At 56.7% G+C, this 57,103-nt stretch carries 54 protein-coding genes, 2 tRNA genes, 1 pseudogene and 1 other annotated feature (1 of these 58 cut by a window edge); of the genes and pseudogenes, 32 read left to right on the top strand and 25 right to left on the bottom strand.

Going from position 1 to position 57,103, the window contains the following annotated elements; translation table 11 throughout:
- Positions 1-733, bottom strand: the 5' portion of a protein-coding gene (locus tag GT756_RS16915) for an NAD-dependent epimerase (protein ID WP_094309014.1). It extends 272 nt beyond the left edge of the window; only the first 733 of its 1,005 coding nucleotides appear in the window; the start codon lies at positions 731-733; its stop codon lies beyond the left edge, outside the window.
- Positions 734-1,580: 847 nt separating this feature from the next.
- Here GT756_RS16915 and rfbB point away from each other — a divergent pair.
- The 8 genes from rfbB to GT756_RS16875 all read left to right on the top strand — a co-directional run bounded on the left by rfbB (position 1,581) and on the right by GT756_RS16875 (position 11,374).
- Positions 1,581-2,645 carry a dTDP-glucose 4,6-dehydratase gene (gene rfbB, locus GT756_RS16910; protein WP_160124940.1) on the top strand — a complete coding sequence of 355 codons (1,065 nt, stop codon included), beginning with the start codon at positions 1,581-1,583 and terminating at the stop codon, positions 2,643-2,645.
- Between the two features lie 14 nt (positions 2,646-2,659).
- A complete protein-coding gene (gene rfbA / locus GT756_RS16905) occupies positions 2,660-3,529 on the top strand; it encodes a glucose-1-phosphate thymidylyltransferase RfbA (protein WP_049004238.1) in 870 nt (289 codons plus the stop codon).
- 31 nt (positions 3,530-3,560) lie between these two features.
- Positions 3,561-4,451 (top strand): dTDP-4-dehydrorhamnose reductase, encoded by an 891-nt coding sequence (rfbD, locus tag GT756_RS16900; RefSeq protein ID WP_109882946.1) that lies wholly within the window; start codon positions 3,561-3,563, stop codon positions 4,449-4,451.
- Positions 4,452-4,465: 14 nt separating this feature from the next.
- Complete coding sequence (gene rfbC / locus GT756_RS16895) at positions 4,466-5,020, top strand: dTDP-4-dehydrorhamnose 3,5-epimerase (protein WP_048295138.1); 555 nt, start codon at positions 4,466-4,468, stop codon at positions 5,018-5,020.
- Between the two features lie 87 nt (positions 5,021-5,107).
- Positions 5,108-5,938, top strand: coding sequence for a glycosyltransferase (locus tag GT756_RS16890; RefSeq protein ID WP_023318681.1), 831 nt, complete (start codon positions 5,108-5,110; stop codon positions 5,936-5,938).
- Between the two features lie 29 nt (positions 5,939-5,967).
- A complete protein-coding gene (locus tag GT756_RS16885) occupies positions 5,968-6,801 on the top strand; it encodes an ABC transporter permease (RefSeq protein ID WP_023318680.1) in 834 nt (277 codons plus the stop codon).
- A complete protein-coding gene (locus GT756_RS16880; RefSeq protein WP_080841667.1) occupies positions 6,791-8,113 on the top strand; it encodes an ABC transporter ATP-binding protein in 1,323 nt (440 codons plus the stop codon). Before GT756_RS16885 ends, GT756_RS16880 begins: the two co-directional genes overlap by 11 nt.
- A 3-nt stretch (positions 8,114-8,116) precedes the next feature.
- On the top strand, positions 8,117-11,374 hold the full coding sequence (locus GT756_RS16875; RefSeq protein WP_160124939.1) for a hypothetical protein: 3,258 nt from the start codon (positions 8,117-8,119) through the stop codon (positions 11,372-11,374).
- 75 nt (positions 11,375-11,449) lie between these two features.
- Here GT756_RS16875 and hisIE read toward each other — a convergent pair whose 3' ends face one another.
- The 9 genes from hisIE to hisL all read right to left on the bottom strand — a co-directional run bounded on the left by hisIE (position 11,450) and on the right by hisL (position 18,689).
- Complete coding sequence (gene hisIE, locus GT756_RS16870) at positions 11,450-12,049, bottom strand: bifunctional phosphoribosyl-AMP cyclohydrolase/phosphoribosyl-ATP diphosphatase HisIE (RefSeq protein ID WP_160124938.1); 600 nt, start codon at positions 12,047-12,049, stop codon at positions 11,450-11,452.
- Positions 12,043-12,819 (bottom strand): imidazole glycerol phosphate synthase subunit HisF, encoded by a 777-nt coding sequence (hisF, locus tag GT756_RS16865; protein ID WP_160124937.1) that lies wholly within the window; start codon positions 12,817-12,819, stop codon positions 12,043-12,045. The genes hisIE and hisF overlap by 7 nt, the downstream gene beginning before the upstream one ends.
- Positions 12,801-13,538, bottom strand: a complete 738-nt coding sequence (gene hisA, locus GT756_RS16860) for a 1-(5-phosphoribosyl)-5-[(5-phosphoribosylamino)methylideneamino]imidazole-4-carboxamide isomerase (RefSeq protein ID WP_004203590.1) — start codon at positions 13,536-13,538, stop codon at positions 12,801-12,803. Before hisA ends, hisF begins: the two co-directional genes overlap by 19 nt.
- The gene (gene hisH, locus GT756_RS16855; protein ID WP_002912227.1) at positions 13,538-14,128 is read right to left on the bottom strand and encodes an imidazole glycerol phosphate synthase subunit HisH; all 591 of its coding nucleotides are present in this window, start codon (positions 14,126-14,128) and stop codon (positions 13,538-13,540) included. Before hisH ends, hisA begins: the two co-directional genes overlap by 1 nt.
- Positions 14,128-15,195 (bottom strand): bifunctional histidinol-phosphatase/imidazoleglycerol-phosphate dehydratase HisB, encoded by a 1,068-nt coding sequence (gene hisB / locus GT756_RS16850; protein WP_160124936.1) that lies wholly within the window; start codon positions 15,193-15,195, stop codon positions 14,128-14,130. Before hisB ends, hisH begins: the two co-directional genes overlap by 1 nt.
- Positions 15,192-16,253: a histidinol-phosphate transaminase gene (hisC, locus tag GT756_RS16845; RefSeq protein ID WP_004203588.1), complete on the bottom strand. Its 1,062-nt coding sequence runs from the start codon at positions 16,251-16,253 to the stop codon at positions 15,192-15,194. Before hisC ends, hisB begins: the two co-directional genes overlap by 4 nt.
- Entirely contained in the window at positions 16,250-17,554 is a 1,305-nt protein-coding gene (gene hisD, locus GT756_RS16840; RefSeq protein WP_004203587.1) for a histidinol dehydrogenase, read from the bottom strand. Before hisD ends, hisC begins: the two co-directional genes overlap by 4 nt.
- Positions 17,555-17,593: 39 nt before the next feature.
- The gene (hisG, locus tag GT756_RS16835; RefSeq protein ID WP_002912152.1) at positions 17,594-18,493 is read right to left on the bottom strand and encodes an ATP phosphoribosyltransferase; all 900 of its coding nucleotides are present in this window, start codon (positions 18,491-18,493) and stop codon (positions 17,594-17,596) included.
- A 47-nt stretch (positions 18,494-18,540) separates the two neighbouring features.
- Positions 18,541-18,663, bottom strand: a sequence feature (His leader region).
- Complete coding sequence (gene hisL, locus GT756_RS16830) at positions 18,639-18,689, bottom strand: his operon leader peptide (RefSeq protein ID WP_004899375.1); 51 nt, start codon at positions 18,687-18,689, stop codon at positions 18,639-18,641. Its footprint overlaps the feature before it by 25 nt.
- Before the next feature lie 175 nt (positions 18,690-18,864).
- Here hisL and GT756_RS16825 point away from each other — a divergent pair, with 175 nt between their 5' ends.
- From GT756_RS16825 to plaP, 4 genes are all read left to right on the top strand, one after another.
- A complete protein-coding gene (locus GT756_RS16825) occupies positions 18,865-19,689 on the top strand; it encodes an SDR family oxidoreductase (protein WP_004203585.1) in 825 nt (274 codons plus the stop codon).
- A gap of 38 nt (positions 19,690-19,727) precedes the next feature.
- Complete coding sequence (locus tag GT756_RS16820; protein ID WP_160124935.1) at positions 19,728-20,618, top strand: LysR family transcriptional regulator; 891 nt, start codon at positions 19,728-19,730, stop codon at positions 20,616-20,618.
- Positions 20,619-20,855: 237 nt separating this feature from the next.
- Positions 20,856-20,918, top strand: a complete 63-nt coding sequence (gene yoeI, locus GT756_RS26385) for a membrane protein YoeI (protein ID WP_096335043.1) — start codon at positions 20,856-20,858, stop codon at positions 20,916-20,918.
- Positions 20,908-22,266, top strand: coding sequence for a putrescine/proton symporter PlaP (plaP, locus tag GT756_RS16810; RefSeq protein WP_004203583.1), 1,359 nt, complete (start codon positions 20,908-20,910; stop codon positions 22,264-22,266). Before yoeI ends, plaP begins: the two co-directional genes overlap by 11 nt.
- A 174-nt stretch (positions 22,267-22,440) precedes the next feature.
- On the opposite strand, the gene GT756_RS16805 is transcribed toward plaP, so the two are convergent.
- Positions 22,441-22,752: a helix-turn-helix transcriptional regulator gene (locus GT756_RS16805; protein WP_160124934.1), complete on the bottom strand. Its 312-nt coding sequence runs from the start codon at positions 22,750-22,752 to the stop codon at positions 22,441-22,443.
- 240 nt (positions 22,753-22,992) lie between these two features.
- On the opposite strand from GT756_RS16805, the gene fusA reads away from it, so the two are divergent.
- Positions 22,993-25,095, top strand: coding sequence for an elongation factor G (gene fusA, locus GT756_RS16800; protein WP_049092573.1), 2,103 nt, complete (start codon positions 22,993-22,995; stop codon positions 25,093-25,095).
- 222 nt (positions 25,096-25,317) lie between these two features.
- On the opposite strand, the gene sbcB is transcribed toward fusA, so the two are convergent.
- Both sbcB and GT756_RS16790 read right to left on the bottom strand, forming a co-directional pair.
- On the bottom strand, positions 25,318-26,742 hold the full coding sequence (gene sbcB / locus GT756_RS16795) for an exodeoxyribonuclease I (RefSeq protein ID WP_160124933.1): 1,425 nt from the start codon (positions 26,740-26,742) through the stop codon (positions 25,318-25,320).
- A gap of 160 nt (positions 26,743-26,902) precedes the next feature.
- On the bottom strand, positions 26,903-28,051 hold the full coding sequence (locus GT756_RS16790) for an acyltransferase (protein WP_160124932.1): 1,149 nt from the start codon (positions 28,049-28,051) through the stop codon (positions 26,903-26,905).
- Positions 28,052-28,411: 360 nt separating this feature from the next.
- On the opposite strand from GT756_RS16790, the gene dacD reads away from it, so the two are divergent.
- The 6 genes from dacD to cobT all read left to right on the top strand — a co-directional run bounded on the left by dacD (position 28,412) and on the right by cobT (position 34,028).
- A complete protein-coding gene (gene dacD, locus GT756_RS16785) occupies positions 28,412-29,575 on the top strand; it encodes a serine-type D-Ala-D-Ala carboxypeptidase DacD (RefSeq protein WP_004203546.1) in 1,164 nt (387 codons plus the stop codon).
- A 185-nt stretch (positions 29,576-29,760) separates the two neighbouring features.
- The gene (sbmC, locus tag GT756_RS16780; protein ID WP_017899697.1) at positions 29,761-30,234 is read left to right on the top strand and encodes a DNA gyrase inhibitor SbmC; all 474 of its coding nucleotides are present in this window, start codon (positions 29,761-29,763) and stop codon (positions 30,232-30,234) included.
- A 98-nt stretch (positions 30,235-30,332) separates the two neighbouring features.
- Positions 30,333-31,391 (top strand): FUSC family protein, encoded by a 1,059-nt coding sequence (locus GT756_RS16775; RefSeq protein ID WP_004203544.1) that lies wholly within the window; start codon positions 30,333-30,335, stop codon positions 31,389-31,391.
- 167 nt (positions 31,392-31,558) lie between these two features.
- Complete coding sequence (locus GT756_RS16770; RefSeq protein ID WP_002911883.1) at positions 31,559-31,882, top strand: DUF496 family protein; 324 nt, start codon at positions 31,559-31,561, stop codon at positions 31,880-31,882.
- A 310-nt stretch (positions 31,883-32,192) separates the two neighbouring features.
- Entirely contained in the window at positions 32,193-32,933 is a 741-nt protein-coding gene (gene cobS / locus GT756_RS16765) for an adenosylcobinamide-GDP ribazoletransferase (RefSeq protein ID WP_004203543.1), read from the top strand.
- A 27-nt stretch (positions 32,934-32,960) separates the two neighbouring features.
- Positions 32,961-34,028, top strand: coding sequence for a nicotinate-nucleotide--dimethylbenzimidazole phosphoribosyltransferase (gene cobT, locus GT756_RS16760; RefSeq protein WP_160124931.1), 1,068 nt, complete (start codon positions 32,961-32,963; stop codon positions 34,026-34,028).
- 34 nt (positions 34,029-34,062) lie between these two features.
- Here the strand turns inward: cobT and GT756_RS16755 are convergent, their stop codons facing one another.
- The gene (locus GT756_RS16755) at positions 34,063-35,172 is read right to left on the bottom strand and encodes an adenosylhomocysteinase (RefSeq protein WP_004203536.1); all 1,110 of its coding nucleotides are present in this window, start codon (positions 35,170-35,172) and stop codon (positions 34,063-34,065) included.
- A gap of 198 nt (positions 35,173-35,370) precedes the next feature.
- On the opposite strand from GT756_RS16755, the gene GT756_RS16750 reads away from it, so the two are divergent.
- Complete coding sequence (locus tag GT756_RS16750) at positions 35,371-36,102, top strand: HPP family protein (RefSeq protein WP_017899693.1); 732 nt, start codon at positions 35,371-35,373, stop codon at positions 36,100-36,102.
- A 21-nt stretch (positions 36,103-36,123) separates the two neighbouring features.
- Here the strand turns inward: GT756_RS16750 and GT756_RS16745 are convergent, their stop codons facing one another.
- The gene (locus tag GT756_RS16745; RefSeq protein WP_049116301.1) at positions 36,124-36,513 is read right to left on the bottom strand and encodes a tautomerase family protein; all 390 of its coding nucleotides are present in this window, start codon (positions 36,511-36,513) and stop codon (positions 36,124-36,126) included.
- A gap of 116 nt (positions 36,514-36,629) precedes the next feature.
- Between GT756_RS16745 and GT756_RS16740 the strand changes: the two genes are divergently transcribed.
- A complete protein-coding gene (locus GT756_RS16740; protein WP_032456350.1) occupies positions 36,630-37,586 on the top strand; it encodes a LysR family transcriptional regulator in 957 nt (318 codons plus the stop codon).
- On the opposite strand, the gene GT756_RS16735 is transcribed toward GT756_RS16740, so the two are convergent.
- On the bottom strand, positions 37,546-38,286 hold the full coding sequence (locus tag GT756_RS16735; protein WP_017899690.1) for a hypothetical protein: 741 nt from the start codon (positions 38,284-38,286) through the stop codon (positions 37,546-37,548). The two genes, GT756_RS16740 and GT756_RS16735, sit on opposite strands and share 41 nt — an antisense overlap.
- A gap of 45 nt (positions 38,287-38,331) precedes the next feature.
- A complete protein-coding gene (gene shiA / locus GT756_RS16730; protein ID WP_032456347.1) occupies positions 38,332-39,651 on the bottom strand; it encodes a shikimate transporter in 1,320 nt (439 codons plus the stop codon).
- Between the two features lie 304 nt (positions 39,652-39,955).
- Between shiA and GT756_RS16725 the strand changes: the two genes are divergently transcribed.
- The 4 genes from GT756_RS16725 to GT756_RS16710 all read left to right on the top strand — a co-directional run bounded on the left by GT756_RS16725 (position 39,956) and on the right by GT756_RS16710 (position 43,270).
- A complete protein-coding gene (locus tag GT756_RS16725) occupies positions 39,956-40,453 on the top strand; it encodes a molybdopterin-dependent oxidoreductase (protein WP_017899688.1) in 498 nt (165 codons plus the stop codon).
- 10 nt (positions 40,454-40,463) lie between these two features.
- The gene (locus GT756_RS16720; RefSeq protein WP_032425933.1) at positions 40,464-42,374 is read left to right on the top strand and encodes a bifunctional diguanylate cyclase/phosphodiesterase; all 1,911 of its coding nucleotides are present in this window, start codon (positions 40,464-40,466) and stop codon (positions 42,372-42,374) included.
- A 223-nt stretch (positions 42,375-42,597) separates the two neighbouring features.
- The gene (locus GT756_RS16715; RefSeq protein ID WP_004203524.1) at positions 42,598-42,930 is read left to right on the top strand and encodes a DUF1971 domain-containing protein; all 333 of its coding nucleotides are present in this window, start codon (positions 42,598-42,600) and stop codon (positions 42,928-42,930) included.
- Between the two features lie 4 nt (positions 42,931-42,934).
- A complete protein-coding gene (locus GT756_RS16710) occupies positions 42,935-43,270 on the top strand; it encodes a DUF1869 domain-containing protein (RefSeq protein WP_069603149.1) in 336 nt (111 codons plus the stop codon).
- 5 nt (positions 43,271-43,275) lie between these two features.
- Here the strand turns inward: GT756_RS16710 and GT756_RS16705 are convergent, their stop codons facing one another.
- A complete protein-coding gene (locus GT756_RS16705) occupies positions 43,276-44,190 on the bottom strand; it encodes a LysR substrate-binding domain-containing protein (RefSeq protein WP_004203519.1) in 915 nt (304 codons plus the stop codon).
- A gap of 131 nt (positions 44,191-44,321) precedes the next feature.
- Between GT756_RS16705 and GT756_RS16700 the strand changes: the two genes are divergently transcribed.
- From GT756_RS16700 to GT756_RS16690, 3 genes are all read left to right on the top strand, one after another.
- On the top strand, positions 44,322-44,897 hold the full coding sequence (locus GT756_RS16700; RefSeq protein WP_160124930.1) for a hypothetical protein: 576 nt from the start codon (positions 44,322-44,324) through the stop codon (positions 44,895-44,897).
- Between the two features lie 192 nt (positions 44,898-45,089).
- Complete coding sequence (locus tag GT756_RS16695; RefSeq protein WP_160124929.1) at positions 45,090-45,926, top strand: alpha/beta fold hydrolase; 837 nt, start codon at positions 45,090-45,092, stop codon at positions 45,924-45,926.
- 205 nt (positions 45,927-46,131) lie between these two features.
- Positions 46,132-47,103: a sensor domain-containing diguanylate cyclase gene (locus tag GT756_RS16690; protein ID WP_004203513.1), complete on the top strand. Its 972-nt coding sequence runs from the start codon at positions 46,132-46,134 to the stop codon at positions 47,101-47,103.
- On the opposite strand, the gene GT756_RS16685 is transcribed toward GT756_RS16690, so the two are convergent.
- Positions 47,100-48,203, bottom strand: coding sequence for an AarF/UbiB family protein (locus GT756_RS16685; protein ID WP_160124928.1), 1,104 nt, complete (start codon positions 48,201-48,203; stop codon positions 47,100-47,102). The two genes, GT756_RS16690 and GT756_RS16685, sit on opposite strands and share 4 nt — an antisense overlap.
- 281 nt (positions 48,204-48,484) lie before the next feature.
- Positions 48,485-48,560 (bottom strand) — tRNA-Asn (locus GT756_RS16680).
- Between the two features lie 5 nt (positions 48,561-48,565).
- On the opposite strand from GT756_RS16680, the gene GT756_RS26380 reads away from it, so the two are divergent.
- The 3 genes from GT756_RS26380 to GT756_RS16670 all read left to right on the top strand — a co-directional run bounded on the left by GT756_RS26380 (position 48,566) and on the right by GT756_RS16670 (position 50,392).
- On the top strand, positions 48,566-48,745 hold the full coding sequence (locus tag GT756_RS26380; protein WP_219633510.1) for a DUF5951 family protein: 180 nt from the start codon (positions 48,566-48,568) through the stop codon (positions 48,743-48,745).
- Positions 48,746-48,753: 8 nt separating this feature from the next.
- Positions 48,754-50,190, top strand: a complete 1,437-nt coding sequence (locus GT756_RS16675; protein ID WP_004203508.1) for an EmmdR/YeeO family multidrug/toxin efflux MATE transporter — start codon at positions 48,754-48,756, stop codon at positions 50,188-50,190.
- Between the two features lie 126 nt (positions 50,191-50,316).
- A tRNA-Asn gene (locus GT756_RS16670) sits at positions 50,317-50,392 on the top strand.
- Positions 50,393-50,560: 168 nt separating this feature from the next.
- On the opposite strand, the gene GT756_RS16665 is transcribed toward GT756_RS16670, so the two are convergent.
- Positions 50,561-52,015: an AMP nucleosidase gene (locus tag GT756_RS16665; protein ID WP_004203506.1), complete on the bottom strand. Its 1,455-nt coding sequence runs from the start codon at positions 52,013-52,015 to the stop codon at positions 50,561-50,563.
- A gap of 129 nt (positions 52,016-52,144) precedes the next feature.
- A complete protein-coding gene (pmrD, locus tag GT756_RS16660; RefSeq protein WP_004203504.1) occupies positions 52,145-52,390 on the bottom strand; it encodes a signal transduction protein PmrD in 246 nt (81 codons plus the stop codon).
- Between the two features lie 270 nt (positions 52,391-52,660).
- Here pmrD and GT756_RS16655 point away from each other — a divergent pair, with 270 nt between their 5' ends.
- On the top strand, positions 52,661-54,283 hold the full coding sequence (locus tag GT756_RS16655) for a carboxylesterase (RefSeq protein WP_049004400.1): 1,623 nt from the start codon (positions 52,661-52,663) through the stop codon (positions 54,281-54,283).
- On the opposite strand, the gene GT756_RS16650 is transcribed toward GT756_RS16655, so the two are convergent.
- The 3 genes and pseudogenes from GT756_RS16650 to GT756_RS16640 all read right to left on the bottom strand — a co-directional run bounded on the left by GT756_RS16650 (position 54,194) and on the right by GT756_RS16640 (position 56,923).
- Positions 54,194-55,126 (bottom strand): nucleoside recognition domain-containing protein, encoded by a 933-nt coding sequence (locus GT756_RS16650; RefSeq protein WP_004203502.1) that lies wholly within the window; start codon positions 55,124-55,126, stop codon positions 54,194-54,196. The two genes, GT756_RS16655 and GT756_RS16650, sit on opposite strands and share 90 nt — an antisense overlap.
- Before the next feature lie 118 nt (positions 55,127-55,244).
- Entirely contained in the window at positions 55,245-56,159 is a 915-nt protein-coding gene (locus GT756_RS16645; protein WP_224222647.1) for an MDR family oxidoreductase, read from the bottom strand.
- A pseudogene (locus tag GT756_RS16640) lies at positions 56,098-56,923 on the bottom strand (TetR/AcrR family transcriptional regulator). Before GT756_RS16640 ends, GT756_RS16645 begins: the two are co-directional and overlap by 62 nt.
- Positions 56,924-57,103 lie beyond the last annotated feature (180 nt).

Genomic DNA, 57,103 nt, shown 5'->3' with positions numbered 1-57,103 from the left:
TCTCAACGGTCCAGTCGGCATTGGCCTGCGGGATCACATCCTGGACGCGCACTACCGCCTCGACGATGTCGTCGATGTAGGTGAAGTCGCGCTTCATTTTGCCGTAGTTGTAGACGTCAATACTTTTCCCTTCCAGCATCGCTTTCGTGAACTTGAACAGCGCCATATCCGGGCGTCCCCACGGACCATAGACCGTAAAGAAGCGCAGGCCGGTAGTCGGGATGCCGTACAGATGGGAATAGGTATGCGCCATCAGCTCATTGGCTTTCTTGGTGGCGGCGTACAGGGAGACCGGATGATCGACGGAATCCTCCGTGGAGAACGGCATTTTGCGGTTAAGGCCGTAAACCGAACTGGAGGAGGCGTACACCAGGTGTTTCACTTTGGTATGACGGCAGCCTTCCAGAATGTTCAGATACCCCATCAGGTTAGCGTCCGCGTAGGCATAGGGGTTTTCCAGCGAATAGCGCACGCCCGCCTGGGCCGCCAGGTGGATCACGCGGTCAAATTGTTCTGCAGCGAACAGCTTCGCCATTCCCTCACGGTCGGCAAGATCCAGCTGCTGGAAACGAAATGCCGGAGATGCCAGACGATCCAGGCGAGCCTGCTTTAGGCTGACGTCATAATAGTCATTCATGTTGTCGATCCCGACAACATCATGCCCTTCATTCATTAGGCGTTGCGCGATATGAAAGCCGATAAAACCTGCGGCACCAGTGACCAAAAACTTCATATTTTTCCTCCGGGGTGTGGATATCCCGTTCTACATAAGTGCCGATTTTACACTGGCTTGCGGTTGGGATCACTTGCTTTACAGTTGCAGAGTGTGCGTTGACATGAAGCTGGCCGGGAAAATCAAATGCTTTAATGCAAATGATTTGCATTTGAAATCGAGTCAAACCATCACTATGGTTACACGGAAAAAAAACAGTTTGCAGGAATCAGCCCATACAAGTTCGATATCTTGAAAAAACATGACATGTATTTCCGAATGAAGAGGTATTGTTGTTCGTGAAATTCGAATTAATTAGTGTTGTTGTCACCAGAGATAACTTGTAATCAAAGGATGTATAGCAAGCTATTGAATGTTTTAACATTGTATCAAAAGTGTTCCATTCATACCTTGAATTAATTCACACCGCTTTTTGATTTTTATTCTGTATAACCAGCGCTATAATGCGGCGCTACCTTGTTGGGTACTAAGCGATGTTGAGTGTGCTGCACTTCGTAATGGTGATAGTGCGGCTTTGCCATGATATCAACGACCGAAGTGATGCTGAGAGGGATGATAGCCCGGCACTGAGCGCATCTCTCTGCTTCAGAGAGATTCCTTTAGCTGTTTGGGAAAGTCCTGATAGCGAAAGGGCATAGAAGCAAGCAAAGTGACCGCTGTTTGGCCGACTTGCCGTTTCCAGCACAATGAGAGCGTGGTTCATGTTCCGCTAACTTTAGCTGATGACATATACAAATTACTGCAGGCACTACGCATTTTGGTTGCGAAAGCCAATGGCGGTAGCGTGCCTGCGGTTGTTTGCTACTTCAGAAAATTGTATGTAATTCATTGAAAAACGAGAGAGAGTATGAAGATTCTTGTCACCGGGGGCGCAGGCTTTATCGGTTCTGCCGTGGTTCGTCATATCATTGAAAATACCCTGGACGAAGTCCGTGTGATGGACTGCCTGACCTACGCCGGCAACCTCGAATCCCTGGCGCCGGTGGCCGGGAGTGAACGCTACTCGTTTTCCCAGACCGATATCACCGATGCCGCTGCCGTGGCGGCCCAGTTCAGCGAGTTCCGTCCGGATATCGTGATGCACCTCGCTGCAGAAAGTCATGTGGACCGTTCCATTGATGGCCCGGCCGCCTTCATCCAGACCAACGTGATCGGCACCTTCACTCTGCTGGAGGCAGCCCGCCACTACTGGTCCGGGCTTGGAGAGGAACAGAAGCAGGCCTTCCGCTTCCATCATATCTCCACCGATGAAGTGTACGGCGACCTGCACGGCACCGATGACCTGTTCACCGAAGAGACTTCGTACGCCCCGAGCAGCCCGTACTCCGCCTCCAAAGCGGGCAGCGACCATCTGGTTCGCGCCCGGAACCGCACCTACGGCCTGCCAGTGGTGGTGACAAACTGCTCCAACAACTACGGTCCGTATCACTTCCCGGAAAAACTGATCCCGCTGACTATCCTTAATGCCCTGGCGGGTAAACCTCTGCCGGTATATGGCAACGGGGAGCAGATCCGTGACTGGCTGTATGTTGAGGACCATGCCCGTGCGCTGTACAAAGTGGCGACCGAAGGCAAGAGCGGCGAGACCTACAACATCGGCGGTCATAACGAGCGTAAAAATATCGATGTGGTGCGCACCATCTGCACCATTCTCGACAAGGTGGTGGCGCAGAAGCCGGGAAACATCACCCACTTTGCTGACCTGATCACTTTTGTTACCGACCGTCCGGGACATGACCTGCGTTATGCCATTGATGCCACGAAAATCCAGCGCGATCTGGGCTGGGTGCCGCAGGAAACGTTCGAGAGCGGAATTGAGAAAACTGTGCACTGGTACCTGAACAACCAGACCTGGTGGCAGCGTGTGCTGGACGGCTCCTATGCCGGCGAGCGTCTTGGCCTGAATAAATAAAAAAGGAACTGAAGATGAAGGGCATTGTTCTGGCCGGCGGCTCCGGCACGCGTTTATACCCCATCACCCAGGGCGTCTCCAAGCAGCTGCTGCCTATCTACGACAAGCCGATGATTTTCTACCCGGTGTCTGTCCTGATGCTGGCGGGCATTCGCGATATCCTTATCATCTCCACGCCTGAAGACATGCCTTCCTTCCAGCGCCTGCTGGGTGACGGGGCGCAGTTCGGGGTGAACTTCAGCTACGCCATTCAGCCGTCGCCGGACGGTCTGGCGCAGGCTTTTATCATTGGCGAGAAGTTTATCGGCAACGATGCCTGCGCCCTGGTGCTGGGGGATAATATCTACTTTGGCCAGAGCTTCGGTAAAAAGCTGGAAGCAGCGGCGGCGAAGACCTCCGGTGCCACGGTGTTTGGTTACCAGGTGCTGGATCCGGAGCGCTTTGGCGTGGTGGAGTTTGACGAGCACTTTAAAGCGCTGTCAATTGAAGAGAAACCATTAAAGCCGAAATCAAATTGGGCCGTAACTGGTCTCTATTTCTACGACAATAACGTGGTGGAGATGGCGAAGGACGTTAAGCCTTCAGCACGCGGGGAACTCGAGATTACCACTCTCAACCAGATGTATCTGGAGCGCGGTGACCTGCATGTTGAACTCCTGGGGCGCGGCTTTGCCTGGCTGGATACAGGCACTCATGACAGCCTGATGGACGCATCACAGTTCATTCACACCATTGAGAAGCGTCAGGGGATGAAGGTCGCGTGCCTGGAAGAGATCGGTTACCGCAACAAATGGTTGTCGGCGGAAGGGGTGGCGGCTCAGGCCGAACGCCTGAAGAAAACCGAGTACGGTGCTTATCTCAAGCGCCTGCTGAACGAGCGTTAATGCCTTCTTCGTCAACGACAGGATACAGAGAATGAAGATTTTACTGATTGGCAAGAATGGCCAGGTGGGCTGGGAGCTGCAGCGTTCCCTGTCCACCCTCGGCGACGTGGTCGCGGTGGATTATTTTGATAAAGAGCTTTGCGGTGACCTGACGAACCTGGCAGGCATCGCGCAGACCGTGCGTACCGTCCGCCCGGATGTGGTGGTGAATGCCGCCGCGCACACGGCCGTGGACAAGGCAGAAAGCGAGCGGGAGCTCTCCGACCTGCTGAACGACAAAGGGGTGGCGGTGCTGGCGGCAGAGTCGGCGAAGCTGGGGGCCCTGATGGTGCACTATTCCACAGACTATGTGTTCGACGGTGCCGGCAGCCATTATCGCCGGGAAGATGAAGCGACTGGCCCGCTGAACGTCTACGGTGAAACCAAACGCGCCGGTGAGCTGGCGCTGGAGCAGGGCAACCCGCGTCATCTGATTTTCCGTACCAGCTGGGTGTATGCCACCCGCGGCGCCAACTTTGCCAAAACCATGCTCCGCCTGGCGGGTGAGAAAGAGACGCTCTCCATCATTGACGACCAGCACGGGGCGCCCACCGGCGCAGAGCTGCTGGCAGACTGCACGGCGACGGCAATCCGTGAAACGCTGCGTAATCCGGCGCTGGCCGGCACCTATCATCTGGTGGCCAGCGGCGAGACCAGCTGGTGCGACTACGCCCGCTATGTGTTTGAGGTGGCGAGGGCGCACGGTGCCGAGCTGGCGGTTCAGGAAGTGAAGGGCATTCCGACGACGGCCTATCCGACGCCGGCGAAGCGTCCGCTCAACTCACGCCTGTCGAATGAAAAATTTCAGCAGGCATTCGGGGTGACTCTCCCGGACTGGCGTCAGGGTGTGGCTCGCGTGGTAACAGAAGTCCTGGGCAAATAAACGGTTAGCAAAAGATGAACATTATTAAAACAGAGATTCCTGAGGTGCTGATTTTTGAACCGCGCGTGTTTGGTGATGCGCGGGGCTTCTTCTTTGAGAGCTTCAGCAGCAAGGTGTTTAATGAGGCGGTGGGCCGTCAGGTGGAATTCGTCCAGGACAACCATTCCCAGTCCCAGAAAGGCGTACTGCGCGGGCTGCACTATCAGCTGGCTCCGCACGCCCAGGGCAAACTGGTCCGCTGTGTGGAAGGCGAGGTGTTTGACGTGGCAGTGGATATCCGTCGTTCATCGTCCACCTTTGGCAAATGGGTGGGCGCGGTGCTCAGCGCAGAGAATAAACGTCAGCTGTGGATCCCGGAAGGGTTCGCCCACGGGTTTATGGCGCTGAGCGACACGGTGCAGTTTGTCTATAAGGCGACGAACTACTACGCGCCGCAGTCAGAACGGAGCATCATCTGGAACGATCCGGAGATAGGGATTGACTGGCCGGCGCTGAGCGACTGCGTGCTGTCGCTGTCGGAGAAAGACCTGCGGGCACATACTCTGGCCACTGCGGAAGTCTACGCTTAAGTATAAATATTCTTGTTCGATAATGGATATCACAAGTTACTATCAATAATAATAATAAATAATTTTTATCCTAAAGGTAATCGATTAATGAATTATAAAGCAATGAAGCCTAAAGTTATCGCTTCTATTGTATTATTTAATCATTCCTATGATGATATTAAAGATACGTTCCTCTCATTATGCCATGAAGAGAGCGTTGAAAAAATAATCTTCGTTGATAATGGTGGTTGTCAGTGGGCGGCATCATTGAATGAACCTAAGGTGAGCTACATCAAGTCTCCTTACAACTGTGGTTTTGGTGCTGGACATAATCTTGCAATAAAAGCAAGTGCAGACTTTGACGGTTATTTCTTGATATGTAATCCGGATATTAGCTTTGATAAGCAGTCACTTGATAAATTAGTTTCGTTTGCGTGGGAAAATGAGTATAGTTTTGTTTCCCCGCAAATAATATATAGAAATGGTGAGAGACAATATAGTTGCCGTCTACTACCTACTCCCGGTAATCTGTTTTTAAGACGTTTCTTTCCAGTTACAGCGATAAAGTACGATGTTAAATATGAACTGAAAGATGCAGCCTATGATGAGATATTTTCCCCACCAACGGTATCTGGCTGTTTCATGTTATTAAGTAATGTATTATTACAAAAACTTAACGGTTTTGATGAACGATACTTTATGTATCTGGAAGATGTAGATTTATGTCGCCGAGCATTACAGCTAACCAAAATATACTATTATCCTGGAACAACTATTGTCCATGCCTTTAATAAAGGTTCGTATAAAAGCAAATTATTACTTTGGTACCATATTCGCTCCGCAGTCTCCTATTTTAATAAATGGGGATGGTTTCTTGATCGTAAAAGACATGCGTATAATAAGCAAGCCATATATGAAATTCCCAAAAAAATAATTTAATATTATTTGCCATAAAATACGAGTTTAAAATGAAAAACCCTCATCAAAAACTTTCATCATCACCATTAGCAGTGGTGCGCAGTATTGCCACTCACTGGAGTATTATTCTGCAGATGGCTAAACGTGATGTTGTTGGAAGATATAAAGGTTCTGTGATGGGCCTGCTTTGGTCTTTTCTGAACCCTTTATTTATGTTAACAGTATATACTTTTGTCTTCTCCGTGGTATTCAAAGCCAGATGGTCAACTGGTGGGGACGAAAGTAGGACACAGTTTGCTATAATTTTATTTGTCGGAATGATAGTTCATGGTTTTTTAAGTGAAGTGGTAAATAAAGCACCGCTGATTATTTTGGGAAATACAAACTATGTGAAGAAAGTTATATTTCCTTTGGAAACGCTGCCTGTTATCTCTTTATTTGCGGCATTATTTCATACTTGTATCAGCCTTTGTGTGTTACTGATGGCGTTTTTCATTTTTAATGGATATTTACATTGGACCATAGTATTTTTACCTGTGGTCTTTTTCCCTTTAATTATTTTTTGCCTTGGCATTTCGTGGATCTTAGCATCACTTGGCGTATTCCTAAGAGATGTAAGTCAAACTACGGTAATCATTACTACAGTATTAATGTTTTTATCACCGGTATTCTTCCCTATAAGCGCCTTGCCTGAAAAGTATCATATCTGGATCATGCTCAATCCATTAACCTTTATTATTGAACAAGCCCGAACGGTCCTTATTTGGGGTGGTATGCCTAATTTTATCGGTCTGTTTTTATATTCTTTGGGTGCCTTAGTCATAGCCTGGATGGGTTTTGCCTTCTTCCAGAAAACCAGGAAGGGATTTGCTGATGTCCTCTAATGAAATTGCCATTCAAGTTACAAACCTGAGTAAATGTTATCAGATATATGCGCGTCCAACTGATCGTCTAAAACAGTTTTTTGTGCCGAAACTTCAACAGGTGGTCCGCAGAGAGCGAAACTGCTATTTTCGTGAGTTTTGGGCCCTCGATGACGTTTCCTTCAGTATCAAAAAAGGGGAAACGGTAGGTATTATTGGACGAAATGGTGCCGGGAAGTCGACTTTGCTGCAGATTATCTGCGGCACACTAACCCCCTCCGCTGGAGATGTACGTGTTAATGGGCGTATTGCTGCATTACTTGAATTAGGTGCTGGGTTCAACCCGGAGTTTACCGGTCGTGAGAACGTTTATTTAAATGGTTCGGTATTAGGTTTAACCAAAGAGCAGATTGCGGCTAAGTTTGCTGAAATTGAAGAATTTGCAGATATCGGCCAGTTCATTGATCAACCCGTAAAAACATACTCTAGCGGTATGTATGTCCGTTTAGCCTTTGCCGTTCAAGCATGTGTTGAACCGGAAATTTTGATTGTTGATGAGGCGTTAGCTGTTGGCGATATTGGCTTCCAGTATAAATGCTATAAACGGATGGAAGCATTACGTGCGAAAGGTGTAACCATCATTATGGTAACTCATTCAACAGGCAGCATCCTTGAGTATGCTGATCGCTGCCTGGTGATGGAACACGGAAAACTAATCGGTGATACCAATGATGTTCTCGCTGCAGTTCTGGCCTATGAGAAAGGGATGATCCTGGCCAACGATAAACCAGAGCCTACAAAACTTGCAGAGAACCGCTCTTCTGAAACTTGCAGTTTGGAAGACCTCAAAAGCATTCAGTTACATACTGCTAATGAAGAAATTGGGGAAAAACGTTTTGGTACTGCGCGTGCTATTATTAAAAATCTTACCATCTACAAATCAGATGGTACGCCTTTGACAGAGAAACCACTCATCAAATCAGGTGAAGAAGTTACATTTGATTTCACCATATTAGCTACCGAAGAGATTAAGGATGTTGCTCTTGGCCTTTCCATATCCAAAGCTCAGGGAGGGGATATTTGGGGAGATAGTAATATTGGCGCAGGTTCGCCAATTACACTTCGTCCAGGTAGTCAGCGTATCGTTTATAAAGCAACGCTGCCTATAAATTCGGGCGACTACCTAATACACTGCGGCCTCGCTATGGTTGGCAACGGTGCTCGAGAGGAACTTGATCAACGTCGACCGATGATGAAAATAAAGTTTTGGTCGGCCAGAGAGCTAGGCGGGGTCATTCATGCTCCGTTAAAAATCATTACAAATGGAGAGTAAAACATGTTTGCTGTTTTTCTTCCTCCTTATCCGTTCAGAGGGGTGAAGGCCCCTTATTTATGGCTTTTTTTAAAGTATTTGCATTGTTCTAACGAAAAGATACTTTTTATCACAAGTCCTGATTATGTTGAAGTAATAAACGATGAAACACAACATTCCCGTTGGGAGTTTGATGCTGCCTCGATGGCATCTTTAGGATATTCTATTCCTGATGAACAAAGCCTTGCCAGACATGAATATCTGTATCTTGATCATGCTTTGTATGAAACCATGTTGGCTCAACATCATCATGACCCCATAAAATCATTTACCACATTTTTAACCGAATCTATTTCCGAGCTTGAAAATGAGTTATTTTCTTTACTTACAAAGGAAATAATTCAACGTGTTGATGCTTTTGTCTCTATCTGCAACTGTCCATCGCTTGAAAAAGTCGCAAGAGCTTTAAATAAAGAGGTTATACACCTTGAGATCGGGCCATTGCGAGCACCGATGTATCGCAATACAGCATATCTGGATTTCACCGGCGTTAATGGTAATACCGAGGCTCGGGCACGCTATGAATCTTGCCAGACGGAAATTGATATTACGTGCTCAATGAATGATTTGCATCGTTATTTTCTTGAAGCAATCTCATTACCTTCGTCAAGTGAAAACCAAGTTGCTGGGATTGTGTTACAGGTAGAAGACGATTCCAATATCATTGCTTACAGCCATGATTTTACGAATATATCTCTAATTTCTTATGTTCGTCAACAGCATTCTCTCGAGAATATATTAGTTCGGGCGCATCCCGGGAGTTTATTTCGTTTACGAGATGACATATTTAGCATTGATGCATCGGCAAACAGCCTCGAATTTATTCAAAAATGTCATTCTATTTATACTATTAACTCAAGCGTTGGCTTAGAGGCGCTTTTATGCGAGAAAAAGACTAATATTCTCGGTGATTGTTCCTATGCTTTTGTCGCTGAGGAGGCCTCAGGTCCCACCAGAGTAAATGCCATGGCATTTTATCTGTTTGCTTATCTGGTGCCCTTTGAACTTATATTTAATCTGGAATATTTGCGATTCAGGTTGGACCATCCAGCAGAACTGGATATCGTACGTAAACACCTGCAATTTTATTCTAAAATGCCGGATGAGCGTGAAGAAAACAGCCATACGCTGTCAACATTAATAAACGAAGCGATTTCCAAAGATATCACCATGAGAACCATTTTAGAAAACTCATTAGCCCAGAATAACAAACAACTTGAAGATTTGAAAACGCAGCTTGCTGCCGAGGTTACTGAGCGAGAAAAATTAGCTGCAGCGATTACCAAACTCCAGCAAACGGCAGACTTGGCAGCAAAAGACAGGGATATATTAGTTTCCGCCCTGGCAGTCAAACAAGATGAAGTAGATCGTATGCGCAGAAGTCTGTCGTGGAAGTTAACCATGCCAGTTCGTATGTCTGGAAGGATTTCCCGAGGTGAATTTAGCACTATAAAAGCAATGATGAGGGAATACACGAATTCCGGTAATAATGTTTTTTCTCGCTATATTTTATCGGGTGGACTTCTTTCAAAATCGAAATATAAAACGGCTATTCGTCTTCTATTGTCAGGAAACTGGTCAGGGATGGTTGATGGTTTTAAACGTGTTTTAAGCCGAGCTGCTATCGACTCTTCACCAGCTACGCCATTTGTCGATACTGGAACGGTAAGAATTCTTGCTACTCAGCATACCCTATTCGTTGCACATTTGATTGAAAAGAATCTGCTTGATTGCGGAATTAAGGGCCATGTCAGTACTGCTTATTCCATTGAGCAGGATATGGGGCAGATGCACATTGTAGTTTGTCCGCAAATGTTCAAACAACTGCCCCGTAACTACATTGCTTTCCAGATGGAGCAGTCGGTCAACTCAAGATGGTTTACCGATGAGTATTTTTCTCGTCTTAATAATGCAGTTGCTATTTTTGATTATTCTTTGAAAAATATTGAATATTTACTGGATAAAGGCATTCCGTATCAGAAATTGTTTTATATGCCGATTTCCAGCTTTCCAGATTACCCAGCCCATTTAGCAGATAACGGTTATGTACTGGATGATCAGAAAGGTGATATACACGCAGATGTTCTATTCTATGGCGATCCAAACTGTGAGCGCCGCAAGGCCTATCTTCAGGAATTGAAGAAGCATTTTAATGTCACTGTCGCTTCGGAAGTTTTCGGTGATAAACTCACCAGAATGGTTAAGAATGCGAAAGTCGTCGTCAACATTCATTACTATGAAAATGCGTTGCTTGAAACCACACGTCTATATGAAACGATTTCGCTTGGGACGCCTGTAGTGAGTGAAAGCAGTTCAGATATTGTAGAGCATGAATACCTACAGGATGTGATCGATTTTTGCCCCATCGGTGATATTCCGGCAATGGTCGAGAAAATTCAGAATTTGTTATCTGATAAAGAATATTACAACGAAAGAAAAGAAAAAATTAAGCACTTTACTAATGTAGATAATAAAAATAATTATTATCTGCGACGTTATCTGCTGTCGATTGATAAACTCAATTTTTCACAATACAAAAGTATTTTCTCATTTGAGCAATTTCAAACTGGAGATGTCCCACGCCTTTGTTTATCATTGTCTGAAACACCCGTCCGCCGGAAAGCTTTTTTCGCTAGTCCATCCCATGGATTCCAATTTTTCGAGGGGATCCGTTATCGCATTGGTTGGATTGGTTGTGGCATGAGCTATAAATATATGCTTTCAGGCATGCTGGCCAGTAAGGCGGAAATGGGGATTATCTGTGAAGATGATGTTATTTTCCCGGTTGATTATGATAATAAATTAAATAAAATTATTAACCATCTACAGAGTACTGAGGCTAAATGGCATATTTTTGCTGGCATAATTGCACATCTGCATGAGGACACGAAGGTACTGGATGTTAAGGTAATGGATGGTATTGAGTATATCTACATTGACAAAATGACTAGTATGGTTATGAATATTTATTCTCGCCGTGGTATGGATCTTATTAGCCAGTGGGATGAGAAAAATATTGATGCCGAAACCAATACTATTGACCGCTATGTTGAATCAGCTCAAGATCTGGTCGTCGTGACTACATTACCTTTCCTTGTAGGATACGCAGAAGAGCAACAGTCAACATTATGGGGCTTTGAGAACTCTCAATATACATCGTTAATAAAAGCCAGTGAAAAACTGTTAGCTGAAAAGGTTGCAGAATTTAAAAAGAATCGCTAAAAAATTCGACCTAAAAATATAAAGGCCGGTTGCTGAACTTTTCAGCTTCCGGCCTTTTTTCTTTCATCCTGCAGATTATTTATGCCGACTCTTAAGGTTGGCAATAATATCTTGTAATGAAAGCCCCTGGTCCTGCAGCAGCACCAGCAGGTGATACATCAGGTCCGACGCCTCATTCTTCAGCTCGAAGCGGTCGTTCACCGTGGCGGCCAGCGCGGTCTCTACGCCTTCTTCTCCCACTTTCTGCGCGATGCGCTTGGTGCCGCTGGCATACAGCTTCGCCGTGTAGGAGCTCTCCGGGTCGGCGTGCTTACGCTCGGCCAGCAGCTGCTCAAGCTGATACAGGAACAGCCACTGGTGCCCGGCGTCGCCGAAGCAGCTGGTGGTGCCTTTGTGGCAGGTCGGCCCGATCGGGTTCACCAGCACCAGCAGCGTATCGTTGTCGCAGTCCGGTGTGATGCTCACCACGTTGAGGACATTGCCCGAGGTTTCACCCTTGGTCCACAGCCGCTGTTTGGTGCGTGAGTAAAAGGTGACCTTGCCGGTGGCTTCGGTTTTCTCCAGCGCGTTCTTATTCATGTAGCCCAGCATCAGCACTTCGCCGGATACGGCGTGCTGCACGATGGCCGGCATCATGCCGTCCGTTTTTTCCCAGTCCAGCTGTTCAGTCAACATACCCTTATCTCCACGCCCTGTGCCGCCAGGTACGCTTTCAGTTCGCCAATATTAATAATCTGTTTGTGGAATACCGAGGCCGCCAGCGCGCCGTCAACGTCGGCGTCGCGGAAGGCTTCGAGGAAGTGTTCCATGGTGCCTGCGCCGCCGGAGGCGATCAGCGGCACATGGCACACCGCGCGGACCTTCGCCAGCTGCTGCAGGTCGTAGCCGTTGCGCACCCCGTCCTGGTTCATCATATTGAGGACGATCTCGCCCGCGCCACGCTTCTGTACTTCCTCCACCCAGTCTAGGGTTTCCCACTGCGTCACCCGGGTGCGGCTCTCGTTGCCGGTGTACTGATTAACGTGATACTTGCCGGTCTGTGCATCAAACCAGGTATCGATCCCCACCACGATGCACTGCACGCCAAAGCGGTCGGCAAGGCGGGTGATCAGCGTCGGGTCGGCGAGAGCAGGGGAGTTAATCGAGATCTTATCGGCGCCGAAGGAGAGGATCTGCGCCGCGTCTTCCAGCGACTTGATCCCGCCCGCCACGCAGAAAGGAATATCGATTACTTCCGCCACCCGCGACACCCAGCTCTTGTCGACCACCCGGCCGTCGCTGGAGGCGGTGATATCATAGAACACCAGCTCGTCGGCGCCTTCGTCGGCATAGCGCTTGGCCAGCGGGACGATATCGCCGATGATCTCGTGATTACGGAACTGCACGCCTTTCACTACCTGGCCGTCGCGGACGTCGAGGCAGGGGATTATCCGTTTTGCCAGCATTGAATGGCCTCCGTTACGTTGAATTTGCCTTCCAGCAGCGCGCGACCGACAATCACGCCGCGCACCCCGGTGCCGCGCAGGGCGGCAATATCATTGAGATCGCCGATGCCGCCGGACGACTGAAACGCCACCTTCGGGTAGCGGGCGCAGACTTCCTCGTACAGCGAGACGTTGGAGCCCGCCAGCGTGCCGTCGCGGGAGATATCGGTGCACAGTACATGCTGCAGGCCGACCGGCAGATAGCTCTCCACCAGCTCCTCCAGGGTCACGCCGGAGTTTTCCTGCCAGCCGCTGACCGCCACCTGCTTATTGCCGTCGGCGTCGATACGCACGTCGAGGGCCAGCACCAGCCGCTCAGGGCCAAAGCGTTTAAACCAGCCTTTCACTTCCTCCGGGGATTTCACCGCAGTGGAGCCGACCACCACGCGGGCGACGCCGGCTTCAAGCAGAGCCGCGACATCCGCCTCGGTCCGCACGCCGCCGCCGACCTGCACCGGGACGTCAACGCCGGCGACCAGCGATTTCAGCAGCGGGATCTGGCGCTTCGCCGGATCCTTCGCCCCGGTCAGGTCGACCAGGTGCAGGACTTCCGCTCCCTGAGCGGCATAGGACTGCAGGCGCGGCAGCGGATCGCTGCCATAGTCGCGCTGCTGGCCATAATCGCCCTGGTGGAGACGAACGACGGTGCCGTCGATTAAATCTAAAGCAGGAATAATCATCACATCTCCAGAAAGTTTTTCAGCAGCTGCGCCCCGGCGCTCCCGGAGCGCTCCGGGTGGAACTGCACGCCAAAGAAGTTATCTTTCTGCACCGCGGCGGTGAACGCCTCGCCGTAATTGCACTGGGCAATGGTGTACGGGTTGACCGGCATGGCGTAGCTGTGCACGAAGTAGAAGTAAGCCCCTTCTTCGATGCCGCGGAACAGACGATCGCCTGCTTTGGCATACACCCGGTTCCAGCCCATGTGCGGCAGCGGCAGGCCGTGGTCGGTCATCTTCGGCACCTCTTCCTCGATAATGCCCAGCAGATCAACGCCGTTGTTCTCTTCACTGCGCTTGCCGAGCAGCTGCATACCCAGGCAAATCCCCAGCACCGGCTGGGTACAGGCTTTGATCAGGTCGATAAGCTCGCGGTCGCGCAGCTGGTCCATCGCCGCCTGGGCGGTGCCGACGCCGGGAAGAAACAGTTTATCGGCACGCAATACCACCTCCGGGTCGCGGCTGACCACCGGCTCATAGCCGTGGCGGCCAATCGCCGATTTCACCGAATTGAGGTTGGCGCACCCGGTATCAAGGATCACCACATTCATTACAGCACCCCTTTGGAAGACGGCAGGGCATCGCCCTGGACGCGGATCGCCTGGCGCAGCGTACGGCCAAAGGCTTTGAACAGGCTCTCCACGCGGTGGTGATCGTTCTTGCCCTTGGTTTTCAGGTGCAGCGTCACCGCCATGGTGTAAGAGAGCGAGCGGAAGAAGTGTTCCACCATCTCGGTGCTCAGATCGCCGACGCGCTGATAGGTGAAGTCCGCCTTATACTCCAGGTGCGGACGGCCGGAGATATCCAGCGCGCAGCGGGCGAGACACTCGTCCATCGGCAGCACGAAGCCGAAACGGTTGATGCCGCGCTTGTCGCCAAGCGCCAGCTTCAGGGCTTCGCCGAGGGCCAGGCCGGTATCTTCCACCGTGTGGTGATCGTCGATGTACAGATCGCCGCCGACGTTGACCTCCATGCGGAAGCCGCCATGGGTGGCGATTTGGTCGAGCATATGGTCAAAAAAGCCGACGCCGGTGTGGATCTTGCTGCCGCCTTCGCGGTCCAGCCACACTTTCACATCCACCTGGGTCTCTTTGGTGATGCGCTCGACGTGGGCATAGCGGTCGCGGCGGGTCAGCTGTTCGCAGATGGTCGGCCAGTTCAGCGTCTCGCGGTCATAGCGCAGACCGATAATCCCCATGTTATCCGCCAGCTCAAGGTCGGTGGCCCGGTCGCCAATCACATAGCTGTGGGCTTTATCCAGCACGCCCTTTTCCAGCCACGGCAGCACCAGCTGGGTTTTCGGCTTGCGGCAGGCGCAGTTGTCGCCCGGGAAGTGCGGACAAATCAGCACTTCTTCAAAGTTAACGCCCTGCGAGGCGAAGATCTGCATCATCAGATTGTGCGGGCCATCAAACGCCTCCTGCGGCAGGCTGTCGGTGCCCAGACCATCCTGGTTGGTGATCATCACCAGCTTATAGCCTTCCTGCTGCAGCTTCAGCAGCGCCGGGATCACCTGCGGCTCAAACGCCAGCTTGTCGAAACGGTCCACCTGGAAATCCACCGGCGGTTCGGAAATCAGGGTGCCGTCACGGTCAATAAAGAGATACTTCTGGGTCATACATTCTCCGCAGTCAAGGCGTCAATCACACGCTGGCTCTCGGCACGGGTACCGATAGTGATACGCAAACAGCCGCTCAATGAAGGTTGTTTATTCTGGTCACGTAAGATAATGCCCTGATCCCACAAAGATTTAAACACTGCGCTGGAGGCGGTTATCCGCGCCAGGACGTAGTTGGTTTCGGAATCGAAGACCTGTTCCACGCAGGCGATGCCGCGCAGCTGTTCCACCAGGTAGCGGCGCTCGTCGAGGATCTGCGCCACGCGCTGACGCATCGCGGCGATCCCTTCCGCGCTCAGGGCCTGGGCGGCGATATCGGCCACCGGCGTGGAGAGCGGGTACGGGGCGATCACTTTCAGCAGCACGTTAATCACCTCGGCGTTGGCGAGGGTGAAGCCGCAGCGCAGGCCGGCGAGGGCGAAGGCTTTAGACAGCGTGCGCAGCACCACCAGGTGCGGATAGTCGCTGAGCCAGCCGGCGAGCGTCGCCTGCGGGCAGAATTCAATATAGGCTTCGTCGGCCACCACGATAGCTTTGCCGCGGGTCATCTCCAGCAGGTCGCGCATCGACTGCGGGTCGATAATCTGCCCGGTCGGGTTGTTCGGGCTGCAGACGAAGACCACCTTCACCCCGTCCAGCTGCGCCTCGATGCCCGGCAGGTCGAGCTGCCAGTCGGCCAGCGTCGGCACGGTGCGGCACTCGACGCCGATGGTCTCGGCGCTGACGCTGTACATGCCGTAGGTGGGCGGGCAGTAGAGCACGGCGTCTTCGCCTGGCTCGCAGAAGGCGCGGATCAGCAGCTCAATGCCTTCGTCGGCGCCGCGGCTGACCAGCACCTGCTCCGGTTTAACCTCGGCGTAGCGGGCGTAGCTCTCAATCACCGCCTTCGGCTGCGGCTCCGGATAGCGGTTCAGCGTCTGCTCGGTCAGCTGGAAGGCCACGGCGGTGGGGAATTCGTTAGCGTTCAGCCAGACGTCGCCTTTCCCGCCCAGGCGGCGAGCGGATTGATACGGGGTCAGCGCGCGAACGTTGGCGCGGGCTAAATCTTCAATGCTCATGCTTGCTCCTTCAGGGCGGCAACGCGCAGCGTTACGGCGTTTTTGTGGGCGTCAAGGCGCTCGGCGGCGGCCAGAATCTCAATCGTCGAGGCGAGGGCGGCAAAGCCGTCGCGCGACAGCTCCTGCACGGTCATCCGTTTCTGGAAGTCGGCCAGGCCGAGGCTCGAACAGGTGGCGGTATAGCCATAGGTCGGCAGGACGTGGTTGGTGCCCGAGGCATAGTCGCCCGCGGATTCCGGCGACCAGTCGCCAAGGAAAACCGAGCCGGCGCTGGTGATGCTGTCCACCAGCTCACGGGCCTGGCGGGTCTGAATGATCAGGTGCTCCGGACCGTACTGGTTGGAGATGGCCACGCACTGCGCCAGGTCGCGGGCCACGATGATCCGGCTGGCGGAGAGCGCCACGCGGGCGGTTTCGGCGCGCGGCAGGGCGGCCAGCTGGCGCTCCACGGCCTCGGCGACGCGGTTGCCCATCCCGGCGTCCGGGGTCAGGAGGATCACCTGCGAGTCCGGGCCGTGTTCCGCCTGCGACAGCAGGTCGGAGGCGACAAAGTCCGGATTGGCGCCGCTGTCGGCGATCACCAGCACTTCCGACGGGCCGGCCGGCATGTCGATGGCCGCGCCGTCCAGACGCTGGCTGACCTGGCGTTTGGCCTCCGTGACGTAAGCGTTACCCGGGCCAAAGATTTTATCCACCTTCGGCACCGACTCGGTACCGAGGGCGAGGGCGGCGATGGCCTGCGCGCCGCCGACGTTAAAGATGGTTTTCACGCCGCACAGCTGCGCGGCGTAGAGGATCTCATCGGCGATAGGCGGCGGCGAGCAGAGCACCACCTGCTGACAGCCGGCGATGCGCGCCGGCGTCGCCAGCATCAGCACCGTGGAGAACAGCGGCGCCGAGCCGCCGGGAATGTACAGCCCGACGGAGGCGATAGGGCGGGTGACCTGCTGGCAGCGCACCCCCGGCAGCGTTTCGACATCCACCGCCTGCAGCTTTTGCGCGTTGTGGAAGGTCTCGATGTTTTGCACCGCCACCGCCATCGCCTGCTTCAGCTCGTCGCTGAGGCGCTCGCCGGCGGCGGCGATCTCCGCCTCGCTCACCTGCAGCGCGGCGACGGTGGTTTTATCAAACTTCGCGCTGTATTCGCGCAGCGCCGCGTCGCCGTTGGCTTTGACGTTATCGAGGATCTCCGCCACCGTTTTACTGATGCTGTCGGAGGCGGAAATCGCCGGGCGCGTTAAGAGTTGTCGCTGTTGGTCAGCGCTACAGCCGTTCCAGTCGATGATTGTGTTGAAGCTCATGATTGTTTTCCCCTGTGTGTCCCGTGACCGGCTGGCCGATTACTCCATCATCTTCTCAATCGGCAGCACCAGAATGGAGCTGGCGCCCAGCGCCTTCAGTTTTTCCATGGTCTCCCAGAACAGGGTTTCGCTGCTGACCATGTGCATCGCCACGCGCTGCTTGTCGCCTGCCAGCGGCAGAATGGTCGGACGCTCGGCGCCCGGCAGCAGGGCAACCACTTCCTCCAGGCGTTCGGTCGGGGCGTGCATCATGATGTATTTCGACTCGCGGGCCTGGATCACGCCCTGAATACGGGTCAGCAGGCGGTCAATCAGCTGCTGTTTGGCGTCGGCCATTTCGCCGTCGCGCTGGATCAGGCAGGCTTTGGAGCGGTAGATCACTTCCACTTCGCGCAGGCCGTTGGCTTCCAGGGTGGCGCCGGTGGAGACGAGGTCGCAAATGGCGTCGGCGAGGCCGGCGCGCGGCGCCACTTCCACGGAGCCGTTCAGCAGACAGGATTTAAAGGAGATACCTTTTTGATCGAGGTAGCGCTTCAGCAGGTGCGGGTAAGAGGTGGCGATACGTTTGCCGTCCAGCGCCGCCGGGCCGTTCCAGGCTTCATCCACCGGGGTCGCCAGCGACAGGCGGCAGCCGCCGAAGTCCAGACGACGCAGGGTGAAGTAGCGTGGGTCTTCGCCCTGGGCGCGGCGGCTGAGCAGCTCTTCTTCCAGCACGTTTTCGCCGATAATCCCGAGGTCGACAACACCGTCCATCACCAGGCCCGGGATATCGTCATCACGCACGCGCAGAATGTCGATTGGCATATTTTCCGCCAGCGCAATCAGACGCTGGGTGTGCAAATTGACTTTAATGCCGCAGCGGCTGAGTAATTCGCGTGAATCTTCGCTTAAACGGCCTGATTTCTGAATAGCTATGCGTAAACGGGTGTTGTCTAACATTGTTCTTTTCCTCTGAATACCTGTCTGAATCTGTCCGAATTTGGTCCAAAAAAAAGCCCCCGGAAGTGAATCTTCCGGGGGCTCTCTGCGCGTTCATGCACCACTGGAAGATCCAAATGTCTTCCAGCACACATCGCCTGAAAGACTAGTCAGGATGATGGTGATGATGGTGGTGTTTAAATTGAACGCGGTTCATAAAATTCTCTGTGAATGACTATGCATTTGATGTCCTTTAACCTAAACCACTTCCGCCGCAGAAAGCAAGGGCTTTTTTCTATCATTAATTCATTTCACATTGAGCGAAGAAATTGTCAGTTGCCGCTGGCTGGCGTAGCCTGTAATCAGCACAGCGAAAGAGTCAGGAGCCTGGGATGAAAAAGGTCGCGATAGTCGGTTTGGGATGGCTGGGGATGCCGCTGGCGCTGTCGTTGACGGCGCGAGGCTGGCAGGTCACCGGCAGTAAAACCACGCAGGATGGCGTGGAGGCGGCACGGATGTGCGGGATCGACAGCTATCCGCTGCGCCTGGAGCCGCAGCTGGTCTGTGATACCGAGGACCTCGACGCGCTGATGAACGTCGATGCGCTGGTGATCACGCTGCCGGCCCGGCGGACCGGCGCGGGGGAAGGGTTTTATCTGCAGGCGGTGCAGGAGATCGTCGATACCGCGCTGGCGTACCATATTCCGCGGATCGTCTTCACCAGCTCCACCTCGGTGTATGGCAACGTCAACGGCACGGTGAAAGAGAACTCCCCGCGACTGCCGGAAACCGCCAGCGGGCAGGTGCTCAAGGAGCTGGAGGACTGGCTGCACAACCTGCCGGGGACGTCGGTGGATATTCTGCGCCTGGCCGGGCTGGTGGGGCCTTCCCGTCATCCGGGACGTTTTTTTGCCGGCAAGTCGGCGCCGGATGGCCAGCACGTGGTCAATCTGGTGCATTTGCAGGATGTGGTGGCCGCTATCGAACTGCTGTTGCAGGCCCCGAAGGGCGGGCACATCTATAATCTATGTGCGCCCCGCCATCCGGCGCGCGGCCTCTTTTATCCGCAGATGGCCCGCGAGCTGGGGCTGCCGCCGCCGGTGTTCAGTGACAGCCCGGACGGCGGCCAGGGCAAGATTGTGGATGGCAATCGAATCTGCAATGAGCTGGGGTTTGAGTACCAGTACCCCGATCCGCTGGTGATGCCGATGGAGTGATGCGCCAGCGGTGATTCGCATACCGTAAGGGGGTAGCGATGAAACCACTGCTGGATGTCCTCGTGATCCTCGACGCACTGGAAAAAGAGGGGAGCTTTGCCGCGGCGTCGGCAAGGCTCTTTAAAACGCCCTCGGCGCTGAGCTACACCATTCACCGGCTGGAAAGCGATCTCAATATTCAGCTGCTCGACCGCAGCGGTCACCGCGCGCGCTTTACCCCCACCGGACAGATGCTGCTGGAGAAAGGACGGGAAGTGCTGCATATCGCCCGCGAACTGGAGATCCGGGCGGTTAAGTTGCAGCAGGGGTGGGAGCATACCCTCCGCCTGGCGGTGGACAGCACCTTTCCCGTGGCGCAACTCTCGCCGCTGATCGCCGCATTTTATCAACAGCAGCCGCTGACCCGGCTGCACTTCACGCTGAACCCCTCGCTGCTGGACTGGCGGCCCTTGACGGAAGGGCAGGCCGATCTCCTGCTGGGGGCGCTCGGCGAGCCGCCGCCGCTGAGCGGCTATGATTATCTTCCCCTTGGCGAGCTGGAGCTGCTGCTGGTGGTCTCCCCGCAGCATCCTCTGGCGGAGCGCCGCGCCCCGTTGAGCTGGCGAACCCTGCGCCGTTACCGCGCGGTGGCCACCGGCGAGGGTGGGGCGCTGCTCGCCGATCAGGAGACCCTGACGGTGTGTGACGCCGCGGGGCAGCTGGCGCTGCTGCGCATGGGACTGGGGTGGGGCTGCCTGCCGCGTTACCAGGTGCAGGGGCTGCTGGAGAGCGGCGAACTGGTCAGCTTGACCGTGCGCGGGCAGTCGCCTCGTCAGCACGCGTGGATCGGCTGGAATGACGCTACCTGCGGTTTGGCTGGCAAATGGTGGCGGGAAACGCTATTAGCAAATAGTGCTATTTTTACAATTTATCATATGGAAACCGTATAGATATTAGCACGTTAAAAAATATGCTTACGCAATGAACTTCATAACATCTTGTCAACGCCGTTGAATTTGTTGCAAAATATGCGGCCTGAAAACCAGAGACTAGCCGACGCTTTTTTTTAAAGTGTCGGTTATTTTTTTGGTCGAAAGACACATCATTCAATACCAAGAGGCCGGGCTTCGTACCGGATAGATATTTACTAAAAACCGACAGTCGTTGTCGCTGAGGAATAGAAAGAAATGGGGCAATTTTTTGCTTACGCGCTGGCGTTCACCGTAAAAGGGGATAACTATGTCGCATAACGCTACTCCAAATACCTCTCGCGTGGAATTACGTAAAACGCTTACGTTAGTTCCGGTTGTAATGATGGGCCTGGCCTATATGCAGCCGATGACGCTGTTCGATACGTTTGGTATCGTCTCTGGTATGACCGACGGTCACGTGCCGACGGCCTACGCCTTTGCGTTAATCGCTATCCTGTTTACTGCCCTGAGCTATGGCAAGCTGGTACGTCGTTACCCGTCCGCCGGCTCGGCGTATACCTATGCGCAGAAATCCATCAGCCCGACCGTTGGCTTTATGGTGGGTTGGTCCTCGCTGCTCGACTACCTGTTCGCGCCGATGATCAACATTCTGCTGGCGAAAATCTATTTTGAAGCGCTGGTGCCTTCGATTCCGTCGTGGGTGTTTGTTATCGCGCTCGTCGCCTTTATGACCGCCTTTAACCTGCGCAGCATTAAATCCGTGGCCAACTTCAACACCGTGATCGTGGTGCTGCAGGTGGTGCTGATTGCCGTTATCCTCGGCATGGTGATTTATGGCGTGTTTGGCGGCGAAGGCGCCGGTACGCTGGCCAGCAGCCGTCCGTTCTGGTCCGGTGACGCGCACGTGATCCCGATGATTACCGGGGCGACGATCCTGTGCTTCTCGTTTACCGGCTTCGACGGCATCAGCAACCTGTCTGAAGAGACCAAAGATGCAGAGCGCGTCATTCCGCGCGCGATCTTCCTGACCGCGCTGATCGGCGGCCTGATCTTCATCTTTGCCACCTACTTCCTGCAGCTGTACTTCCCGGATATCTCGCGCTTTAAAGATCCGGATGCGTCACAGCCGGAAATTATGCTCTACGTGGCAGGTAAAGCCTTCCAGGTGGGCGCGCTGATCTTCTCCACCATCACCGTACTGGCTTCCGGTATGGCGGCGCACGCTGGCGTGGCGCGTCTGATGTACGTGATGGGTCGTGACGGCGTGTTCCCGAAAAGCTTCTTCGGCTACGTGCACCCGACCTGGCGCACTCCGGCGATGAACATCATCCTGGTCGGCGCGATTGCGCTGCTGGCGATTAACTTCGACCTGGTGATGGCGACGGCGCTGATTAACTTTGGTGCGCTGGTGGCGTTTACCTTTGTTAACCTGTCGGTAATTTCGCAGTTCTGGATCCGTGAGAAACGCAACAAGACGCTGAAAGACCACTTCCAGTATCTGTTCCTGCCGATGTGCGGCGCCCTGACCGTCGGCGCGCTGTGGGTCAACCTGGAAGAGAGCTCGATGATTCTGGGCCTGATCTGGGCCGGTATCGGTCTGGTCTATCTGGCCTGCGTGACCAAAAGCTTCCGCAACCCGGTGCCGCAGTACGAAGACGTGGCGTAAGGCGTAGCGTGATGTGATTGAGAAAAGCCGGAGGGAAACCTCCGGCTTTTTTTCGTTTGGCCCGGTGCTATATCTTTTGCCCGGCGGCGCTGCGCTTGCCGGGCCTGGGGTATATAAGCTGACGGGAGGCCTCCGTAGGCCGGGTCAGGCGCAGTGGCTACCCGGCGTAAATACTTATCCCTCCCGCACCATCACGTTAAGCAGCGTATCCAGCAGGCCGGGAAAACGGGCGTCCAGATCTTCCCTGCGCAGCGAAATCATATTCTCCCGTCCCTGAGGCCGCTGCCAGATCACACCGCTGTCGCGCAGGACGCGCCAGTGGTGGGTCATGGTGGACTTGGCCACCTCTTCCTGACGCAGCGCGTTACAGCTCTGCTCGCTGCCGTCCGCCAGCGTGCGGATGATCTCCAGTCGCAGCGGGTTGCCGAGCGCGGAAAGGACATTTTCCAGGCGAATTTGTTCTCGTTCGGGGTGATTGACGATCATAATAATCCTGTGTCGGCGGTGGCGCGGCGCATGGCGGTCGCAGCCCGTATCGGCGGCTGGCGGCTACTATACCCAAACTCCAGGTCTGATACCACGCGCGCCGCCGCAACCTGACCAATCATAATAATAGTCAAAATAGTTCGAATATACTCGTACTATTGTACTATCATAGGCGGCAGTGAAATGAACTGTGGATCATTCCGACCGCAGACTGACAGTCAAAACGACTAAGGACGCATCATGCCCCGACCCATCCCCCTCGAACGTTATCGCAACATCGGTATCTCCGCGCATATCGATGCCGGTAAAACCACCACTACCGAGCGCATCCTGTTTTACACCGGGATGAGCCATAAGCTGGGTGAAGTACACGATGGCGCGGCAACCACCGACTGGATGGCCCAGGAGCAAGAGCGCGGGATCACCATTACCTCGGCGGCGGTGAGCTGCTTCTGGCCGGGTATGGACCGCAGCTTCGAGCCGCACCGGATCAATATCATCGACACCCCGGGGCACGTGGATTTCACCATTGAGGTGGAACGTTCCATGCGCGTGCTCGACGGCGCGGTGATGGTGTATGACTCCGTCGGCGGAGTGCAGCCCCAGTCGGAGACTGTCTGGCGCCAGGCGAATAAATACCATGTCCCGCGGCTGGCCTTCGTCAACAAGATGGACCGCCCCGGGGCGGATTTCTTCCGCGTGGTGCAGATGATGATCGACCGCCTGAAGGCCAACCCGGTGCCGATTGTCATCCCCATTGGCGCCGAAGAGCATTTTACCGGCGTCGTCGACCTGGTGAAAATGCGTGCCATCCTGTGGGATGACGCCACTCAGGGCATGACCTTCAGCTACGGGCCGGTCCCTGACGATCTGCTGGCGACTGCCCGCGAGTGGCGGGAGAAAATGGTCTCGGCGGCGGCGGAGGCCAGCGACGCGCTGATGGATAAATACCTCGAAACCGGCGAGCTGGACGAGGCGGAGATCGTCGCCGGTCTGCGCCAGCGCACGGTGAAGGGTGAAATCCAGGCGGTGCTCTGCGGGAGCGCCTTTAAAAACAAAGGCGTGCAGCGCATGCTCGACGCGGTGGTGGAGCTGATGCCGTCGCCGCTGGATATTCCGGCGATACAGGGCGTGGATGAGAAAGGCCAGCCGGCGGAACGCCATCCGAGCGACGATGAGCCGCTGTCGGCGCTGGCGTTCAAACTGATGACCGACCCCTACGTCGGCCAGCTGACCTTTATCCGCGTCTATTCCGGGACGCTGAAGAAAGGCGATGCGGTGTGGAACCCGGTGAAGGGCAAGAAAGAGCGCATCGGACGTATCGTGCTGATGCAGGCCAACGATCGCCACGAAGTTGACGAACTGCACACCGGGGATATCGCGGCCTGCGTTGGGCTGAAGGATGTCACTACCGGCGATACCCTATGCGACCCGGATGCGATTATTACCCTTGAGCGGATGGAGTTTCCGGAGCCGGTGATTTCGCTGGCGATTGAGCCGAAGACCAAAGCGGACCAGGAGAAAATGGGCATCGCGCTGCAGCGGCTGGCGGCGGAAGATCCGTCGTTCCGTCTGCATACCGATGAAGAGTCCGGCCAGACGATTATCTCCGGTATGGGCGAGCTGCATCTGGAGATCATTGTCGACCGGATGAAGCGCGAGTTTGGCGTCGAGGCCAACATTGGTCGTCCGCAGGTCACCTACCGCGAAACCCTGCGCAAGAAAGTGACGGACGTGGAAGGCAAATTTGTGCGCCAGTCCGGCGGTAAAGGACAGTACGGGCACGTCGTGCTGACCCTGGAGCCGCTGGAGCCGGGCAGCGGTTTCGTCTTCGAGGACGCCACCAAAGGCGGGGTAGTGCCGCGCGAGTACATCCCTTCCGTGGAGAAAGGGCTGCGCGAAGCGATGGGCACCGGCGTGCTGGCGGGCTATCCGGTGGTTGACGTGAAAGCGACCCTGACCTTCGGGTCGTACCACGACGTGGACTCCTCGGAAATGGCGTTCCGCATGGCGGCGATCTTCGGCTTCCGGGAAGGGGCGCGCAAAGCGGACCCGGTGATCCTTGAGCCGGTGATGCACGTGGAGGTGGAGACGCCGGAAGAGTACGCCGGGAATATCATGGGCGATCTCTCTTCCCGTCGCGGGATGGTGCAGGGGATGGAAGAGCGCTTCGGCAGCCAGATCATCCGCGCCGATGTGCCGCTGGCGGAGATGTTTGGTTATTCCACCACGCTGCGCTCGATGTCTCAGGGACGAGCAACCTACAGCATGGAGTTCCACCACTACGCGGAAGCGCCGCGCAACGTAGCGGATGAAATCATCGCCAGCCGTGCGAAAAGTTAAGCCAGTCATCCCGGGTAGCGGCTAGCGCCTTACCCGGGCTACTCTGGTACCAGCGTCCAGGCCCGGTAAGGCGAAGCCGCCACCGGGCAAAAAGGTAAGCACGAACTGGGGAGGCAATGCCCGGCGGCGCTGCGCTTGCGTGGGCCTTCGGTCAGGCGTCCTCCCCGGTCATCGTTTGTAGCCCGGGTAAGGCGTTAGCCGCAACCCGGGCATATCTGCCAATCAGACGATATCCTGAGCGTACTGCCACAACGCCTTCAGCTGCGCCAGCTTCTCTTTATCATCCGCATACTGCTGATACAGCATCTGCAGCTCATCGGCATAGGCCTGCAAAAACTCAGGCGTAAATACCTGACGACGGTGTTCTAACCAGCGCTGCTGCTCATGTTCATCGAGCGTGCCGGGGAAGTTGCGCGCCCGGTAGTTAAACAGCAGGCGTTCGATGCGCTTGTCGGCGAAAGTGATATCCAGCGCCGGCAGATTGCGCGGTTCGGTTTCCAGCACGATTTTCATCGCCGCGCGGTCGGCATCGCTAAAGAACCCATTGTAAAGCTGGGCGTCGACGTTTTCGGACGGCACGAACGGCTCGGCTTCGGCATACACCGCCACCACTTTCTCCCGCACCTGCGGATTCGCCCGCAGCAGCTGGGCATTCTCCAGACAGCGTTGAATGGAGATCCCCAGCCGGTCGGCATCCTGCGGGCGCAGGGTATTGGCCTGGGCCAGCACCGGACATTTGTTCAAATGCACCAGCTTAATCGGCGCCGCCGGAAGATCGCCAAGCTCGGCGCGCGGGGTGTAAAGCCGCTCGCGCAGGGCGTCGGCATCCAGTTCCAGCAGCGGCGCCATATCCCCCGCCAGATCGACCATGATCACCGCATTGCGGTTTTCCGGATGCCAGGCCAGGGGCGCCACCAGGCTGGTGTTGCCGCGCGCGGCGCCGAACATGCCGGAGACATGCACCAGCGGCTTCATTTGCGGCACGTCGATGAGCGTCGCCAGCTTGCGCTTATTGCGGTGGCTGTAGAGATAGTCAAACAGCCGCGGCTGCCGGGTTTTCACCAGCTTCGCCATGGCGATGGTGGCGTAAACGTCGGCCATCGCGTCATGGGCGTTCTGGTGTTCAATACCGTTGGCGACGGTCAGATGTTCAAGCCGGAAGCTCGGCAGACCCTCGTCATTCTCCGGCCAGACGATCCCTTCCGGACGCAGGGCATAGCAGGCGCGCATCACGTCGAGCAGATCCCAGCGTGAGTTATCGTGCTGCCAGCTCCAGGCATAAGGGTCATAGAAGTTGCGATAGAAGATATTCCGCGTCACTTCGTCGTCAAAGCGCACGTTGTTATAGCCGACGATGCAGGTCTGCGGCACCGTGAACAGATCGTGGATGCGGCGGGCAAACGCGGCCTCGTTATCCCCTTTGGCCAGCGCTTCCTGCGGGGTGATCCCGGTGATCATCACCGCCTGCGGCTGCGGCAGATAATCGTCAGCGGGCTTGCAGTAAAACACCTCGGGCTCGCCCAGCACGTTTAACTCCGCGTCGGTGCGGATGGCGGCGAACTGCGCCGGCCGGTCAAGGGAAGGGCTGGTGCCGAAGGTTTCATAATCGTGGAAGAGGAAGGTGGGATGTTGTTCGCCGTCAGCCATATCGAAATGTAATCACTTTGAAATTCAATCTGAAATTTGATTTTCTCCTATTAACATTGATGACGCAACAAGAGTTTTTAATGGGGTAAAAATGCATAAAGAGTGGAGATATTAATGGTTGATATGATATCTCCACTTACTCTCAGTATCTTAATGTTATTTAAGCGGTTGTGTTTATTTTGATTTTTTTTGGTTTTATAAGTCTGCGACCTAATGCGATTCCTTGTTTTTCTATATATTTAAATAAATTTAAGGCAATAGCATAAGTGATTGGTAAAATTATCGCTGTGGCAGCAATCATACGGACCAATGGTGGAAGTTGGACAAAAGCATCATGTTGAACAAGCCAACCAATCACAGGAATAACAATCATCAGATGCAACAGATACACTGAATATGATACATCCCCTAGGAATTGGCTGAAACGGATGGCAAGTATTTTTTTCGCTAATGATACGATGTTTCTCAATGGCGATTTATCGCTATGCGGCATCAATAGAATCGACATGCCAGAGATAATCATGAGTTCAATTATCATCTTGATCGGCGAAGTAAAATACCCCGTCAAGAATGCCGCAAGTGGTGAAAGTAAAGCGACCATAACATAAACCTTACTTTTCTCTGCCACAGCTTTATATAGCAACATGCCTGATACAAACAAAGGTAATTTAAATAAAATCATTGAAGGCATAGGGAATGCAGCGAAGTAAGCTGGGAACATAAATGCTGCAGCAACACATAAAACTATTGATGCAATAGCCATCCTTACGAATCCTACAACCATGACTAGCATCATGATAAACGGGAAGATCGCATAGTATTGCATTTCAAGGCCAATACTCCAGTCAGGAAGTACGGTTCGGAATGAATAATAGGGTAGGAAACCAAAAGTGAATGAGATGTGCGTTAAGATATTTGACAACGTAGAGTCAGTATATCGCGCGGTTTCCGTTTGGGTTTCAGGCCATGCCATGGCGATAAAATCGCGATAATGGCCAAAGGTTTCACCGAAAATAAATGCAACTATCAATAAGACGTAATAAAGCGGCGCGATTCGGAAAAAACGTCTTGTCCAGAAGGATGCAACGGTCTTAACTGAAATCCATGGCTCTACGTCCTGTCTTTCAATGTAATTTTTGGCCATCAAAAACCCTGACAGCAAGATGAACAGATCGACGCCAAAACCCGGTTGGCTTAGGATAGGAATGTTGCATCGCGTTAAAATACAAATGTGGCCAACGAGGACCCACAGGGAAGCATAGCCTCGTAACCCATCAAGCTCAGGGGACCAGTTTTTATTGTGGTTCATCGTTTCAACCAATGAATGCTTATGTGAATGAGGTGTTAATAAGTAATATATGAACGCCTTAAATGTCTACATAGGAATTACTTATTCACAGATTTTAAGAATAAACTCAAGACAATTATATGTAATTATATTGCTTAGTCATTATTTGTTATTTTTTAATGCCCCCTCTAATATTATGATAAATAATGTTTTTTAATATGTCAATATTAATATTTCATTAAATGATCAGGTATTATTCTTTTTAGTTATTATGGGGGTGACTAAAATACTAATGTCATATTTTCTTGCAATTAAACCCTGATATGAAACGCGAAGTTCCGTAAAAAGGACGGCGGATCTGTAAATCTAGAGGATATGCCGTTGAAAGGCCGTTTGTTTATTGCTGTATCTTTGCTCGCTTCGAGCGTTTCCTGCGCATTTGCCGTCGACTTACCTGCTACGGTCGCGCCGCCTTCCATTCAGGCTGGCTCCTGGGTGCTGATGGATTACACCACCGGTCAGGTGCTGACCGCGGGTAACGAACATCAGCAGCGTAATCCTGCCAGCCTGACCAAACTGATGACCGGCTACGTGGTCGATCGTGCCATCGACAGCCATCGTATCACCTTTGACGATATCGTCACCGTAGGTAAAGACGCCTGGGCGAAGGGCAACCCGGTGTTCGACGGGTCATCCCTGATGTTCTTAAAGCCAGGGGATCGCGTCAGCGTCCGCGACCTCAGCCGCGGGCTGATTGTCGACTCCGGCAACGACGCCTGCGTCGCGCTGGCCGACTATGTCGCCGGTGGTCAGCCGCAGTTTGTCGCCCTGATGAATCAGTATGTCGAAAAACTGCATCTGCAGGACACCCATTTCGAAACCGTCCACGGCCTCGATGCCCCGGGCCAGCACAGTTCGGCCTATGACCTGGCGGTGCTGTCGCGGGCGATTATCCATGGCGAGCCTGACGTCTACCACATGTACAGCCAGAAAAGCCTGACGTGGAACGGCATTACCCAGCAAAACCGTAACGGTCTGCTGTGGGATAAAACCATGAACGTCGATGGCCTGAAAACCGGCCACACATCGGGCGCCGGGTTCAACCTGATCGCCTCGGCGGTGGATGGCCAGCGCCGGCTGATCGCCGTGGTGATGGGGGCCGACAGCCCGAAAGGCCGCGAGCAGCAGGCCGCGAAACTGCTGCACTGGGGTCAGCAGAACTTCGACACCGTGCAAGTGCTGCAGAAAGGGCAGAAGGTCGGCACTGAGCGCATCTGGTACGGCGATAAAGAGCAGATTAAGCTCGGCACCGATCAAGATTTCTGGTTAGCGCTGCCGAAGGCGGAAGTATCGCGGATTAAGGCGAAATACGTGCTGGATAAAAAGGATCTGGAGGCGCCGATCGCCGCCAACCAGCGGGTCGGCGAGATTTCGCTGTATGACGGCGACAAGGTCGTGGGCCACTATCCGCTGGTCACCCTCGAAAGCATTAATAAAGGCGGGGTATTCTCGCGAATGAGCGATTACCTGCACCACGAGCTGTAACCATGATAACCGCCTCTTTGCAGGCGGTTTTTTTTCGCCTGCCGCCCGGCAGACGCGGCGACAAAATCGCCGTTTTTTTCATCAGCCGCAATGGCGACTCTGTGAATTCGCGCACATACTGAGGGGGGATCTCCTGCTAGATTAACTGTACATTTATACAGTAATATGTTCACGAAGGAGGCAAGATGAACTACAGCGTCACCACCCTCGGCAAGAAAACCATTGCCGGTTTCCATCTGGTCGGGCCCTGGGATCAAACCGTCAAGCAGGGGTTTGAGCAACTGATGATGTGGGTTGAGAACCATCAGGTGCCCGCCCGCGAGTGGCTTGCCGTCTACTACGATAACCCGGAGGACGTGCCAGCGGAAAAACTACGCTGCGCCACCGTGGTCGCCGTTGACGAGGATTACGTCATTCCCGCCAACAGCGAAGGGGTGATACTGGCGGCGATTGCCGGCGGGGATTACGCCTGCGCCCGCGCGCGAGTGGTGGATTACGATTTTGCTACCCCGTGGATGCAGTTTTTCGACAGTCTGCTGCAGAGCACAACGCATCGCGTGGCCCCCAGGCCCTGTTTTGAGATCTATCTCAACGATGGCAACCACGACGGCTACTGGGATATCGACATGTATGTCCCCGTTGAGCGCGTCGCGTCGTAGCGGTTTACCCCTGTTCCGGACAAGGATTTTTACATTCCCGGCATGCTCCGGGCGAAAAAGCAGTTACAATTGGCCTTTTCGTTTTGCCGGAGAGGGTTGTGCGCGCTGATAAATCACTCAAGCCATTTGAGATCCGCTTGTATCGCCATTATCGGGTGGTGCATGGTGTGCGGATTGCGCTGGCCTTTGTGCTCACCTTTTTGCTGGTGCGGCTGCTGAACGTGCCCGAGGGGACCTGGCCTCTTATTACCCTGGTGGTGGTGATGGGGCCGATCTCCTTCTGGGGCAACGTCGTGCCGCGGGCGTTTCAGCGCATCGGCGGCACGATCCTCGGCTCGGCGCTGGGGCTGGTGGCGCTGAAGCTTGAGCTTATCTCCCTGCCGCTGATGGTCCTCTGGTGCGCGGCGGCAATGTTCCTCTGCGGCTGGCTGGCGCTGGGCAAGAAACCCTATCAGGCGCTGCTGATCGGCATTACCCTGTCGGTGGTGGTCGGGGCGCCGCCCGGCGATATGCATACCGCGCTGTGGCGAAGCGGCGACGTGATCTTCGGCTCGCTGCTGGCAATGTTGTTTACCGGTATCTGGCCGCAGCGGGCGTTTATCCACTGGCGTATCCAGATGGCCAGCTACGTCACCAACTTCAACCGCCTCTACCAGGCCGGCTTCTCGCCAAATCTGGTGGATCGGCCGCGGCTGGAAAAACATCTTCAGCAGGCGCTCAACGACGTCGTCAAAATGCGCGGGCTGATCACTCCCGCCAGCAAAGAGACGCATATCCAGAAGGCGATCTTCGAGGCTATCCAGACCGTCAGCCGCAACCTCGTGTGCATGCTGGAGCTGCAGATCAACGCCTGGTGGGCAACCCGTCCGGGTCACTTCGTGATGCTCAATGCGCACACCCTGCGCGAGACGCAGCAGATGACCCAGCAGACGCTGTTGGCCATCGCCCACGCGCTGTACGAAGGAAACCCTCAGCCTGTGCGCGCCAACAATGAAAAGCTGAATGAGATTGTCCTCGAACTGCGCCAGCTGATGAAAGAGCAGGGGGACGACAGCCTGGCGGAAACCCCGATCCATGGCTATGTTTGGCTCTCTATTGAACTGGCACGCCAGCTGGAGCTGCTGTCGCATCTGATCTGCCGCGCATTGCGCAAATAAGCACCAGATGCGCCGGGTAACTGCATGGGTTGTTTCGATTCAGCAGCGTTTAGGGTTATGATAAACGCAAAGGAAAAAACATTGTCATCAGCGACTGCTAGCAGTTATGTTAGCCCTATAACGCAGTCGCTTTACGAATCCGAATCTCAATTATTAGGGGTGTAAAAATGGAAACAACTAAGCCTTCTTTCCAGGACGTACTGGAGTTTGTTCGTCTGTACCGTCGTAAGAACAAACTGCAGCGTGAAATTCAGGACGTTGAGAAAAAGATCCGTGATAACCAGAAGCGCGTTCTGCTGCTGGACAACCTCAGCGACTACATCAAGCCGGGCATGAGCGTGGAAGCCATCCAGGGCATCATCGCCAGCATGAAGAGCGATTACGAAGACCGCGTTGATGACTACATCATCAAGAATGCCGAGCTGTCCAAAGAGCGTCGCGACATCTCCAAAAAACTGAAAGTGATGGGCGAAGCCAAAGTCGAAGGCTAATGCCTGCTGTCCGGCGGCGGTCAGCGTCGCCGGGCTGTTCTGCACTACCAGCTCCTGTCTCTTTTTCTGCGAAAACTTTGTCCCGGCAACTGCCTCTCCTCACCGACTCTTTGCTATACTGCCCCGCGAAAACGTATTGATATCGGAAAGGTTTCTCTCATCCTGGCCGGGCATCTGACGCAGCGGCGTCAGGGCGATATCTCAACACCTCTCACCTCTCCGACGATCGATTCGCCAGAAGACAAACTCAGGTGCTGACCGGGCGCGACAGAACTCTTCCGCTGCTTTCGCCGACAGGAGTCAACCCCACGTGATTAAGTCATTCTTTGCTGCACTCTCGTTTATCAGCCGTCTGCCGGTCCCGGCGCGGTTATCCCAGGGCCTGGAGATCGAACAGTACCAGCGCAGTATCGTTACCTTCCCGCTGGTCGGTTTACTGCTCGGCGCCATCGCCGGCGCGGTGGTGTACCTCCTGCAGCCATGGTGCGGCGTCCCGCTGGCGGCGCTGTTCGGCGCGCTGGCGCTGGCGCTGCTCACCGGCGGATTTCACCTTGACGGGCTGGCCGATACCTGCGACGGCATCTTCTCCGCCCGCACCCGCGATCGGATGCTGGAGATCATGCGCGACAGCCGGCTGGGTACCCACGGCGGGCTGGCGCTGATTTTTGTGCTGGTGGCCAAGGTGCTGGTGGTCGGCGAACTGCTGCTGCGCGATGTCAACCCCATCGCAGCGCTGGCGGCGGCCTGCGCCGTCGGTCGCGGGATGGCGGTACTGCTGATGTATCGCCATCGCTATGCGCGGGAAAAAGGGTTGGGCAATCTGTTTATTGGCAAGATTAGCCTGCAGCAGACGCTAACGACGTTGGCGATAGCGATCGCGCTGGCCACCGCCCTGCTGGGGCTGCAGGGGCTGCGCGCCGCGCTGATCGCCCTGGTGCTGATCGGGGGCCTGGGGTGGGCGCTGAAGCGCACCCTCGGCGGGCAGACCGGGGATACCCTCGGAGCGGCGATCGAGCTGGGCGAAGTATTCTTTTTACTGGCGCTACTGTAAGGCCTGGCATCCACGGTGAGGAACAGAATGGACACACTTTCGGCGTTACTGGCTGCCATTCCGCAGCCCGATGTGGCGGGCATGGCGCGCGCGCAGCAGCATATTGACGGCCTGTTAAAGCCGCCCGGCAGCCTTGGCCGTCTGGAGAGCCTGGCGGTGCAGCTGGCCGGTCTGCCGGGGCTGCAGGGGCAGCTGGCGCTGAGCGATAAAGCCATCGTGGTCATGTGCGCCGACCATGGCGTCTGGCATGAAGGCGTGACCCCTTCGCCGCAGGCGGTGACGGCCATTCATGCCGGCAATATGGTACGGGGCAACACCGGGGTCTGCGTGCTGGCGGCGCAGGCCGGGGTGAGAGTGGAGGTGGTGGATGTCGGCATCGACGCCGAGCCGCTTCCGGGCCTGATCAACCTCAAGGTGGCCCGCGGCAGCGGGAATATCGCCCGGGCGGCGGCGATGAGCCGTCAGCAGGCGGAGACGGTGCTGCTGGCCAGCATGCGTTTCACCCGCCAGCTTGCCGCCGACGGAGTGAAAGTCTTTGGCGTGGGAGAGCTGGGGATGGCCAATACCACCCCGGCGGCAGCGACGATCAGCGTCCTGACCGGCAGCGACCCCGACGCGGTGGTGGGCTGCGGGGCCAATTTGCCGTTGGCGCAGCGGGGCCATAAGGTGGCGGTGGTGCGCCAGGCGATCGCTTATAACCAGCCGAACCCGGCGGACGGGCTGGACGTGCTGGCGAAGGTGGGCGGTTTTGATCTGGTGGGCATGACCGGGGTGATCCTCGGGGCGGCTTCCAGCGGCTTGCCGGTGGTGCTGGATGGCTTCCTCTCCTACGCTTCGGCTCTGGCGGCCTGCCGCATGGCCCCGGCGGCGCACCCGTATCTTATCCCTTCGCACCTGTCGGCGGAGAAAGGGGCGCGGATCGCCCTCGACGCGCTGGGTCTGCGCCCGTATCTCGATATGGACATGCGCCTGGGGGAGGGCAGCGGCGCCGCGCTGGCCATGCACCTGCTGGATGCCGCCAGTGCAATGTACCATCAGATGGGGACCCTGGCGCAGAGCAACATTGTGCTGCCCGATAGCGCGCCAGCGTCCTGATGATAAAGCGCATCGTTTCGACGATGCGCCGGGTTTACAGCGCCTGCTGCCAGACCGCCTGCGGTAGCAGGTAAACCTGCGCCGGGGCGCGCATACCGTCGCTGACAATATGGCCGATACCGCTGGCCATCACCGCCAGGGTGACGTCAAAGGCGTTCAGGCTGTCGCCGAAGCCGGCGGTCAGGTTGAGCATCGAGCCATTGGCCATCAGGTAGACGGTTTTGTCAGCCATGCGGTAGGCGTTGATATACGGCATCACCTCTTCCTGAGGATACTGGCGCAGGTATTCGCCATCGATCTCTTCCGCCACGTGGCCGACGTTAAGGATAAACACTCCCGCTTTCGCCCGGTCCAGCGCCTGGCGATTAACCACGTTTTTACCGCCTGTCGCCGTGGCGACCACGTCCGCCGAGGCGATAGCCTCCTGGAGATCGACCACGTGCCAGCCGTCATAGGCCGCCTGCAGTCGACGGGCAGGATCGATCTCCGCCACCATCACCTGGCCGCCAAAAGCTTTTGCCGCCGCCGCGACGCCCTGGCCAACCAGGCCGTAGCCGATGACCAGCACTTTTTTCTCATGCAGGGTGAGATGAGTGGTCTGGAAGAAGGTATGCCAGGCGGTGAGTCCGACCATATGGCGGTTATGCAGCCCCTCTTTGACCGGCAGATCGTCCCAGTTAAAGATCGGATAGCCGGGCTGAATATCCCCCAGCCGATTGACGCCGGAGCCGGTGGCTTCCAGACCCGCCACGATGTTGCCGAACTCGCCGCGCTGGTGGAGGAGGGTGGTGATATCGGCTCCCATTTCGCACAGGTGAGTCGGCTGCCAGGCGATCGCTTTTTCCCATGACTGTTGCCAGTCGGCATCGCTCATATTGCGCCAGGCGCAGGCCTCGGCGCCACGCTCCACCAGCCAGGCCACCACGTCGTCCTGCACGGTGGTGGGGTTACAGGTGGTTAAAAAGACCTGAGCGCCCTTGTCGAGGATCCCCTGCACCAGCGGGATCATTTTCATGTCGAGGTGCATACAGCAGGCCAGGCGGACGCCGCTGAGGTCGGGCAGGGCGGCGACCTGGCGCAGGGTACGCGGCATATTCTGGCTGGCCCATGCCACTTCTTTCGCTAAAGAGATTTTATTATTCACTGGGTTATGACCTTCAGTTCGCAAAGGGGTATCCCCCTGACAGAAAAGGGATTCTATCAGTCCGGGCGAGAATTCACAGCCCTGTGCCGCCTGGAAATCGCCGCCCGTGCAATCCCCTGCGAAATACAGGGTTGTTAATGAAAGGTTAAAAAAAGAAAATAAAATATAAGTTATTCCTATGATCTGAGCGATAAAGCGATGTTGAGTGTCATTCCCGCGGGCCTGTTTTCACGGCTGCGGATTTTCCTTGGGCGGTTGAAGCCGCATGCGCTGCCGGTGGCTCGACGGCATATTGTGCTGGGATCCATCGGCGCCGGCACCGGCCTGGCGGTGACCAGCATGTTCAGCCACTGGCTGCTGGGCGAAGTTAACCTGTGGTTTATTGCCCCCATGGGCGCCTCGGCGGTACTCCTGTTTGGCGTGCCGAGCAGTCCGCTGGCGCAGCCGTGGTCGATTGTCGGCGGCAATGTGCTGTCGGCGCTGATCGGCGTCACGGTGGGTATGCTGGTGCCCGACCCGGCGCTGGCCTGCGGGCTGGCGGCGGCGCTGGCCATCGCCGGAATGTATTTTCTGCGCTGCCTGCATCCTCCCGGCGGCGCGGTGGCCCTGACGGCGATCCTCGGCGGCGCCGGGGTGCACAGCGAAGGCTATCACTTTGTGCTGACGCCGGTGCTGCTCAACTCCCTGATGCTGGCGCTGCTGGCCATCGTGTTTAACAATCTGGTTGGCCGCCGCTACCCCCATCCGCTGGCGGCAGAGGAGGTCAAATCCCGGACGGTGCCGCTGGGCATTTCGGTTACCCGGGAAGATATTCACGCCGCGCTGCTGGAAGGACAGTTCCTCGATATTGACGAAGACGATGTCCAGGAACTGCTGGAAAATATCGAACAGCAGGCGCGCCAGCGCATCGCGGCGGCTGGCCGCCGCTGACAGCGCTCTCCCGGCCGCGGGTTAGAGATCGCCGGTAAGATACTGGGCGACCCCGCGGCCAAAGCTCCAGTCGCCTTTCTGGTTGCTGATAATCGACACCATCAGATCATCGCCGCTCAGGCCGCAGTGTTCCGCCAGCTCCTGCTGCAATATGGCGAAGAAGCGCTGCTTCTGCGCGTCGCTGCGCGGGCTGGTATAGACCCGCACCACCACCAGATCCCGCGTGCGGGTCAGTCCGAGACCGGTATCTTCAATCACCATATGATGGGCCTTGTTTTCGTGAACAATCTGGTAGCGGTCGCGTTCCGGTACCTCGAAGGCGCGCAGCACGGCGCGATGAGCGGCATCCAGCAGGGTTCTGATCTCCTGTTCCGTACGGCCTTCAATCAGGTCAAATGTCAGTAATGGCATGCAGGTGTTCCTTATCGTTAGGCAATAATCGCGGTCTGATAAAGATGCTAGCCGATGCCGTCGCGGGCAAAAACCGCTATAGTTGAATACATTGTTTTTACTGGTGAACAATCAACATGAGCGAGAGTCGTCCGGAGAGTTACTGGGCCCATCTCTACTGGCTAACGGTGCTGGAAGAGCAGAAAAGCTATACCCGGGCCGCGGAAAAGCTGGGGATCAGCAAGTCGGCCATCAGCCAGAAAATCAGCGAGCTGGAGCGGGTGACCGGTAAAACGCTGGTCCATCGCACCACCCGCAGCGTCAGCCTCAGCGACGACGGGCTGCGGCTGGTGGCGGAGCTCAATGAGCCGTTTGGCCAGCTGCGGGATATTTTCACCGGCGCTTGCGATGAGGGCGGGCCGCTGCGGGGGACGCTGCGCCTGACCGCGCCGGTGGCTTTTTCCCGTCAACAGCTGGTGCCGGCGATCGCGCCCTTTTTGCATCAGCATCCCCAGCTGCATCTGCAGCTGGAGGTGACCGACCGGCTGGTCTCTCTCGGCAGCGAAGGGTTCGACCTCGCCATCCGCCACTGTCGGCGCGAGGCGCTCCCGGACACCCACGTCGCCTGGCCGCTGTGTCACACCGCGACGCTGATCGTCGCGTCCGCCGACTATATCCGCCGCCATGGCCGCCCCGAGACGCCTGACGATCTGCGTCATCACCAGTGCCTGACCTACCCCCGTGGGCCCCAGCGCCCGCAGTGGACGTTTGCCTCCCGCCAGACGCCCGATGAACGGGTGACCATCAACGTGCAGGGGCCGTTCGCCACCAACAACAGCGAGTCGCTGCGCGATGCGGTGCTGGCGGGGTTGGGGGTGGCGCTGCTGCCGGATTTTAGCGCCCGGGAGGCCATCGGCCGCGGGCAGGTGCAGGAGCTGCTGCCGGCGTGGCAGCCGGTGGAAGTGTTCGCCGATCGGCTATACGTCATCCGGCCCTATACTCCGCGGGTGTCGCGCGCGGTGGAGACCTTCAGCCGCTACCTGAAAGCAACCTTCAGCGAGCCGCGTCCAGCTCCCGCGCCAGCGCTTCGCTGAATCGGGGGAGCAGATGGCGCTCGCCGGGAAGCAACTGCGCCAGGGTGACGGTTTTGTCGGCGCGGTAGACCCGCCCGCTGCCGAGCTGCGCTTCGAAGGCGTTCGCCGCCTGATGCGCCGCGCTCAGGTCGGCGTCAATAAGGATCACCGCATGGGCCAGCACCACATGGCCGCCGCTCGCCGTCAGCGGCCGCCAGTACTGGGCGGTACCGACAATCTTACGCGCCGCCTCTCCCTCCCCGCAGGCGAGGTTATACCGGCCATCGCAAAAGGAACCGCTCACCGCCCGGGGGTGGCTGGCAACGCCGAAGCGCGCGAGGGTGCGCTGAAGCACAGCGCACAGCGAGTGATAGATGGGTTCGGCGGCTTCGCCGAGCGGCTGCTGCACCGGCCAGGCGAGGCTGAGGTTGATAATCCCCGGCCCCTGGGGCACCAGACCGCCCCCGGAGCGGCGGAGCCATACCGGCCAGCCCCGCGCGGCAAAATGCGCGCTGACCGCCGGCAGGTCCGCAAACTGACGATAGCTCCCCGGCACCACGAATCCCTGCGGCGCCTGCCAGAGCTGGGCGACGGCCTCGCCGGCGCAGGCTTTGGCAAACAGCGGCTGTTCTGCCAGGGTGGGGTCCTCGCAAAACTGCAGCGCCAGCGAGGCGGGGGTAAAGCGGCGTGGCCAGCAGTCGGCCAGAGGCAATAAAGACATGCATTCTCCTTACCGGAGGGCGCGGGTCGCGCCCTCCGAAGCTGGTCAGTCGACGGTATGTTTTTTCATCAGCAGCGCGGTGAGTGCTGACAGCAGGCATCCCGCGGTCAGATAGAGGGCCACGCTGTGCCAGGCTCCCCCGGAGAAGGTGACCAGCGCCGCGGCGATAAACGGCGTAAAGCCGCCGCCGACTACGCTCGCTACCTGGTAGCCGACGCCGGCGCCGCTATAGCGATAGCTGGCGCCGAACAGCTCGGTAAACATCGGCTGCTGGACGCAGACCACCATATCATGGGCTATATTGGCCAGCATCAGGGCGAAGAACAGGATCCAGAAAACGGACTGACTCTCCAGCGCCATAAAGAACGGGAAACCGCTCAGCGTGCCGATTAGCGCCCCGGTAATGTAGATCCGCCGACGGCCAAAGCGGTCCGCCAGCCAGGCGAAGCAGGGGATAGTCAGACAGCTGAGGCCGCCCACCAGCAGGCCGATGTTGAGGAACAGCTCGCGCGGCAGGCCGAGGTTTTGCGTTGAGTAATTGAGGGCGAAGGCGGTAACGATATACATGGTCAGCAGTTCGCACAACCGCAGGGCAATAATCAGTAAAAACGCCCCGGGATGGCGAAGCAGGGCTTCCACCACCGGCAGCCGCTTTTTCACCTGCGGCGCGTTGGTCTGGCGCTGTTGGGCCTCAAACTCCTGCGATTCGGCCATACCGTTACGGATCCACAGCGCAATCAGGACCAGCGCCACGCTGAACAGGAAGGGTAAGCGCCAGCCCCAGCTGAGAAACTGCTCGTCGGTGGTCAGGCTGCTGATCAGCGATACCAGCCCGGTGGAGAGCAGCAGGCCGACGCCGTAGCCCACCTGCACGCCGCTGCTGTAAAAGGCTTTTTTTCCCTTCGGCGCGTTCTCCACCGAGAGCAGCGCCGCGCCGCCCCATTCGCCGCCGACGGCAAAGCCCTGAACCGCCCGCAGGAATACCAGCAGCACCGGCGCCCACCAGCCGATCTGGCTGAACGACGGGAGCAGGCCGATGCAGGCGGTGGCGATACCCATCATCCAGACGGTCATCATCAGCATCCGCTTGCGCCCGAGACGGTCGCCGAAGTGGCCAAAGATAATCCCGCCCAGCGGGCGGAAAAGAAACCCGACGCCGAAGGTGGCAAATGCGGCAAGGGTGCCCATCGCCGGGCTGATTTGCGGGAAAAATTCGCGGTTGAACACCAGCGCGGCGGTAATGCCATAGAGAAGAAAATCGTACCAGTCGACCACGGCGCCGGCAAAGCTGCCCCATGCCGCCCGCCGGGCCCGATGCAGCGAATCCGGCGCCTCGTCGGGCAGCACGCTTATTGTTGAATCCATATCCTGTCCTGTCAGTCACATATTCGTTGTTATTGGAATGAGACGCTTTTAGCATTGCGTCTGCTCTGAGACTACCGCGCGGCGGCCGTGGAGGAAAGTAGTTTGCCTGCTAAGCGGAGAACTGGTGCAAAAATAAGCGGCCGGAAAGGCGGGCGAAATCACACCCTTTACTCAACATTCTGGCAATTTGCCAGCCAGCTTATACTTTTAATTAAATCAACGGATAACAAAGAGGAGCACCTTTTAAGAATTGACGTAAATGGTTTACACTTAACATGTCTCCTTCTCTGGAATGGTGAGTTAAATGCGTCTACTTCTTGCAGTTTTATTTTGTTCTGTCATGTTGCCTTCTGCTTATGCTGAAAAACTGCCTGCGCCGACAGGAAAACCTGTACTGACCATTTCCGGGAAAATCGGAAATACGAACGTCGGTGACAAGGCGGTTTTTGATCTCGCGATGCTGGAAAAACTGGGTATGAAGACGGTGGAAACCACCACCCCCTGGTACACCGGGAAGGTCCGTTTTGATGGCATTCCCCTTAATAAACTCATGGATTTAGTCGGCGCTAAAGGCCAATCCGTCCGCGTGCTGGCGCTCAACGACTACACCACCCTTATCCCGATGGACGATTTTTATAAATTCCCGGTCATTATGGCGTTAAAAATGAACGGCGAATATATGCGCGTTCGGGATAAAGGCCCGTTATTTATCGTCTACCCTTACGACAGCAGTGCTGAATTACAGAACCAGATCTATTATTCCCGATCGGCCTGGCAAGTTTCTAAGATTATTATAGAGTAAGGGTTGGATCTTGAATCGAATACTCACGGCTATTATTTTGTCGTTGTTTATTGTTACTGGATATATTACTTATCTGGTGCATGAGCGACAAAGTGAGTTGCAAAAATTTACCCGCTATACGGACTCGTGGTCAATGTCGCAGATGGTATCGGAATATATGCGACTGGAGTCTCGTCTGGCGGGCATGGCGATTGGGGCCGAAGGGGCGGACCACGATGAGGTGCGCCTGCGCCTCGAGATCATGATGAGCCAGATCGAACTTCTGCAGCAGGGCGATCTGGGTCGCTTTATTAATAAAAGCGAACAGCGGAAGGCGGTGGTCGCCACGCTGATCCGCAATCTCCATTTGCTTGATAAACAAGTTGACACCATGACGCCGGCGCAGGTTAAAGCGATCCTGCCGGTGTTAAGCGAGCTGGATGGTCCTCTGACCTCAATGGCGGCCGCCACGCTGACGCAAGATATTAATATCGTTAATATCACCCATGATAAAATTCAGCATCTCTATTATATCTACTCGGTGATCTCCATTTTGCTGATCGCCATGTGTATTACCCTCGGGCTGCTGATGCTGCGGCAGAATAATAACCTGCGGCGCGCCCACGTTCATATGAAAACCCTGGCCAACGATCTGCAGGCCTCGAAAGAGAAGCTGCAGGTGCAGAACCGTCGTCTGCAGTACGATGCCTACCATGATTCGCTGACCGGTATGCCAAACCGTCTCTCTTTCTGGCAGCGTCTGCAGGAGATCGTCAATCAGGTGCGTCCCTATAACGGATGCGCCGTGGTGATGCTTTTTGACCTCGACAGCTTTAAGGATGTAAACGATACCCTCGGCCATGACGCCGGCGATAAGCTGCTGCAGGATCTGGCCAGCCGCCTCTCTTTTTTCCGTAAAACCTCTGAGACGCTGTATCGCCTCGGCGGCGATGAGTTCGCGATGCTCTCTTACGATCTCACCGAAGAGATGGCCCTCGAGCGGGCCAATGTTATCCGGGAGAAGATCAGCCAGCCCTATCAGATCTACGATGCGCAGATTAATATCGACGCCTGCATCGGGATCGTGATCTCTGATGGCGAAAGCCGGACCGATTATCTGTACAAGTGCGCCGACCTCGCGCTGTATGAGGCGAAAAAAGAGGGCAGCGGCCATGTACAAATCTTCCGGCCGGGGATGCTGCAGCGTCTGCAGGAGAATAAATCGTTTGAAGATGATCTGCTGCAGGCCCTGTCCCATGACGAATTCAAAGTCTACTACCAGCCGATCGCCGATACCGTCACGCGCGAAATCTACGGCTACGAAGCGCTGGTTCGCTGGTTCCATCCGGTGCGCGGCGCCGTGCCGCCGACGGTGTTTATCCCGGTGGCAGAGAAAATCGGCCTTATCAATGCCCTCGGCGAGTGGGTGCTGAAAACCGCCTGTGCCGAAGCGGCCAGCTGGGCGACGCCGCTCAAGGTCTCGGTCAACGTTTCGCCGATTCAGCTGATGAACACCTCGCTGACCGACACCATTATCAGCGTATTGCAGCAGACTGGCCTCGACCCGCGACGGTTGGATCTGGAGATCACCGAGTCGGACGTGTTCAATGAGAACACCCGTTCGCTGGAAATTCTCAGCCAGCTGCGCGAGCAGGGCATTCAAATCTCCATCGATGACTTCGGTACCGGCTATTCTTCGTTGTCACGTTTAAGCTACTTCCCGTTCGACAAAATCAAAATCGACCGCTCGTTTGTTATTAATATTCCGGAGCAAAAAGACGATCTGGATATCGTGCGCCTGATTATCAGCATGGGAAAGAGCCTGCATATGCGTATTGTGGCTGAAGGCGTGGAGACCGAAGAGCAGTTGGCCTCACTACAGGCGCTGGGCTGCGACCTGGTGCAGGGCTATTTAATCGGCAAACCGAGTCCGCTGCGCTAATTTAAATGTAAACGGCTTAACATAATTATTGCGGGGCGATTTCAGGACACTGTAATCGCCTTTTTTATTTTATCAAAGCGTTAATCCCTGAGGAGTATAAAAAGGAGTAGAGGTAAAATTCACCAGCAAAATAATATCCTTCCCCTTTGAAAGAGGTATATGATATGCATCATATCGATTATTTCTGACCGTATCCTGTGCGACGGTAAAGTGAGGCGCAATCATGCAGCGAATTATTATTCCCACCCATTACGTTCATACCCGCAGCACGCCGCTGTGGACAAAGGAGACCGCGCCGGCTTCTATCTGGCGCCGCCATCTGGACGCTGGCACCCGCCAGGGAGTCTATCCCCGGCTGTCGGTGATGCAGGGGGCGATCCGCTATCTCGGCTATGCCGATGAGAGCAGCCCCGAGCCGGTTGAAACCCTGACCATTGAAGCCGGCCAGTTTGGCGTTTTTCCGCCGGAAAAATGGCACTGCATTGAGGCCCTATCGGAGGACACGGTATTTAATGTCGACTTCTATGTTGATCCGAATATTCTTATCGAGGGCTAAAAGCATGAACAGTGAAAATAAAGGTTATACCTTAGCGGTAGAGAATGGCCGCCTTCAGCGGAAACAAGAAAAAATATTCCTCAAACCGATGGCATTGTATATTCCGCAGCAGGCGGTGGAGGCCGTTAATGGGCTGCTGAGCGATCTGCCGGACGACAATTTAGAGGGGGAGTTTGTGCTAACGGTCACCAATAACAATAACGGCGTCTCGGTCGATAAAAGCTTTTCCTCGCTGGCGGCGCTGCGCGACCCGCTCACCGCGGCCGATGCGGTGAAGGAGCTGATCAATATCGTCCGCGGCTATGAGTCCGACGAAGAGACCAACGTTTGCGGCTGGTAAGGCCGCTATCCCGCTGCCGGCTGGCCGCTGTCGCCCGAGGCCATCTGCCCCACCAGCCACTCCCGCAGCGCGATAATATCCCCCCGCTGCGCTGCCGCCTCGGTGGTGACCAGGTAGTAGCTGGCGCCCGGTAACGCGCTGCTGAATGGCGCGGATAACACTCCGCGCTGCAGCAGATCCCGCGCCAGCAGTTCGCTGGCGATCACCGCCCCCTGGCCAGCCACCGCCGCCTGCAGGGCATGGGTTTCATCGCTAAATGTTAACCCCGCGTCAATATTCAGCGTCGGCGGTCCATAGCGGCGACGCCAGTTCTCCCAGCTCGGCGAATCCGCCGGTACGTGCCGGTTGGCGACGTGAAACAGTGTTACTTCCGCCAGATCGTCAGGCCGACTGAGGGCCAGCGTCGGGCTGGCGACCACGATAAAGCGATCCTCATGCAGCAGCGTACAGCACAGATCCGGCTCGGGCGTTTCGCGATAGCGAATCGCGGCGTCCACCGTGCCCAGATGCAGATCCACCCGTTCGACGCTGGTGTGCAGACGCAGGTCGATAGCAGGAAAGCGGGCGGTGAAGTCCGCCAGCCGTGGCACCAGCCAGTGGGTGAGAAAATTGGAGGTGGTGGTGACGGTTAAGGATGGCGGCTGGCGGGCCTGGGCAATCTGCACAACGGCCTGCTCCAGGGCGCTGAAGGCGCGCTGGGTGGCGGCGTAGAGGATCTCGCCGTCGGCGGTCAGGCTGACGCCCTGCGCGCTGCGCTCGCAGACCCGGCACTCCAGGACTGATTCCAGCAGTTTAATCTGATGGCTGACCGCCGTCGCGCTGACGCCGAGCGCCCCGGCGGCCAGTTTAAAACTACGCTGGCGGGCGACGGCGTGAAATGCGCGCAGGGCGCCCAGCGGCGGCAGGCGGGGTGTTCTCATGGCTGAGTTTTTCTCATCTATGGCTGAAAACTATGCGTTTGTGTGTCCCTGTATAGTGGCGATAGGCTACGGGCATGTAAAGACGATGACATGAGTTATTTTCATGTCGTTTACAGTGTCAGGAGCTGAATATGCACGTTTTACACCACCATGCCGCCGCGGACGCGGCGGGAACCATCGACCCGCGCGGCCGCGCCATCGCTCTCAGCGTGCTCTTCGCCGCCGGGGCCTTGCTGTTAATCATGGCTCCCGTTATCGGGGCGAGCGGCACGCTGGGTCTGCTGGCGCTCCTGAGCGCGGCCTTCGGCGCCGGATGGGGATTCGCGCGCGCGCAGCCCAGGCTCTATCGGGCGCCCCTGGCGGCAACGCGCTGGGCTTTCCTGCTGTCGGCGGCCGGCTGGCTGCTGGCGCTGGTGGCGTGGTATGGCGGCCAGGCCTGGCCGGCGCTGCTCCCCGGCGTGACGTTCGGCAGCGCGGGGGCGGCTGTCGCCTGGCGCGTTGCCGCGGGACGGGCGGCACTGTCGGGTAGCCGCATCAGCGGCGCCACGGCGCTGAGCGTGGCTGTCGCCATCGCGGCGACGCTGCTGACCTGGCACACCGCCGGGGCAGGACGCGGCGGCGTGTGCTTTGCCTTCGCCGTGCTGCTGGACTGGGCGCTGCTCGGCGCGCTGATTGTGCGGATCCGCCAGCAGGAGAGTGCGGCGTAGCCGCTGGCGCTTGCTGGGCTTGAGCGAGCCGATCAAGCGAGACGGGATAAGTCGTCCGGCGGGGTGATAAATTTCTTCTACACTGTTACTGGCATCACATTCCTGCGCGGCTGGCATCTCAGCCGGCCGCCGTCGGCATTCAGCCCAGGCACGGGCCTGCAGGCTGGTTATCCTGAGAGAGGAGTCTGTAACATGGCATTTGTCACCACCCAAGACGGCGTCAATATTTACTTCAAAGACTGGGGTCCAAAGGAAGCTCAGCCGATTGTTTTCCATCACGGCTGGCCGTTAAGCGCCGACGACTGGGATAACCAGATGTTGTTTTTCCTTGCCGAAGGTTTTCGGGTCATCGCTATCGACCGCCGGGGCCATGGCCGCTCCGATCAGGTCAGCGAGGGGCATGATATGGACCATTATGCGGCAGACGTCTCGGCGGTAGTGGAGCATCTGGATCTGCACAATGCGGTCCATGTTGGACACTCTACCGGCGGTGGCCAGGTCGCCCTCTACGTGGCCCGCTACGGTCAGCCGCAGGGGCGGGTGGCGAAGGCGGTGCTCATCAGCGCCGTCCCGCCCCTGATGGTTAAGACCGAACAGAATCCTGGCGGCACGCCGATCGAGGTGTTTGACGGTTTCCGCAAAGCGCTGGCGGCTAACCGCGCCCAGTTCTATCTCGACGTCGCCTCTGGCCCGTTCTATGGCTTCAATCGTGACGGGGCGGAGGTGTCGCAGGGGACGATCCAGAACTGGTGGCGACAGGGGATGATCGGTAGCGCCAAAGCCCATTATGAAGGCATCAAGGCGTTTTCAGAAACCGACCAGACCGAAGATCTTAAGTCGATTACGCTGCCGGTGCTGGTTATGCAGGGGGATGACGATCAGGTCGTTCCCTATAAAAATGCCGCTATCCTGCAGGACCAGCTGCTGCCCAACAGCCAGCTGATCATTTATCCTGGCTTCCCGCACGGGATGCACACTTCTCACGCCGATACCATCAACGCCGACCTGCTGGCGTTTATCCGCGCCTGATCTTCCCTTTCGCCGGGCGGAAAGCCGTCAATGGCCTTCCGCCAGCGCCCTGGCCGCCAGTCGCCGGGGCGCGCCGGTTGACGAGCAGGGGAAATCTGCTTAACTCATGGGATACCTGACGACTATTTTTCCCCTGGCAGGATAAAACACCGGGTTTCCAGCGGGAATCCCGGTGGAATTCTGCGCAAGAGACAAGAGAGAGACAATGAAATTAGCCGGACTTCATCCCGACGAGCAGCGTCGCCTGCAATCGCTTCGCTCTTCCGGGCTGTTGAATAGCGGAAAAGAAGAACGCTTTGATCGCCTGACCAGGCTTGCCCGTTCGCTGTATAACCTGCCGGTGGCCTCCATCAGCCTGGTAGGGGAAGATCTGCTGCACATCAAATCCTGTGCCGGTCTGGATGTGGACACGGTGCCGAGAGATATTTCATTTTGCGCCCATACCATTTTGCAAACCGACCCGCTTATCGTTAACGACATGCAGCAGGACGAGCGTTTTCACGACAATCCGCTGGTGATTCAGGCGCCGTTTATCCGCTTTTACGCCGGGTACCCGGTTCAGCTGCCGGATGGCGCGACGGTGGGGTCTTTTTGTCTGATGGACCATCAGCCGCGTTCGTTCTCCGCGCATGAAATACAGATCTTAAGCGATCTGGCGGCGATCGTGGAGGATGAGTTCAAGGTGCTGGATGCGGCAACCTCCGATGAGCTGACGGGACTGTTTAACCGCCGGGGATTCCTCACCCTCGCCGAGTATGCCCTGCTGACGGCCCAGCGCCGCCATGAGCCGGTGAGCCTGGCGTTTGTCGACCTCGATCGCTTTAAGCACATCAACGATACCTGGGGGCATGAAGAGGGCGATCGCGCGCTGATCGCCATCGCCGATTTGATGAAAAGCGCCTTCCGTGAATCCGATATCCTCGCCAGGCAGGGAGGCGATGAGTTTATTATTCTGTTCGCCAATACCAGCCGCCACGATGCCGCGGCGGCAATGGAGACGCTCAGCCACAACGTAGCGCGTTTCAATCAACAGGCGGCTCACCCCTGGCAGCTGGCGTTCTCCTGGGGCTGCGTCGAGTACGATCCCGCCAGCCATCCCAGTCTCAACGCGCTGGTGGCCACCGCCGACCGCCTGATGTATCAGGCGAAGCAGAAACAGGGGCGCGAACGCCGTTAATCCTTTGCCGCGGCGGCATTGAGCAGGTACTGCTGCGCCTGCTGCCGCTTCTGCGCATAGTCACCGAGTAGCGCCTGCTGCGATTTCCCAGCGTTGTCGTAAAACAGGCCGCCTTCGTCGGCGATAAAGCGATAATGCTGTTCCAGCTGGCCTATCACCCAGTCGATACGTTGCAGGGTGAGCAAGGTGCAGGACTGGCCATGCAGGTCGTCTTCAATATCCAGCACATGGGAGCGGAAGGCTTCCAGGGCAAACAAGCGGCGCAGTGCGGCAGGGTCAGCCAGCGCCGTCTCCCAGCGCGTCGTTATCTGCTGAAAATGAGCCTGTACCTGCGGGGCTGCCCGCCGGGCGCGAAGCCATACCAGCTTGCGCCGGTAGCTTTCGACGGCCAGCCGCTTCATCTCGCGATACTGCGCCAGCTGCTGTTCGGCATCGGGCACCCGGGTCATCAGCCAGCTAAAAAAGAAACGGGTCTCAAAGCGCTCGACAAAGTGAAACAGGGGATCGGCCAGACCGTTGCTGTTGAATTCTCTCAGCGGGTCGAAGGGATACATATAGCCAAAATCGAACAGCCACAGCTGCTCCTCCCGGTCCACCAACAGGTTCCCGCTACAGAGATCCCACTCCATCAGTCCCTGCTCCTCGCAGGCTTCCAGCGTGGTGAACAGCTGGGCGATCAGCGGCGGGGTCAGCTGGTGAATCGGCTCGCCATCGATCCAGGGGGAGAGCAGGATGCCGAGGCGATAATCGGCATACAGCGTTGGGACGATGTGGGTGAAGCGCGGTGCGGTATTTTGGTCATCCTTCAGCCGTTGCAACGCCTGTCGGCGCTGTACCTCATTCAAAAACGACAGCTGGCCGTTAAGATTGGCAACGCCGGCGACGGCACGTCGTTTCTTTAAATTATACTCTTTACCGGCGATGCGCAGCCGGTAAACCTCGCCGGTCAGACCCGAACCGTATACCTGCACCACATAGGGGGAATCCGGACCCAGCGCGGCGAGGCTCTCCGGCGGCAGTGGACAGTGGTTGACGTCGCCGACGATAAGCGGCTGACCGCTGCGGTCAAACGCCTGCTGCTGCTGTTGTCTGAGGTTCATGGCGCCTCCTTATAAGACATAGGACAGAGTGATTCATTCACGCTATCTCACCCGCAAGCGTCAGCAAAATCATCCTACCGCCGGGCGCTTTTTCAGGCTGAGCGGCGGCGTGTTCATGGAGGATACCTGGGGCGTAGGGTGGCGGTAGCGAAAGGCAAGCGTCTGAAACGCATACCTGTCGCCGTTGTCAATGAGGTGCTTGCCGGGCTGAATGCGATTCTGCGTTAAGGCCAGAGACGCAGAAAAGCAAAAAGCCTGCTCGAAAGCAGGCTTCTTAAATGTGGCTCCTCTGACTGGACTCGAACCAGTGACATACGGATTAACAGTCCGCCGTTCTACCGACTGAACTACAGAGGAATCGTGTGGAGTCGTATCTTAGCGGCGAAAAATCTTTTGTCAAACATCAATTCGTCCGTTCAGGTGCAACTGCCGCTTCCATCAACAATTTGTTGTCATTTCCGACAATTATTACGGAAAAATACTTTGCAGGATATCCATTTCTCGATCATCATTTGAAATGTTGTTTCAACATCTCTCACTAAGGTCTCTCTTGAACGTCACCTCCGCCGTACGCCAGGCAGTCGAACGGACATCCTGGTTTAAAAAACGTCAGCGTTATCGTGTGCTGTACTGGCGCGAAATCAGCCCCCTCGCTGTGCCCATTCTGCTGGAAAATGCCTGCGTATTGTTGATGGGGGTGTTGAGCACCTTCCTTGTCAGCTGGCTGGGAAAAGAGGCCATGGCCGGGGTGGGTCTGGCCGATAGCTTTAACATGGTGATCATGTCGTTCTTTGCCGCCATCGATCTGGGTACCACGGTGGTGGTGGCCTTTAGCCTTGGCAAGCGAGATCGGCGGCGGGCGAGAGCGGCCGCGCGCCAGTCGCTGGCCATTATGACCCTGTTTTCCATTGTGCTGGCGGGGGTGATCCACGCCTTTGGTCAGGAAATTATTAATTTTGTCGCCGGCGATGCCACCCCGCAGGTCAAGGACCTGGCGCTGACCTATCTCGAGCTGACGGTGCTGAGCTATCCGGCGGCGGCGATTGCGCTGATCGGCAGCGGGGCGCTGCGCGGGGCCGGTACCACTAAAATCCCGCTGTTGATCAACGGCGGGATGAACATCCTCAATATCCTAATCAGCAGCGTGCTCATCTATGGCCTCTTCTCCTGGCCGGGGCTGGGCTTTGTCGGCGCCGGTCTCGGGCTGACCATTGCCCGCTATATTGGCGCCATCGCCACTATCTGGGTGCTGATGGTGGGCCTCAATCCCGCGCTGCGGCTGTCGCTGAAAGGCTACTTCAAACCCTTTAACTTCGCCATTATCTGGGAAGTGATGGGGATCGGCATCCCGGCCAGTATCGAATCGGTTCTGTTCAATGGCGGTAAGCTGCTGACCCAGATGTTCGTCGCCGGGATGGGCACCAACGTTATCGCCGGCAACTTCATTGCTTTTTCGGTGGCGTCGCTGATTAACCTGCCGGGCAACGCCCTCGGCTCCGCCTCGACGATCATCACCGGCAAGCGGCTGGGGAAAGGGCAGATTGGTCAGGCGGAATTCCAGGCCTGGCATGTGTTCTGGCTGTCGACCATTATTTTGACGCTGATTGCCTGGGGCAGTGCCCCGTTCGCGGGCTTTATCGCCTCTTTCTATACCCATGAAGAGGATGTAAAAGAGGTGGTGAAGCAGCTGCTGTGGCTCAACGCCCTGTTTATGCCGATCTGGTCGCTGTCGTGGACTTTACCCTGCGCCTTCAAAGGCGCCCGTGACGTACGCTATACCATGTGGGTGTCGATGCTCGGTATGTGGGGCTGCCGGGTGGTGGCGGGCTATACGCTGGGCATCGTGCTGGGGATGGGGGTGATCGGCGTCTGGTTAGGGATGGTGCTCGACTGGGCCGTGCGCGGCGTGCTGTTTTACTTCCGCATGGTGAGCGGTCGCTGGCTGTGGAAGTACCCGCGGGTTAAGGCCTCAACGCCGGAAACCTGATCCGTTTGCCGGATAAACGCCATTTTTTGCGCAAAGTGAGGAATAATTCGGCAAACGATTCATTTTATTAAAAACAGGCTTTACAGCGTACGGCGTCATCGTTAATATTCGCCCCGTTCACACGATTCCTCTGTAGTTCAGTCGGTAGAACGGCGGACTGTTAATCCGTATGTCACTGGTTCGAGTCCAGTCAGAGGAGCCAAATTTAAAAAAGCCTGCTTTCGAGCAGGCTTTTTGCTTTTCTGTCTGCCTGTTTCCTTGCGGACGAAAAATCTGGAGTCACCGCCGGGACGTTTGTTTCGCTCACCCGAGCGCTGACGCTCCCCAGCGGGGAACGCCAGTGTTTTCCTCTCTATTCCCACGTCACCGATTAGCGGAACGGCGGTTCGTTGAAGGTGCGTAGCTTACGCGAGTGCATGTGATCCCCCTCGGCGCGCAGCAGATCGATGGCCCGGATGCCGATCTGCAGATGCTCAGAGATGGCCCCCTCATAGAAGCGGTTGGCCTGACCGGGGAGCTTGATCTCACCGTGCAGCGGTTTGTCCGAGACGCAGAGCAGCGTGCCGTAGGGGACGCGAAAGCGATAGCCCTGGGCGGCGATGGTCGCGCTCTCCATATCGATAGCCACCGCCCGGCTGAGATTAAAGCGCAGCGCCGAAGCGGAATAGCGCAGCTCCCAGTTACGGTCGTCGGTGGTGACCACCGTCCCGGTACGCAGCCGCTGCTTCACTTCCTCGCCCGGCATCCCGCTCACCTGCTTGGTGGCGTCGTACAGGGCGCGCTGCACTTCGGCAATGCTGGGGATGGGAATATCCGGCGGCAGCACCGCATCCAGTACATGGTCGTCGCGCAGATAGGCGTGGGCCAGCACATAGTCGCCGATGGCCTGGCTTTCGCGCAGGCCGCCGCAGTGGCCGATCATCAGCCAGACATCCGGGCGCAGCACCGCCAGGTGGTCGCAGATGGTTTTGGCGTTGGCCGGGCCGACGCCAATATTAATCAGCGTGATCCCTTTGCCGTCGTGGGTGATCAAATGCCAGGCCGGCATCTGGTGCTTCTTCCACGCCAGATCGGAAATGGCCTGCTCCGGCGCTTCGGTTTCGGCGGTGATCCAGATCCCGCCGGCGCAGGAGAGAGCGATATAGGGGCTGTCGGGATCGAGGATCTGGCTGCAGCCCCAGCTGACGAACTCATCCACGTAGCGGGTATAGTTGGTGAACAGCACGTAGGGCTGGAAGTGTTCCGCCGGCGTGCCGGTATAGTGCCGCAGACGCGCCAGCGAAAAATCGACGCGGCGGGCGTCAAAGTGCGACAGCGGATAGAACTCGGTAGGATGGAACAGGCCGTCTGCGGTCTCATCGCCAATCTGCGACAGCTCGGTGGTAGGGAAATAGCGCGTCAGACCGGCGCTCATCGAGCGGTCGAGTGTCAGGGTGGAACCATCTATCACGTAAGGATAGGGGATCTCATGCTGCGACAGCTCGACGCTGATATGCGCGCCATAGTCCTGATACAGCAGGGTCAGCTGTTCCAGCAAATAGTGGCGGAACAGTTTCGGATTGGTGATGGTGGTGGTATAGCACCCTGCATGGGTGAAACGTCCCCAGGCGCGCGTTTTGAGGGCTTTATGATCGGCGCCGTCCCAGGAGACCGAGAGCTGCGGATAGACAAAAAGACCTTCCGCGCGGGCTTCGGTATCGGGGAGCGTATTATGGTCGATATAGTCGCCGATGGCTTTGCGTAATGCCGTGACCGAGGCTTCATAGCGCGCTTCCAGCTCGGCAAGCGCTTGTTCCGGGGTCAGACTGGCGGCCTTGTTATTCATGATTCGCTCCTTGTTTCAGGTCTGCTGACATTCCCGATAGTATGTCACAGCGTGAAAAGGGCGAAGGGGAATTTATCTGTCAGATGCGAAGAGACCCAGATCATCTCTGGCAAAGGGGTCGGACCCGATTTATTTGCCGGCGTTTGCCCAGCGCTCACTGCTATAATGGGTTGCTTTGAGGATCTTCAACGTCTGTGTCGGGTTATTATTCAGACAATAACGCGCATCGGCCAGCGGAGTAAGTTTATCGCCTTCCTGCAGGTGAAGGCGACAGGCTTCAATTTCAGCAATCATCGCTAATGTACCGCTCTGAAGCACGACGCAGCAGGGGCTGGTCATTGAATTTTTTCTCACTTTTTTTACCCACCACTCCATCTATATCTTCCTGTCCTGATCACATTCCTGCCGATAATTCATGTTTCATGAAGGCCTGACAATAAGATTATCCCCTTGGTTTATACAGTGTTTAAAAATAGGCGACCTAACGTTGATCTCAGCGGTAGGCTTTTTTTCGCTGAACATGAATGATCTGCCGGGTTTAATTTGCCGGAGCCGATGGCTATGCTGAGAAGCAGACAGTGAAAATAGCCTGTCAGGAATAGGGCAGCTGAGTTCGGCTATGCGAAAAATAATAGAGAGAGCGTCATGAAGCATGTTTTACGCCACTGGCGAACGTCAGGCGCCGTTATTGGCTCACTGTTAAAAAAAGGGATCGTTGCGGTGCTGGCGCTGCTGGTGGTGTTTCTCGCCGGACGGATCTATGAGTCCCAGCGCGGCCCCGCGCTGCATTCCTGGCATACCTGGCATGGCAACGAGATGACGGCCAAAGAGATCGACCAGGCGACCTTTGCCCAGTATCTGGCGCGGGAGAAAACGATTTTCGCCGATCTTCAGCGCGAGGTGACAGAGGCCTTGCCGGAAGAAGATAAAACCCCTGTCAACCGCTTTTATCGCCATAGCCGGGTCTGGCCGGGGCAGTTTACGCAGGACTGGAACCGCTCTTTTGTACTATTGCCGCAGGGCAAACCGCGCGGCAGCGTGGTGCTGCTCCATGGCCTGACCGATTCGCCCTACAGCGTGCGCTATCTGGCGCAACTCTGGCGGCAGCGGGGCTATGTGGCGGTGGCGCCGCGTTTGCCGGGCCATGGCACCGCGCCGGGGGCGTTAACCGCCGTTGACTGGGAGACCTGGCTGGCGGCAACGCGTCTGGCGGTGCGCGAAGCGACGCGCCTGGCCGGGGCGGACGTGCCGCTGCATCTGGTCGGCTACTCTAACGGCGGCGCGCTGGCGCTCAAGTATGCCCTCGATAGCCTGGAGGACAGCCATTTACGCCAGCCGCAGCAGATTATCCTGCTGTCGCCGATGATCGGCGTGACGGCGTTTGCCCGTTTTGCCGGTCTCGCCGGGCTGCCGTCCATCTTCCCGGCGTTTGCCCGTGCGGCCTGGCTAAACGTGGCGCCTGAATTTAACCCGTTCAAGTACAACTCTTTTCCGGTAAAAGCGGCGAGACAGTCCTGGCTGTTAAGCCAGGCGCTGCAGCAGCAGATTATTCGCGCGTCCCGTCAGGGGGAGCTGAAAGCGCTGCCGCCAGTCCTCACCTTTCAGTCGGTGATGGATTCCACCGTCAGCACCCGGGCGGTGGTGGAGTCCCTGTATCGCTACCTGCCGGACAACGGCAGTGAGCTGGTGGTGTTCGACATAAACCAGGCGGCGGATCTCCGGGTCCTGTTCCGTCCCGCGCTCTATGCGGCGGTGAATACGCTGCTACCGCCGGCGCCGAGGGCCTATACCACCACGGTGGTGACCAACGCGACGGCGCATACGCTGCAGACCGTCGCCCGCACTACGCTGGCGCAGGAACGGGAAGAGCATCGTTATCCTCTACACCTTGCCTGGCCGGCGGATATGTACTCCCTGTCGCATGTGGCGGTGCCGTTTCCCCTGAGCGACTCGCTGTATGGCCGCGAGCCGGACGAGAAGAACCGCTACGGCATTAGCCTGGGCACCATTTCACTGCGTGGAGAAACCGGAACGCTGAGCGTGGGGCTGGAGACGTTAATGCGCGTCACCTCTAATCCTTTCTTTCCGTGGATGCTGGCGCGCGTCGATGAGCATATCGCCTGCGGCGAACAGGCGGCGGTAGTGGCCTGCCTGAAGGCGCAGGCCAGCGCGCAGGCGTTAAAAGAGGCTCAGGTGCAGGACGGTGCGCAGCAGAATGCCGACGATCGCCGCGGGAACCACGAAGCGAAACAGGCGGACAAACCGTGAGCTGATGCCGAGGAAAATACCGATTCCGGGCAGATCGAAGGTCTGGATCAGCAGGCCTGCCGAGGCGTTGACCTGGCTGACGGTGACTTTGCCCTGCTGGATCAGCTCGGAAATGACGCCAAAGTAAGCGGTGCCTCCGGCGACGCACTTCACCAGCGCCGGCAGCACAAAGTTCTGCGGAATGTGCAGCCAGCCGAGCACCGGTTTCAGCAGCTGCTGCAGCAGGTCGATGGCGCCAGCGCCCTGCAGCAGTCCGACGATGGTTAACGACAGGATCAGCATCGGCACCGCGCCGAGCGCCAGGCGGATGGCGTCGGAGCCGGCGCTATTGATCACCGCCAGAATGCCCTGACTGTTCTGCTCGGCGTTGGGCAGCGCTTCCGCGCGAGGATTCTCGGCGACCGATAAGCGCCGTCCGGTGACGTGCCAGGCGACTGCCGCCGCGCACAGGCCGCCGACCACTGAGATAACGATCGAGGCCAGCCAGTGGAGGCCGAAAGGGGTGAGGGGATAGAAGACGTTGCCTTGCCCCATGGCGAAGACCATGGCCAGCGTGGCGGCCATTTGCCGGTCAGAAACGCCGCGTTTGTCCATAATCGACAGCGTGGCCAGCGGGGCGGCGAAGCTGACAAAGTTAATCTGGATCAGGGCGAAGGCGCTCATCCCGGTTAAGCCGAAGGGCTTCAGCAATGGCGCAACCCAGCGCACAATCACATCGAGGATGCCGCGGACCTCCAGATATTTCATGATAATCAGCATGATCACCATGATCGGCAACAGCGTATACAGCGCGACGTCAACGGACGATTTGCCCGCCGCCATAATGATGCTTATGACATCCATTTACGTTCTTTACCACTCGCAAAGCCATTCGTTCGCGTCATCATAATCCCGTGGGGAAGGAAATGATATGTCAGGATCGCCCCGGGGACCGGCGCCATGGGGCGCCGGGAGGAGAGAATTACTGGCCGATGTTGACCAGCGTGCGGCCATGAATATTGTTGCTGAGGAAATCTGCGGCATACGCTGGCGCCTGCTCCAGCGTGATTTCGGTGGCTGCCTGCTGGTAGTAGCCCTCCGGCAGCAGCTGGGCCAGACGCTGCCAGACCGCGTCGCGTTCTGCGGTGGGCACCATCACCGAATCCACCCCCTGCAGACGCACATTGCGCAGAATAAACGGCATTACGGTGGTCGGCAGATCGAAGCCCCCGGCCAGACCGCAGGCGGCGACGCAGCCGCGATAGTGCGTTTGCGCCAGCACTTTAGCCAGCATCGTGCCGCCAACGGTATCCACCGCGCCCGCCCACAGCTGTTTCTCCAGCGGGCGGGTCTCTGCGAAGTCGCTGCGCGGCAGGATGGCGTCGGCGCCGAGCTGGCGAAGGTAATCGTGCGTCGACTCGCGGCCCGATACTGCTGTCACCCGGTAGCCGAGCGCTTTCAGCAGTACCACGGCGGTGCTGCCGACCCCGCCGCTGGCGCCGGTGACCAGGATATCACCGCTTTCCGGGGTGATGCCCGCACTGACGAGGGCATCGACGCACAGCATTGCGGTAAAGCCGGCGGTGCCGATGATCATCGCCTGGCGCGCGCTGAGTGCCTCCGGCAGGGCAACCAGCCAGTCGCCTTTGACACAGGCCTCGGTGGCCAGACCGCCCCAGTGGTTTTCGCCCACGCCCCAGCCGGTGAGGATCACGGCCTGGCCGGGAACAAAGCGCGGATCGCGGCTTTCACTTACCCTGCCGGCAAAATCAATCCCCGGCACCATCGGGAACTGGCGGATGATTTTGCCTTTGCCGGTGATCGCCAGGGCATCTTTATAGTTGAGACTCGACCAGTCGATGGCGACCCGCACGTCGCCTTCGGCAAGGGCGGGCAGGTCAATCGCTTTGACGGCGACCACGGTGCGGTTGTCAATCTGGTCCAGAACTAATGCTTTCATGACTGAGTATTCCTCGTCTGAAGGGAGTTATCGGCGCTATCGCCGTCCTGTGCAGGTGTTATTGTCATCATATTGTGCGCAAAGAAATCCCAGTACTGGTTAAGGGGAGCGGCGGACTGGACCAGCCTGGCGCGCATCACCGCGCCTTCCCAGCCGATCCAGAACACCTGGGCCAGCGCCTCCGGTGAGGTGTCGCTGGCAATCGCCCCGGCAGCCTGCGCCTCGTGCAGGCAGCGGGCCACGCGCGCCTCCCATGCCGCCAGGATGGCCTGCAACCGCTGGGTAAATGCCTCGGGCAACAGCGGAGCTTCCTGCAGCAGGTTGCCTACCAGACAGCCGCGACGAAACTGGTATTTCTCCATTCCCTGACCGGCATCTCGCACGAAGGCCGCCATCCGTTCCAGCGGCGGCACGGCGTCGTCCAGCAGGAATTTATCTAATTTATGCGCAAAGTAGTCGCCATAGGCGGCAAGCACGGCGAGGCCAAAGGCCTCCTTGCTTTTGAAACAGTGGTAAAACGACCCCTTTGGCACGGCGATATTCTTGATTACCGCATCAATCCCCGCCGCGAGATAGCCCGTTTCGGTCAGCACCTCCAGGCCCGAGCGAATCAGCGCCTGGCGGGTGTCGACAAACTGCCGATTGGCCTTTGGCGGTCGGCCGCGGCGGGGCTTCAGGTTGGCGGAGATAGCGGGATTCATCATTTAGACCGTGTGGTTTAATTGTTTGTCAGGGTACCCCCAATCCTGGTATGGGGCAAGCAATGTATGGCAGCGAAGGGCGGGATTTCGAGGCATTCGGCTTATGAAGGCGACGCGGATTATCCATAATGGCTAATGCATAGATATCGGCCGTTACGACAGAGAATATCAATCCGCTGA

Origin of the sequence: Klebsiella sp. Q2, from assembly GCF_009900705.1 — a bacterium.
Taxonomy (GTDB): Bacteria; Pseudomonadota; Gammaproteobacteria; order Enterobacterales; family Enterobacteriaceae; genus Klebsiella; species Klebsiella quasipneumoniae.
Note: the sequence above shows the minus strand (reverse complement) of the source record. Positions and strands in the feature narration are given on the sequence as shown.

Coding starts and splice junctions, on each gene's coding strand:
- rfbB (WP_160124940.1), top strand. CDS start 1,581: ATGAAGATTCTTGTCACCGGGGGCGCAGGCTTTATCGGTTCTGCCGTG.
- rfbA (WP_049004238.1), top strand. CDS start 2,660: ATGAAGGGCATTGTTCTGGCCGGCGGCTCCGGCACGCGTTTATACCCC.
- rfbD (WP_109882946.1), top strand. CDS start 3,561: ATGAAGATTTTACTGATTGGCAAGAATGGCCAGGTGGGCTGGGAGCTG.
- rfbC (WP_048295138.1), top strand. CDS start 4,466: ATGAACATTATTAAAACAGAGATTCCTGAGGTGCTGATTTTTGAACCG.
- GT756_RS16890 (WP_023318681.1), top strand. CDS start 5,108: ATGAATTATAAAGCAATGAAGCCTAAAGTTATCGCTTCTATTGTATTA.
- GT756_RS16885 (WP_023318680.1), top strand. CDS start 5,968: ATGAAAAACCCTCATCAAAAACTTTCATCATCACCATTAGCAGTGGTG.
- GT756_RS16880 (WP_080841667.1), top strand. CDS start 6,791: ATGTCCTCTAATGAAATTGCCATTCAAGTTACAAACCTGAGTAAATGT.
- GT756_RS16875 (WP_160124939.1), top strand. CDS start 8,117: ATGTTTGCTGTTTTTCTTCCTCCTTATCCGTTCAGAGGGGTGAAGGCC.
- hisIE (WP_160124938.1), bottom strand. CDS start 12,049: ATGTTGACTGAACAGCTGGACTGGGAAAAAACGGACGGCATGATGCCG.
- hisF (WP_160124937.1), bottom strand. CDS start 12,819: ATGCTGGCAAAACGGATAATCCCCTGCCTCGACGTCCGCGACGGCCAG.
- hisA (WP_004203590.1), bottom strand. CDS start 13,538: ATGATTATTCCTGCTTTAGATTTAATCGACGGCACCGTCGTTCGTCTC.
- hisH (WP_002912227.1), bottom strand. CDS start 14,128: ATGAATGTGGTGATCCTTGATACCGGGTGCGCCAACCTCAATTCGGTG.
- hisB (WP_160124936.1), bottom strand. CDS start 15,195: ATGACCCAGAAGTATCTCTTTATTGACCGTGACGGCACCCTGATTTCC.
- hisC (WP_004203588.1), bottom strand. CDS start 16,253: ATGAGCATTGAAGATTTAGCCCGCGCCAACGTTCGCGCGCTGACCCCG.
- hisD (WP_004203587.1), bottom strand. CDS start 17,554: ATGAGCTTCAACACAATCATCGACTGGAACGGCTGTAGCGCTGACCAA.
- hisG (WP_002912152.1), bottom strand. CDS start 18,493: ATGTTAGACAACACCCGTTTACGCATAGCTATTCAGAAATCAGGCCGT.
- GT756_RS16825 (WP_004203585.1), top strand. CDS start 18,865: ATGAAAAAGGTCGCGATAGTCGGTTTGGGATGGCTGGGGATGCCGCTG.
- GT756_RS16820 (WP_160124935.1), top strand. CDS start 19,728: ATGAAACCACTGCTGGATGTCCTCGTGATCCTCGACGCACTGGAAAAA.
- plaP (WP_004203583.1), top strand. CDS start 20,908: ATGTCGCATAACGCTACTCCAAATACCTCTCGCGTGGAATTACGTAAA.
- GT756_RS16805 (WP_160124934.1), bottom strand. CDS start 22,752: ATGATCGTCAATCACCCCGAACGAGAACAAATTCGCCTGGAAAATGTC.
- fusA (WP_049092573.1), top strand. CDS start 22,993: ATGCCCCGACCCATCCCCCTCGAACGTTATCGCAACATCGGTATCTCC.
- sbcB (WP_160124933.1), bottom strand. CDS start 26,742: ATGGCTGACGGCGAACAACATCCCACCTTCCTCTTCCACGATTATGAA.
- GT756_RS16790 (WP_160124932.1), bottom strand. CDS start 28,051: ATGAACCACAATAAAAACTGGTCCCCTGAGCTTGATGGGTTACGAGGC.
- sbmC (WP_017899697.1), top strand. CDS start 29,761: ATGAACTACAGCGTCACCACCCTCGGCAAGAAAACCATTGCCGGTTTC.
- GT756_RS16770 (WP_002911883.1), top strand. CDS start 31,559: ATGGAAACAACTAAGCCTTCTTTCCAGGACGTACTGGAGTTTGTTCGT.
- cobT (WP_160124931.1), top strand. CDS start 32,961: ATGGACACACTTTCGGCGTTACTGGCTGCCATTCCGCAGCCCGATGTG.
- GT756_RS16750 (WP_017899693.1), top strand. CDS start 35,371: ATGTTGAGTGTCATTCCCGCGGGCCTGTTTTCACGGCTGCGGATTTTC.
- GT756_RS16745 (WP_049116301.1), bottom strand. CDS start 36,513: ATGCCATTACTGACATTTGACCTGATTGAAGGCCGTACGGAACAGGAG.
- GT756_RS16740 (WP_032456350.1), top strand. CDS start 36,630: ATGAGCGAGAGTCGTCCGGAGAGTTACTGGGCCCATCTCTACTGGCTA.
- GT756_RS16735 (WP_017899690.1), bottom strand. CDS start 38,286: ATGTCTTTATTGCCTCTGGCCGACTGCTGGCCACGCCGCTTTACCCCC.
- shiA (WP_032456347.1), bottom strand. CDS start 39,651: ATGGATTCAACAATAAGCGTGCTGCCCGACGAGGCGCCGGATTCGCTG.
- GT756_RS16725 (WP_017899688.1), top strand. CDS start 39,956: ATGCGTCTACTTCTTGCAGTTTTATTTTGTTCTGTCATGTTGCCTTCT.
- GT756_RS16715 (WP_004203524.1), top strand. CDS start 42,598: ATGCAGCGAATTATTATTCCCACCCATTACGTTCATACCCGCAGCACG.
- GT756_RS16710 (WP_069603149.1), top strand. CDS start 42,935: ATGAACAGTGAAAATAAAGGTTATACCTTAGCGGTAGAGAATGGCCGC.
- GT756_RS16705 (WP_004203519.1), bottom strand. CDS start 44,190: ATGAGAACACCCCGCCTGCCGCCGCTGGGCGCCCTGCGCGCATTTCAC.
- GT756_RS16700 (WP_160124930.1), top strand. CDS start 44,322: ATGCACGTTTTACACCACCATGCCGCCGCGGACGCGGCGGGAACCATC.
- GT756_RS16695 (WP_160124929.1), top strand. CDS start 45,090: ATGGCATTTGTCACCACCCAAGACGGCGTCAATATTTACTTCAAAGAC.
- GT756_RS16690 (WP_004203513.1), top strand. CDS start 46,132: ATGAAATTAGCCGGACTTCATCCCGACGAGCAGCGTCGCCTGCAATCG.
- GT756_RS16685 (WP_160124928.1), bottom strand. CDS start 48,203: ATGAACCTCAGACAACAGCAGCAGCAGGCGTTTGACCGCAGCGGTCAG.
- GT756_RS16665 (WP_004203506.1), bottom strand. CDS start 52,015: ATGAATAACAAGGCCGCCAGTCTGACCCCGGAACAAGCGCTTGCCGAG.
- pmrD (WP_004203504.1), bottom strand. CDS start 52,390: ATGGAGTGGTGGGTAAAAAAAGTGAGAAAAAATTCAATGACCAGCCCC.
- GT756_RS16655 (WP_049004400.1), top strand. CDS start 52,661: ATGAAGCATGTTTTACGCCACTGGCGAACGTCAGGCGCCGTTATTGGC.
- GT756_RS16650 (WP_004203502.1), bottom strand. CDS start 55,126: ATGGATGTCATAAGCATCATTATGGCGGCGGGCAAATCGTCCGTTGAC.